Raw genomic sequence first — 57,671 nt, 5'->3', positions numbered from 1 at the left:
CGTATCCGCCAGGCTTATGGTTTCGACCGCCCCATCATCGTCCAGTATCTGTCGTGGCTTGGCGGTTTTGTCACCGGGGATCTCGGCCGCAGCCTGTATTTCGATATGCCGGTTTCCGCAATTCTGGTCGAACGCATGCTCACCACCATGAGGCTGGGCGCCTGGGCCATTCTGCTTGCGATTGCCATTGGCGTGCCTCTTGGTGTTGCAGCCGGTTGCCGGCCCAACACCAAGGTGGATCGCTTCGCGCTGCTTTTCGCTGTGGTAGGGCAGGCGATGCCGACCTTCTGGTTCGCGCTGCTTTTGGTGATTGCATTCAGCGTTACGTATCCGATCCTGCCGAGTTCGGGCCTCGATAGCTGGAAGCATTACATTATGCCGATGGTGGTGCTGTCTTATTTCGCTGCCCCCGCCATCATGCGCCTGACACGCTCCGGCATGATCAGCGTGCTGGATACGGATTACATCCGCACGGCGCGCGCCATGGGCATCGTGCCTCATAAGATTCTGCTGAAATACGCCCTGCGCAACGCGTTGATCCCGGTGGTCAGCCTGGCTGCGGCGCAGTTCGGCTATATGCTGGCCGGATCGGTGGTGGTGGAAAGCGTTTTTGCCATCCATGGAGCCGGGCGCCTGGCTTGGGAATCCATCCTGCGCAGCGATCTTCCTGTGATTCAGGCGCTGGTGCTGTGTTTTTCGCTGTTCTACATCGTGCTGACCTTCCTGGCCGATGTGGTCAATGCCTGGCTCGATCCGCGTATGAGGATTGCATGAGCGCCGCACCTGTAATGCCCACTGCTGGCGCCAAATCCATGGTTACCCTGATTCTGCCGCGGTGGCGCCAGCATACCGGCTTCATGCTCGGCTTCTGCGTGCTGGCCGTGTTTGCATTGATGGCCATCCTTGCGCCGATGTTGGCGCCTTACGATCCGTATGCGCAGGATTTGATGGCGCGCATGCGGCCTCCGGTATGGATGGATGGCGGCAACTGGCAGCATCCATTCGGCACCGACCAGGTTGGCCGGGATTACCTGTCTCGTATTTTCTATGGCGCTCGGGTTTCGCTCTTCGTCGGCCTTAGCGTCACGATCATCTCTTGTTTGATCGGCACCGCGCTCGGGGTGACTGCGGGCTATTTCGGTGGACGCGTCGATACGGTTATCTCCTTCCTGATCACCGCTCGCCTGGCGATTCCGGTGGTGCTGGTGGCGCTTGCCGTAGTCGCGCTGGTCGGATCGTCTCTGCAGATCGTGATAGCCGTGCTGGGGCTGCTGTTATGGGATCGGTTTGCAATCGTCATGCGCGCCACCACGCAGCAGATACGCTCTGCCGATTTCATCGTGGCGGCCAAGGTGCAGGGCGCTTCCAATTTCCAGATTGTGATGCAGGAGATACTGCCGAACGTCGTCAATAACCTGTTGGTGGTGGCCACGCTGGAAATCGCCCAGGCAATCGTGCTGGAGGCTGCTCTGTCATTCCTTGGCATTGGCGTGCCGGCGCCTACACCATCCTGGGGCCTGATGATCGCGGAGGGCCGGGCCGATGTTTTCTTCGATCCATGGTTGATCACGATTCCAGGCACTTTCCTGTTTGTGCTTGTGCTGGCCACCAACATGACGGGTGACGGCTTGCGCGATATCACAGCGCCAGAGGGCCGTAACCGATGAATGCGACCGATATGCTGCTGGATGTAAGGGGATTGCGGATTGATATCCCGACGCCCAAGGGAATGCTGCATGCGGTGCGCGGCATCGATTTCAGCCTCAAGCGCGGCGAAACGCTTTGCCTGGTTGGCGAGTCCGGTTGCGGCAAGTCGCTGACCGCCATGGCGCTGATGGGCTTGCTGCCCCGCAAGGCATTGCGTAGAGCGGATATGCTTAGCTTTCAGGGAACCGACATGCTGTCGTTGCCGGAAAGGGCGTTCAACCGTCTGCGCGGAGACCGCATGGCGATGATCTTTCAGGAGCCGATGACCTCGCTGAATCCAGCTTTGACCATCGAACAGCAATTGATCGACGTGCATCGCCAGCACCGCAATGTCAGTGTGAAGGAAGCGCGTGAACGGGCCTTGTTCTTGTTCGAGAAGATCGGCGTCAGCGCGCCCACCGAGCGGCTGAAGCAGTATCCGCATGAACTTTCCGGCGGCCTGCGCCAGCGCATGATGATTGCCATGGCGCTGATGTGCGGCCCGCAATTGCTGCTGGCCGATGAGCCGACCACCGCGTTGGATGTGACCATCCAGGCCGAATTGCTGCGGGTTTTGCGCAATCTGCAGGAAGAATTCGGCATGGGCCTGATCTTGATCACCCACGATCTGGGCGTGGTGTCGCGCATGGCGGACCGAGTTGCCATCATGTATGCCGGCGAGATTGTAGAGCAGGGCGATGTCCACCAGGTTTTCAACCGGCCGAGCCATCCCTATACGCGCGGTCTGCTGGAATGCCTGCCGATTCCCGGCCGCCATAAGCACATGACCCATCTGCCCTCGATCCCAGGCGTAGTGCCTTCCCTGATCGGAGATTTCGTCGGCTGCGCATTTCGCGAGCGGTGCCAATATGCCGAAGAGCGCTGCGCAGCGCCGGAAATCGACTGGCGGCAACTTCCCGATGGCCAGGGATATCAATGCATCCATCCGGTGGACTCGTTCGGTGCCATGCATTCGGCTGCCATGCACGAGGTGTCGCGATGACACAATCAGAAGCGCCGATCTTTGAAATCAAAGCGGTAAGCCAGGAATACCGGCTTGGCGGACAATTATTCCGTCGCCGTTTTCTGCGTGCCGTGGATGATGTATCGCTCAGCTTGCGGCGCGGCGAAGTGTTGGGCCTGGTGGGGGAGTCGGGATGCGGCAAAACCACCCTGGCGAAGATCATGATGGGGTTGATCCGGCCCAGTGCGGGCGAGGTGCGGCTGAATGGAAAACCTTTAAGCGGCATACCCCGGCTCGAAGTGGCCAGTCGCATCCAGTATGTTTTCCAGGATCCGTATTCGGCCTTGAATCCCCGGCATTCGATTGGACGGATCATCGAACAGCCGCTGCGGATTCATGGCGTGGGATCCGCAGCCGACCGTGCCCAGAAAGCGCGGAAGTTGCTGGATGTGGTGGGCTTGCCCCAGCGTCTGATCGACAGTCCGCCGAGCCAGCTTTCGGGCGGCCAGCGCCAGCGCGTGGTGATTGCCCGCGCATTGGCATTGCGCCCAGATATTCTGGTTTGCGATGAGCCTACATCGGCGCTGGACGTGTCGGTGCAATCGCAAATCCTCAATCTGCTGCTGGATCTGCGGGCCGAGTTCGGCCTCAGCTATGTATTCGTGAGCCATAACCTTGCCGTGGTGGAGCATATGGCCACCTCGGTTGCCGTGATGTATCTCGGGCGCATCGTCGAATATGCTGCCAGAGATAAACTTTTCGGCGATCCGCAGCATCCGTATACCCGGGCCTTGCTGAATTCCGTGTTGGCGCCTGATCCGGGCGCTGGAATCCCGGATCTCGGCCTGGGCCGAAGCGTTCCCAATCCGGCGCAGCTTCCCAGCGGTTGCCGTTTCCATCCGCGTTGTCCGGCGGCGATTGCTGTGTGCAGCAAGCAGACGCCGGCACGTGGCGGCGGCGAGCGCTGGGCGGAATGCCATCTCGTGCAAGATTCAAGCAGCGCGGCGGCGTAAGTGTGTGGGCAGCATTGCTGTCGTAAGGAGTGAAAGCGTGAAGGTTATTTCGGCGGCAGAAATTCGGCAGAGTCTCGATTGGATTTCCACAATCCAGGTGCTCGAACAGGCCTTCATACAGGACAGCAGGATGCCCACCAGGCACCATCATGTGATGGCCGATGGGCCGGAGCCGCCTGTGCATCTGCTGATGCCGGCCTGGATTCCGAATAAATATCTTGGCGTGAAGGCAGTGAATGTGTTTCCCGCCAATGCAAAAATCGGCAAGCCTGCCGTTTCAGGTGTGTATCTGCTGTTTTCGGGCGAAACCGGAGAGACGCTGGCAATTCTTGAGGGGGGAGAATTGACGGCGCGGCGCACAGCGGCAGCTTCTGCGTTGGCCGCGCGATACCTGGCACGCCAGGATGCCAGCAGGCTTTTGATCGTCGGCACCGGCCGCCTGTCCAGGCAATTGGCTTTCGCGCATTCTGCTGTGCGTCCGATCAAATCCGTCTCGGTTTGGGGCAGAACGCCGGAAAAGGCCGAGCAGGCGGCGCGAGAGATGCGCCAGGCTGGGCTACAGGCCCGCGCCGTTACCGATCTGGAGGCAGCGGTGGGCGCTGCGGATATCGTGAGCTGTGCCACGCTGAGCACGCGGCCGCTGGTGCGGGGCGCCTGGCTGAAGCCCGGCACGCATCTCGATCTGGTGGGTGGTTTCACGCCGTCCATGCGCGAGACCGATGACGACGCGATACGCTGCTGCGAAATCTTCGTAGACACGCGCGCAGGCGCCACCAAGGAAGCCGGCGACATCGTGGTGCCGCTGCAAACCTCGGTTCTGTCGGCAGACGGCATTCGCGCCGACTTGTTCGATCTCACCCGCCGGGTTCATCCGGGGCGAACCAGCGATAGTCAGATCACGCTTTTCAAGTCGGTGGGTGTGGCGATCGAGGATCTGGCCGCAGCCTCGCTGGTCTATGAAAAATCCGTGGATTGCAGGGCCATCGCTTGAAAACCACGGATGTCGCCATCATCGGTGGCGGTATCATCGGCATGGCCTGTGCGCTGGCATTGCAGCGTGCCGGACGCCGGGTAACGCTGGTCGATGCCGGAGAGGCCGGGCGCGGATGCTCGTATGGCAATGCCGGCTTGATCGCGGTTGATCACATTCTGCCGCTGGCGCGGCCCGATGTGCTGATGAGCGCGCCGGGCATGTTGGCCAATCCGCTCGGCCCCTTGCATCTGCGGTTGCCCGCGTTGCCCGCGTTGTTGCCCTGGCTGCTGCGCTTCGCACTGGCATCGCGGCCAGGCCAAGTCAGAAAAAGTACGGACATCCTGGCAAGGCTGTTACGCGAGGCCGTGCCGGCTTGGTGGAATCTGGCCAAGGATGCGGCGGCGTCCGGGGTGTTTCGGAATCAGGGCTATATCACGCTCTTCGAAACCGCCAAGTCCGCTCAAGCTGCCGAAAAGGAAAACCGGTTGTTGCAGCAATACGACATCCGGTTCGACACGCTCTCCGGGCTCGATATCCGTGCAATCTGCCCCAGTCTAAAGCCTGGTATGCATTCCGGGCGGTTTCATCCCGATGCGATCTACACTGCCGATCCCTTCGCATTGCTGCAAAGCCTGCAACGCAGCTTCATAAGCGAAGGCGGCGTTGTAATAGAAGGGCGGCAGGTGCTGCAGATTCAAATCGAATCAGGCATTGCTGTCGGCCTGCAGATGCAGGATGCCGCGCTCAGAGCAGAAACCATCGTGCTGGCGGCGGGGAACGCTTCTGCTAGCCTGCTGCGGCCGTTGGGCGTGGCTGTACCGCTCACCAGCGAGCGCGGCTATCATGTGATGGTTGAGAGCGATCAAGCCCCGCTGAATATTCCGCTGCTGTTTGCCGAACGTGGTTTCGTGGCCACGCCAATGGCAACGGGCTTGCGGCTGGCTGGCACGGTAGAGCTTGGGGCGAAGGCGCCGAACTGGCAGCGTGCCGATATTCTGCGCCGCCATGCCGAGCAGCTTTTCGGGCTGCCCGGATTGGTGGAACAATCGCGCTGGTTCGGCGACCGGCCGACATTGCCGGATTATCTGCCGGTGATCGGGCCGATGCCGGGCCATGGAAACGTGATCCTGGCATTCGGCCACCAGCATCTGGGTCTGACATTGGCAGCGATCACCGCCGCCCTGGTCTGCGACCTGGCGACCGGGCAGGCGCCGCGCCTGGATATTTCCGCATTATCGCTGAGCCGCTTTTCTTGATCCGCACGGCTCGCGGTTTTATCGGTGATCCTCAAAAGTGGCACCGACGATTGAGGCCAATCGGCAGGTATCTATTTTCGTGGTGAGGCCTTTGCACTCCGGATAGATGATTTCGGCCTCACACACAGGAAAATTTTGTTCTGCCTAAGATTGGCGACATCAGGCAATCCGGTTAGAGCTTCCGCCACTCAGCTGCGGTTGCCCCCCATCTTTTGGCGGCGATCCTGAAGGTTCTTCCAGCCAACCGAAGTATTCACTTTGACGTGTTCGCGCAATGCCTCGATGTCGGTGCCCATTTTCCGCACCGCCGCGCCGCGTTCCGGCGGCAGATAGACTTCGTCAGGGCGGGTTTTGAGCGCCTCCAGAATAGCTGCGGCAACGTCATCAGGCATCATCGGCTTGCCAGCAAAGGCCAAAGCCAGTGCATCGTCATTGGCCTCCTTCTCAAGCATGGGCGTTTCCGTCGCCCCGGGATAGACCAGGGTGAAGTTGACAGGACCGTCGCGCTCTTCGATTGCCAAAGCCACATGGAAAGCACGTAACGCATGCTTGGCCGCAGCGTAGCTTGCCAGACCTGGATACGGAATGAAGGCTACCATGCTGGCGACCGTTACAAGATGGCCAAAGCCCTGTTTTTTCATCCGGGGCAAAGCATTCATCATGCCATTGATGGCGCCCAGGCAGTTCGTCTCGATGGTCTGCCGATGTGCAGAAACCGGTACGTCCCGAGCCCAACCGGTGTGGACGATGCCCGCGTTGTTGATGAGAACATCAATGCGGCCTTCCTTGTCCCAAACGTGGTTCAGGACGGATTCCCAACTGCTTTCCCGGGTGATGTCGAGTTGCACAGCCCACGCTTGAGGCCCGAGCTGCTTTGCAGTCTCGTGGCCCTTGGCCAAATCGATGTCGGCGATAACGACGCGGTAGCCCGCGGCCACAGCCAGCTTAGCCGTCGAGGCGCCGATGCCACCTGCAGCACCGGTAATCATAACTACTTTGCTCTGGTTCATCTTACTTTCCATGATGCTTCGCCGTTCTCAGAAGTAGGTTCTGATTGTGTCCGTCACCTGATAGGCGCTATCGACGAGATGGAGGATGCGCCACTTGTCGAATGTCAGGCATGGATGGGAAATGCCAAACCCCAGCAGGTCGCCAACCTGAAGCGGTGAATCATTAGGAATGCGCAGATGGCAGTGCTGGTCATTCAGTTTTTCGACAGCAAGACCTTCCGGGGCCGGCTGCGGTGTTTTGTGGACACCAGGCCGGAACCATTTGAGGGCGATCGGCGGGTCGTCATAGGACACGTCGCGCTTGCCCATGGAGATGATGGCTTTTGCAGGCTCCGACCTCGACTGCACGGCCGCCCAGACCTCAAGCGCGGGCTGCAACTCGCCAATGGCAGCAACGCCGGGGTCGCGGCGGGCCAAAGCATCGCGCGCACGCACATACATGTGGGAATCATGGGTGATGTAGCATCCGGAACGGATAATCACCCGGGTTGGACGGGTCAGGCGAACTTTTTTAAGCGCCGTGGCAACCAGGTCGAAGTAGGACGAACCGCCCGCGGACAGAAGTACCTCCGGCCGGCCATACAAGTTCTCGGTATCAACCAGTTCAGCCAAGCGCCCCATGCCTGAGAGCAATGCCTCGATTTGGGCAATCACCTCGGGAGTGCCGTCATTCCTGAGCAGACCTTCAAAGCCTTCGATACCAGCCAGGCAAAGGGCATCTGCGTTTTCCGCAACTGCCCGTGCAACCTCGACGGCTTCTTCAACGGTCCTGCTGCCAGTCCTGCCGCCTTGGTAGCCCAACTCCACTAAAACATTCAGGGGGCGGGAAAGCCCGATGTCACGAATAGCAGCGGCGAGGGCGGCAACGTTCGACTTGTTGTCTACTAGGCAGAAGAATTCGATGTTCGGTTTTGTCTTGAGACCCATCAAGACATCCCGAATGCTTCCGGCGCCGACCAACTGGTTGGCCATGAAAATGCGAGTGAAGCCAGCCTGGACAGCCACGGTGAAGTGCTGGGAGGTGGAAACGGTGATGGCCCAAGCACCATCGGCTATCTGCAAGTCGAACAGTGCCGGAGCCAGGGTTGTTTTGCCATGGGGTGCAATGTCGACCCCAGCCTGGCTCAGAAATTTTCTCATCCAGGCGCTGTTGCTACGCAATGCTTCTTCCCGCAATACAGCCACGGGCAGAGGCAGATCCCCCTTCAAGAGATTCCAGTTTTGCGCGGCAACCTGGTCGAGCGGTACGGCGCGTTCCACCAAAGGGACGCCTTTTTCAATCGAGGTGAGCGGCGCTTCCCAGTCGCGTGATTTGTAAAAGGCCTTTGAATTGCTCTTGGTCATGGCGTCTCTCAAATCGGAGCCGGGTCAAGGAAGCGTGACAGCACGTTCTTGGTAATCCGCGCGACGTTGTTGTCGTATCCCTTATGGGATAGGGCGCAGCACCAGGCGATCGATCCGACCGAAAACACAGCGCCGCCGTCTGCCGTTGGAGTCAAGACGATATCCGCCCGCGAGATGTTGCTTTCCTCGCCGGAAAAGCCGCGATACAGCACGGGCAGTTCCTCGGGGGCCGGAATGCCGCCCGCGCCAGTGTTGTCGGCGGTCGCCAGAATCATGGCTTGCGGTGCAGTGCCCAAATCCCGGTCGGCGCGGTCAATTTCAAGTGCGGCGGCACCGCCCGCCCGCAGGCCGAAATTTCCAATCACTTCGTCTTCGGCCAGCCCGTTCATCACGAATGCTGCCCGAGGGAGATAGCTGTCTGGCAATCGCCGGTAAGAGGCGCCACGGTCGAAGACTTGCGCCGAGAACCCGACACCCGTCAGGCGCTGCGGAGCGCGTCCGGATGAACGCCACAGGCCGCTGGGTTCGCCGGTGAAAGACAGGCATTCTTCGCCGGCTTCGGCTTCCCAGCTGCGCAAGCCAGTGATGCCGCGTCGCATCTCGATGAGGCCGGAAATCGTGGGGTGGAAGGCAATCCGCCAGTAGAAGCCATTCCCGCCGAGATACATGTGGCGGCCACCGCTGGCCTGGTAGGTTTGCAATCCGTCCAGCATGTTCTTCGAGGTGTATTCCGGGTGCGTCATGGTCAGGACGACGCGATATGGCTTCAGCAGATCGGCACCTCCGCGGTCCAGATCCTCGTCCGTGATCACGTCATAAGCAAAGCCTTCTTCCTCAAGCCAGTCGAGAAGATGCGTATCGTTCACGTAGTTGAAGGTGTATCCGCCGGGCCGCTGGTTGAGAATCGGTCGGCGCGCGGAGGAATAGCAAACACCGCTATAATCCTTGTGTGTGTCGTAGAACGATGCACCAAGCTCGCGATGCTTATGGGCATAGACATCGTCCTGCGACAGCACGATCAAACCGTCAGCCATCACTTCGAAATGAATCTGGTCAATTCGGGAGTGATTGTTGGCGTAGGAGATGTAGGTCGCCGTGGGAGCAATGACCAGGATGTCTGCGGTCTTCTCACCACGCGGAGGGCGGACAAAGAACGGGATATGGCTTTCGGTCTTGACGCCATCATGGTCGGCGGTCAGTTCCAGCGTGTAGAAGCCTGAACGGATGCCATCCGGCACTTTCCAGCTCTGCGCTTCAGGCCATGCCGCATCATCAATGTCGTCGTCATGGAAATGGATTGCGCCATATTCCTCCGGCGCAGCCGTCCAGTTAGTGCGCGTGCCGGTCCAGTTCGCGCCGGTGGCAGCGCGCATTGGCGTCCGCCGCACGCTACCATGCAAGCCATTCTTAGAACGGTCTGAAATCAGGTCGCTGGAGATATCCCGGCTGAAATCCCAGGCACCGATCAGGCTCGGGTCGCTTAAGTCCGGCGCGACGGCATCTACGATTGAACGCATCTCTGCGCCGTTTAGCGCCTGTCCATACAGTCGAGGGCGGTCAATTTTGCCATTGAAGTGATGGCCGGTGCGGGAATATGGGGCTGATTTTCCTGTGAGTTCCGCCGCGAAGGTGAGCGGAGTGGCGGTGTTCAGCACAGGCGAGACGGTTGAACGCGCTGAAAGACTGACATGCTGAGCCCGGCCTCCATCGCGTTCCAGGCTTTCGGCGGACAGCGTGATGGTGCCTTCCGTGGCGGAGAAGCTGGCATGCACAAACAGCCATTCCCGGATCAGAACCGGTTGCGATGCGGTAATTGTCGAACTGCCTGCTTCGTCCGAGACAGCGAAAGAGAGACAGCCGTCAGAATTGATGAAGAGGCGCCATCCTTTGCCCGTGGCTGCATCCTTGCGTGCAAACACCACCTGATCGCCGCCTGTCAGAATGGTCGGCCAGATCCAGGCGCCGATGCTGAAATCTTGCAAACCCGTGAGAAGCTTGGCGTCCGGGATTTCACCGAAACTTCCGGTATGTATAGGATATGAGGCGAGTGGAATTTCCCCATCGAGCGGTGATGGCTGATGGTAGACCTTGATGCCAGGTCCACGCGGGTCCGCGTCGGCACACCGAATTCTGACAATGCGTGCAGAGGCACTTTTCAGGACTTCGCTGGACAGATGGAACTGTACGTCTTCGCCAGGCGCCACGGACCAGGGCGATGCATAGCCGATAACTTTCGTGGAGTCTTTCATGTGACTAGTCCATCTCGACTGGCAGGGCATTCCCTGTCAGGGCTTCCCAACGAATGCGAAAGACATGCCATTCGGCATCGTTCAGCGAAGTAAATGTTGTCTCGGGGTAAGTCCGGATTTCACCAAAGCGCTCGTCCGGGAGCCGTGCAAGCATCCACCGGACGCCGGGCTCAACCGTAACCACACACCAACGACCGCCAGCGCCGGACCAACGCATACGATGAATGACGCGTCGCAGCTCGGGGCTGTGCGGGCCCTTCGGCGCATGACGGAATTCACGGGCAAGATCGAGCCTGGTGGGATCGATCTCAAAATGCGCGGTATCTTGACTGGTTCTCAACATGACTAACGTCTCCGGGATGGCCGGTCCGGAGTATCCCCCGGACCGGCCTGCCGATTAAGTGCGACGAACGTTCCAGAACACGGGGAAGGTATCGACGATACCTTCCAGATTGCTCCGATATGCCGTCGGGAAGTAGAAGAGACCCAACGGAATGAAGGGCACTTCCTTCAGGCAGATTTCCTGCAGCTTCACGCCAATCTTGTGCTGTTCTTCGACCGAGGTCGCTTCCAGCCAGGCGGCGCGGAGCTGCTCGATTTCCGGAATGTTCGGCCAGCCGTCGAACGCCGAAGCGCCGGAACGTAGGTAGGTGTGGGCGGCGGTGTTGAAGGTACCAGCACCGGCAACGAAATTGGCAAAGATGTGATAGCCACCAGAAGCGGCGTCGCCTTTGTTTTTCATGCGCGCCGAGATGGTTGCCCAATCCTGGACCTGATGGTCGACGTTCATGCCAATTTTACGCAGCATATCGGCTGCCACTTCGCCGAACGCCCCGATAACCGGGAAATCCGCCGTCGACATGAGCACAATCTTCTCGCCGTTATACCCTGCGGCACGGAGCTCCTTCTTGAGAGCTTCGTAATCCTTCTTCGCGGTGAAAGTAGAGAGCCCGTTATCGCTGGCCAGCGCGGATTTCGGATGGAAGAAACCCTGGGGAACGGACCAGCGGGATTTGTCCTCACCCATGGCCGCCAGCATGTAGTTGGTCTGGTCGACAGCCTTGAGAACGATCTCCCGGATGGCGCGGTTGTTGAACGGTGCCTGCAGGAAGTTCATACGTAGCAGGCCAATATTGCCGCTGGTATCCTTGATCCCGACCTTGACGTCTTTGCCCTTGAAGATGGGCAGCAGGTCCGGGGTCGGCGCCTCCCACCAGTCAACCTCACCGGCCTGAAGGGCGGCGGCAGCGGTCGCCGGGTCAGGAATGGTATGCCATTCGATGCGGTCGAAATGGGCAATCTTGCCACCCGCCAGATTGTCGGCAGGCTCAGAACGCGGCACATAATCTGCGAACTTCTCATAGACGTTCAGCGAGCCAGGAATCCGTTTATCCATGGCATAGCGGTACGGGCCAGAGCCGATGATTTCGGCAACCGGGGTATTCGGGTCGGTCTTTGCCAACCGCTCCGGCATGATGCCAGTCGAGAAGGACGCCATCTTCCCCAGCAGATCCGGGAGGATGGGGAAGGGCTTGGACAGCTTGAAGACGATGGTTTTGTCGTCGGGCGCCGACAATTCAGTCAACACGGCAGCCAGGGCGGCGGCAAAGCCATCCTTGGTCATCCAGCGCTTCAGGCTGGCGACCACGTCAGCACCCCGGACGGGGCTGCCGTCGTGGAACTTCAGACCGTCACGGAGAACAAGAGTCCAGGTCCGGCCGTCTGCAGAGGCTTCGCCGGATTTCACCATCTGCGGCTTTGGTATGTTCTTGCTGTCGACACCGTACAAGGTGTCGTAGACCAGCATGGCGTGATTACGGGTGACGTAGGCGGGTGTGCCGTGCGGGTCAAGTACGGCAAGGTCGGCCTGCGGCACGAATTTCAGGACTTTGGCACCCTGTGCGTTGGCCTTGATGCTCACACCGGACACCATCATGGCGCCGACAGCGGCGGTTCCGCCGACCAGGAAATCTCTACGCTTGATGTACATCCTAACTCTCCCTTTTTGTTGAACGTTTAAGCGTCGGTGGCCTGAGCCACGGGCAATAGATGGCATGCGGCCTGTTGATTTCCGCTGATGGTCTGCAGGAGCGGAATTTCCTGGACACAGCGGTCAGCCGCCAACGGGCAGCGTGTTCGGAATGTGCAGCCGGAAGGAGGATTGAACGGAGACGGCAACTCGCCCGTCAGGATGGTGCGTTCCCGCCTCGCAGTGGGATCAACCATGGGAACCGCTGACAGCAGCGCGCGCGTGTAGGGATGCTGCGGCGTATCGAACAGCTCGCTTCGTGTTCCAATCTCGACGATGCGCCCCAGATACATGACGGCGACGCGATCTGTTATATGGTCGACGATTGCGAGGTCGTGGCTGATGAACAACAGGGCCAGACCCAACTCATTCCGCAAGTCTGCCAGCAGATTGACGATTTGGGCTTTGACCGAAACATCCAGCGCCGAGACGGCTTCATCGCAAATGATGAGTTCTGGATTGGGCGCCAGGGCGCGCGCAATGCCGATGCGTTGCCTCTGACCGCCGGAAAACTCGTGCGGGAAACGGTCTGCCGAGTCCTTGGGCAGGCGGACCAGGTCAATCAGACGGGCGACCTGTGCATCAAGCTCCTGCCTGGTCTTGGTTATCCCAAAATTGCGCAGTGGTTCGCCGATGATGTCGAGCACCCGCATCCTCGGATCGAGGCTGGAATACGGGTCTTGGAACACCACCTGGACCTTGCGATGCCACAATTGACCGATCTTGTACTCAGGGCTGTCGATGGGTTTGCCATTGAGCAGAATTTCGCCCTCTGTTGCGGGGTGAAGGCCCGCAATGGCTTTGCCGACAGTCGATTTGCCGCAACCCGACTCACCGACCAGAGAAAGCGTTTCCCCGCGGGCAATGTCGAAGCTGACATCCTGCACGGCCTTGACGGAGCGCTTGCCCCAGCCGAGCAGACCGCCGCCAAGGTCATAGTGTTTCGCCAGGCGGCGAACGCTCAAAAGCGGGGCATCGGTCATGTCTGCACCCTCGCTATTTCTGAGAGGTGACAGGCTGCCCAATGGCCGGAAGCCTTCTCGGTCAGGGCAGGCTCGAGGGTCCGGCAGACATCACCTGCATAGGTGCAGCGGTTGGCGAATGCGCAGCCCTGAAGTTTTTTCCGTAAATCAGGCACCAGGCCGGGTATTTCCGCCAGACGACCGCGTTGGGCGGCACCAATGCGCGGAACGGCGGATAGAAGGCCTTGCGTGTAGGGATGCTGTGGATTGGCGAGCAAAGTGGAGGTTTTGGCCTCCTCGATCTTGCGCCCGGCATACATGACGGCGACGCGGTCGGTCGATTCAGCGACCACGCCCAAATCGTGCGTAATCAGAATGATTGCAGTTCCCTGCTCGCGCTGGATCTGACGCAACAGGTCGAGGATTTGCGCCTGGATGGTCACGTCGAGTGCAGTTGTCGGCTCGTCGGCGATCAGTAGCTTAGGCCTGCATGCCAGGGCCAGCGCTATCATGATGCGCTGGCGCATGCCCCCTGATAGTTGATGGGGGTATTCCTGGAGCCTGCGTGTAGGGTCTGGAATGCCGACGAGATCGAGCATTTCCAGCGCACGGCGCTTCTGCTCAGCTCTGGAAACATGCTGATGCAGAGCGATGGTTTCCTGAATCTGGAAGCCAACTGTAAGCACAGGGTTCAGGCTGGTCATCGGCTCCTGGAAAATCATACCGATTTCGTTACCGCGAACCTGTTCCATTTCCCGCTCGGTGAGACCGAGAAGATCACGGCCATCAAAGGTGATGCGGCCAGCGCTTTTCGCCATACCTTGCGGAAGCAGGCGCATAATCGACATGGAGGTAACGGATTTGCCGCAGCCGGATTCTCCGACGATGGCCAGGGTTTCTCCAGCCTCGACGTGAAAAGAGACGCCGTTCACAGCCCGGTTCACGCCCCGGCTGGTGCGGAAATGTGTTTGCAGGTTCTCGACTTCAAGCAGAGCCATGATCAGATGTCCTTGACCAAACGGCTGTCCAAGGCATCACGAAGGCCGTCGCCAACGACATTTACTGCGAGTACGGTTGCCGACAGAAAGGCAGCGGGAATCAACACAATGAGCGGTTTGACCTGCCAAAGCGACCGGCCTTCAGCCATGATGTTGCCCCATGACGGAATGGAGGCGGGCGTGCCGGCGCCGATGAAGGAAAGCGTTGCTTCAATGATCATGGCGCTGGCGCAGATATAGGTGGCTTGCACGATGATGGGCGCTGCTGCGTTTGGCAGAATGTGGCGGAGGATGATTTGTGTGGATTTGGAGCCGGAGACGACACCGGCTTCTACCCAAGCCAGTTCGCGGAGCGAAATCACCACCGAACGCACTAGGCGAGCCACACGCGGGATTTCGGCGACCGTAATGGCGAAAATGACGTTTGAAACCGATGGCCGAATCAATGCCACCAACGCGATTGCCAACAGGATTGACGGGATCGACATGACGGCGTCCATCGCTCTCATGATGACGCCCTCAGAGGCCCGGATGTAGCCAGCCATCACACCCAACAGGACGCCGATGCCGGTGGCGAGAGCCGCAACCGAAAAGCCGACCGTCAGCGAAACGCGGGTTCCATAGAGAACACGAGACCACAGGTCACGGCCAAGAGCGTCCGTACCAAAGAAGTGCTCAGCCGATGGCGGACGGGTGCGTAGCGCCGGGTTGATTGCCAGCGGATCCACAGTTCCAAGCCATGGGGCGCAGATGCCGATGAACAGGATGATTGCAATTCCGGCCAGCCCAATGCTGACCGACAGATTGCGCTGAATCACCCCTAGCAAGCCGGGACGAGGCGTCCGCTCTTCCAGGATATCCGGGAGAGGCGTTGCGACCGCCGGGGTTTCGAGGAAGCGAGGCGTATGTTCTGTCAATATTTAATCCTCGGATCGAAGAACGGGTAGATGAGATCAATCACGAGGTTGATCACCATGTAGGATAGTGAAAACAGCAACACGACCCCCTGGATGACCGGATAGTCGCGGCGCAGAATGGCGTCAGCGGTCAGGCGGCCGATGCCGGGAATGGCAAATACCGACTCCGTGACAACAGCGCCGCCAATGAGCAGGCCGACACCCAGGCCAACAATGGTGACCATCGGTACGGCAGCGTTCTTCAGGGCATGGCGGAACAGCACGCGCTGGGCGTTTGCGCCTTTGGCTTTTGCGGTGCGGATATAGTCCTGCTGCAGGATTTCGACGAGCGCCGCACGGCCGATGCGGGAAATCAGCGCGACGTAGCCAGTGCCCAGGGCGAAGGCAGGCAGAATCAGGCTGCGGAGCCAGGGCCAGATACCCTTGGAAAGCGGGGTGTAGCCCTGGATGGGCAACCATTGCAGCTCGATGGCAAGGATGTAGCTGGAGCAGTAGGCGAAAACGAATACCGGGACCGAGAAGCCGGCCACGCCCAATAGCATCACGATGCGATCAACAGCCGAACCACGCTTGGCGGCCGCAAGGACTGCCAAAGGCACGGCCACACTTACGGACCACAGGAGAGTGAGGATGGTCAGGGAAAGCGTGGGCTCCAGGCGTTGGGCAATGAGGTTGGTGACTGGCACGTTCGAGACCAGGGAAACACCGAGATCGCCATGGGCGAGGTTCCAGAGCCATGTGCCAAATTGGATATGGAAGGGCTGATCGAGCCCCATGCGGCTGCGGATCTGGGCAATTTGCTCAGGAGTCGCCTGGTCGCCTGCGAACAGCACGGCGGGATCGCCGGGCGACAGGTACAGGAGACTGAATACCAAAAGGGTCACGAGAAACATGACCGGAACGGTCGTCATGACTCGTTTTGCTACGATCTTAAGCAACGTCTACACGCCCCCTAATTGTCCAAAACAATATATGATATTTCAAAAATGCATTGCAACTGGATTCTTTGGTTTCAGTTGAATGACTTCGCCGGACTGCTGGCAAAACGACTCCTTCAGGACAATCGCGTCGGCTGGCGCGATTTGTCGGCATTCCGAATTGGCCGTTGATGGATTGGCGTTAGCATGAATGTTATGCAGCCGCATCCATGCTGGTCTAGGCGGGGGGGCCGGGAAATGACGCGCGCCGATATCATAGCGTGCGCATAAGCTGCAATACACATCCTGTCAGCGCGCCCGCATCACTGATGATTGCGGTTGATCGAACTCAAAGCACCTGCAGTAGCGGCGCTAGATTGGCGCTAGATCGGCGTTGTATTGTCGGCGGCGATTCTCTGCAGCGCGCCTTGCTGGTGGAAGCGCAGCGCCCAATCAGGCCGGAGAGCGGGCTTTACGCGTTTTCTTCTTAGGTTCGCCGACGGCATCAGCTTTCATCTGCTCGATGATGCGGTAGGAACCTTCGCGCAAGTCTTGAACCACCAACTCCCCCGCTTCAGCCGGTGATCGGCGAGAAAGCGCATCGATAACCAGTAAATGCGGGTGCATTTCCGCGGCTGCCTGGCGGATATGCGGATACTGGTAGCTGATGATTGGGCCAGCCAGCAGCCAAAGATTCTCTATGCAGCGCACCAGAATTTCGTTACGGGACGCCCGATAGATTGTGAAATGAAACTCCTGATTGGCGACCAGAGCCGCTTTCCACTTTTCGGCACTTTCGCAATCCATGAACGCCTGATGAAATTCGCGCAGCTTCTGTATTTCATCATCGGTGATATTTACGGTACTCAATTCGGCCGCAAGTCTTTCCAGCGGGGCGCGAGTCTCTCGGATGTTGATGTATTGGGCAATCGAGAGTTCAGGGACGCGCGGTTGGTACCCGAGCTTCAGCTCTAGTGCGCCTTCGCGCACGAGCTGGAAAATAGCTTCTCGGACCGGCGTCGGCGACGTGTGATACATGTCCGCAAGCTTGCGAATGCTGAGCCGCGTACCTGGGGCATATAGACCGGTTAGAAGCGACACACGCAGACGAGAATAAATCCGATCAGAAAGGCTGTCCCGGTTCAACCCGATCGCTTCATCGGGATATTGCTCTGGATTGAGGGTATCAGTCTCTGCTGGCATGGCTCTATGGTCGTTTACAGGTCAACGTCCCACGACAAGGGAAGGTAAGATTTGGCATATACTATAAGATATTGAGTTTGAACAGGAAGCCGGTTGGCTGGCAACCTGGTATGTCATCGGACCTCCACGACCATTTCGATTTCCACTGAAATCTGACGGGGAAGCGAGCCTGCGCCAATTGCGGATCTGGCATGAGCGCCGCGCTCTGGGCCGAATATGGCTATGAGCAGGTCAGAGCAGCCATTTATGACCCGGGGGTGGTCGCCGAAGTCCGGCGCCGCATTCACGAAACCCAGCACCTTCACGATGCGCCCGATCGAATCAAGCGAGCCCAAGGCATCATGGGCAAGCGCCAGCAGATTGAGGGTGCACAGTTTCGCATGTTCGTAGGCTTCTTCCGTGCTGACATCCGCGCCGACTTTGCCGGTAAAGGACTTTCCGTCGGCCATAACCGGACCTTGCCCGGACAGGAAAAGCAGGCTGCCGGACTGGGCCGAGGGCACGAAATTGGCGACCGGCTTGCGCGGCGGAGGCAGAACAAGGCCCAGCGCTATCAGGTTTTCAGAGGGCGACATTTCCATACAGCTTTCTTCAGTTTTTGCTTAATCCCGCAGGTGTAGCGCGGCCAGAGCTTCTTTTGCTGCCTTCATCATCAAGGAAGCATCGCTTCCGACGGTGACGAAATTGAAGCCCATATCGATCATTCTATTGGCATAGAGCGGGTTGATCGTATGGATGCCGGCGAACTTTCCGCGGCGACTGGCTTCTTTGGTAACCGTCGCATAGATGTCTAGAATCATCGGCTCTTCGCGGTCAAAGATGGGACGAAGCCCCATCGCAAAGCCGAGATCGCTCGGCCCGACATAGACGCCGCTGACGCCCGGAACATCGAGAATTGCTTCGAGATTTGAGACGGCTTCCGCCGTCTCAATCATTGGAAGCACCAGTACCTCATCGTTTGCAATATCCTGGTATAGCTTATCGCCGCCATAGCTGCTTGCGCGGTTCGGGCCATTTGACCTGCGTCCGACCGGCGGATACAGGCAGGCATTCGCAAGGGCTTTGGCTTCTTCGGCCGTATTCACGAGCGGGCAGATGACGCCCCAGGCCCCGGCGTCCAGCGCTTTGCCGATGATGCCGGGCTCGTTCGAGGGAACGCGAACCAGCGGCGTGACGGGGAAAGCCGACATTGCCTGGAAGCAGTGAACCATGCTTGCGTAGTCCTGCACGCCATGCTGCAGATCGACGGTAATGCTGTGCCACGCACACCGAGCCATCACTTCTGCAGAGTATGCCGCCGGTATAGAGAGCCAGCCGTTTACGCAGGCGCTTCGCGCCTGAAGGCGCATCTTCAGAGTATTCCGCATGGTCAGAACCTTGTGTTAAATCCAATCTATATAGTATATGATATATCAAATTACGCAATGCGGTGCAGACCGGCTGCGAAGCCGCAGTTATAGCCGGGCCCCAGGGACGAGCGATGGACTTCAAAAAGTGTATCTCATTTGAATTGAACCTGGGCGAAAGCCCGGTTTGGGACGTTGCGCGCAACCGCCTCTGGTTTGTCGATATCCTGGCGCCATCCATTCATCTGCTCGATCCAGCGACTGGCGATGTCCAGACTTTTCGGATGCCTGCAGATGTGGGCAGCGTCGGCTTAGCGAAAGGTGGCCGACTGGTTGTTGCTCTTAGAACCGGGGTCCATCTGTTTGATCCGGCCTCAGAGAAGCTTGAGTTTCTGGTACATCCGGAGCCCGATCTCAGTATGAACCGTCTGAATGATGGCAAAGTTGGCCCTGATGGCTGCTTCTGGGTAGGCAGCATGCACGATGCTGTTCCGCGCGCTCCGACTGGTGGGCTTTATCGTGTAACGCCGAGCGGTGAATGCACACGCGTTGTCGAGGGCATGCGGGCATCGAACGGATTGGCCTGGAGCCCGGATGGCAAGGTTATGTATCACGCCGATTCCAGGGCCCCGGATATCAGGGCCTATGACTTTGACAGGGTGAGCGGTCGCATTTCAGGGATGCGGACGATTGCAACGCCCAGCGAAGAGGTTGGCCTTCCAGATGGTGCCGCTGTCGATATCGACGGCAACTACTGGAGTGCCGGAATAACCTCAGGCCACCTCAACAAATTCTCGCCAGACGGCGTGTTGACTGAGGCAATAGAATTGCCGATGGCGGCGCCGACAATGCCCTGCTTTGGCGGACAGGACATGAAGACAATGTACATCACCTCGCTTACGCGAGCAGGGGGCGACGAAAAATTCCGCGGGACACTGATTTCTTGGGAAACCGATACCGTCGGAGTGACTGTCGGAGAGTTCGGTTAAGCGGAAACAGCCCTCTTAGACGTTGGCTGGTCGCCTTTGTCAAATAAGCGCCCAGATTTCGCAACGATTGGCCTGAAACGCAGCTTGTCCGATGAATGCCGACAATTTCAACATAAGGGGAAAATGGTGGGCCCGGAGGGACTTGAACCCCCAACCAGACCGTTATGAGCGGCCGGCTCTAACCAATTGAGCTACAGGCCCGGATAGCCGGAGAGGGGAGGGCGCGGGCCCTTCCCCCTCAGGTATCGAGGAAGGAGCGCAATTTACGCGAACGGCTCGGGTGCTTCAACTTGCGCAGCGCCTTCGCCTCGATCTGGCGGATACGTTCGCGCGTCACGTTGAACTGCTGGCCGACTTCCTCCAGCGTATGATCGGTATTCATGCCGATGCCGAAGCGCATGCGCAGCACGCGTTCTTCGCGCGGGGTGAGGGTGGCCAGCACCCGCGTGGTGGTTTCGCGCAGGTTGGAGTTGATCGCGGCATCCACCGGCAGGATGGCATTCTTGTCCTCGATGAAGTCGCCGAGATGGCTGTCTTCCTCGTCGCCGATGGGGGTTTCCAGCGAGATCGGTTCCTTGGCGATCTTCAGCACCTTGCGCACCTTCTCCAGCGGCATGCCGAGCTTGGTGGCCAGTTCTTCCGGGGTCGGCTCGCGGCCGATCTCGTGCAGCATCTGGCGGCTGGTGCGCACCAGCTTGTTGATCGTTTCGATCATATGCACCGGGATGCGGATGGTGCGGGCCTGGTCGGCGATCGAGCGGGTGATCGCCTGCCGGATCCACCAGGTGGCATAGGTGGAGAATTTATAGCCGCGGCGATATTCGAACTTATCCACCGCCTTCATCAGGCCGATATTGCCTTCCTGGATCAGATCGAGGAATTGCAGACCGCGATTGGTGTATTTCTTGGCAATCGAGATGACGAGGCGCAGGTTGGCCTCCACCATCTCCTTCTTCGCCATGCTGGCTTCGCGTTCGCCTTCGCGCACCTGCTTGTAGAGGCGCTTGAATTCGTTCACCGGCAGGCCGAACTGGGTTGCCAGCACGGCGATGTCGTCGCGGATCGGCTTCACGCTGGTGGCGGCATTCTCGGCCAGCTTGGGCCAGCCCTTATGGGTCTTCAGCTTGCCGACGCGGTCCAGCCATTTCGGGTCCAGCTCGTTGCCTTCATACTGGCGGATGAATTCCTCGCGGGGAATCTTGTAGCCTTCGGCCAGGCGCAGCAGGCGGCCTTCCAGCATCATCAGCTTCTTGTTCAGCGAATAGAGATTCTCCACCAGCGTTTCGATACGCGCGTTGGAGAGATGGACCGACTCCATCAGCCGCACCATTTCATGCTTCAGCTTGGCGTAGGATTTGTCCTTCTTCGCATCGGCATCGGCATGCACAAGGGCGGCCTGCAAACGCTCTTCCTGCGTCTTCTGCAGCTTCTTGTAATGCTTGGCGATGGCATCGAAGGCTTCCAGCACGCGCGGCTTGAGCTGCGCTTCCATGGCGGCGAGCGAGAGATTGGCCTCGTCTTCCTCGTCCAGTTCCTCAGGCGTGGGCGCGCCGTCGGCGGCCGGCGCATCGCCAGGCTTGGCGGCGGCCTTGGCCGGCTTGGCGGCTTCCGCCTTCGGATCGGATTTCTTGGTTTCCTTGGCAAGCAGTTCCTTGGCAGCGGCAGCAATTGCGGCGGCCCCGGGATCCTTGAGCGCGGCTTCCTTCTCGGCGGCCTCTTCGGCCTTTACGAGTTCTTCTTCCTCGTCCAGCGCGCTGTTGTCAGGACCGCCGCCGCCCATGGTGGCTTCCAGGTCCACCACGTCGCGCAGCAGCAGCCGGCCTTCCACCAGTTCATCGCGCCAATTCACGATGGCCTGGATGGTGAGCGGGCTTTCGCAGATCGCGCCGATCATCTTCTCGCGACCGGCCTCGATGCGCTTGGCGATGGCGATTTCGCCCTCGCGCGACAGCAGCTCCACCGAACCCATCTCGCGCAGATACATGCGCACCGGATCGTCGGTGCGGTCGGCCTCGGCCTTCGGGCCTGCGGTCTCGCTGGCCTCGGCCTCGGCTTCGCCTTCGGCTTCTTCCTTTTCGGCCGGGGCGTCTTCCTGCTCCTCGGATTCCACGATGGTGATGCCCATTTCGGACAGCATCGCCATGGTGTCTTCGATCTGCTCGGACGACACCTGCTCGGGCGGCAGGACGGCGTTTATCTCATCATACGTGACATAGCCGCGCTCCTTGGCGCGCGACAGCATGCGCTTGATGGCGGCAACGGATGCATCGATCAGGGGAGTATCGGCGGCATCTTCCTTCTCGGGGGCTTCGGAGGATTCAGATGCTGCTGCTTGCTTGGCCATGCCGGTTCCTGACTCGTCAGCCTGTCGGGCAACACCCTAACAGGCCTGGAAAAACACACAAAAGCGACGCAGGCTGAGCCGTTCCGGGTGGAACGGTCGTCAACCTGAGCGCTCAAAGCTCGTCGGAGGCCGATACCTGGCTCCGGACACTGCCCAACTCGGCCTGCAGGGCGGAAAACCGCCCCCAGGCTTCGGGGCTCATATTATCGGCGAGTTCGGCCTGTGCCACCGCCAGTTCCTGTTCCAGTTCGGATAACCGGTAGCGCTGCACGGCTTGAATCCAGCCTCTCTCGACTTTATCTCTCGGGCTGTCGGCGCGGGTGAAGGGTTCCACCAACCGTCCCGTCTCGCCATCCAGAAGCTCGAGTTGGGCCTGCAGACCCTGTCCCTTCAAATGGGCAACCAGGGCCTCGCCGTCAAGACCCGGATGGCGGGAGGTTTCTTCTAGAATCCGGCTCTTGAGGCTGTCAAGCGCAGCATTGCGAAATGTCAACCCGGCGAAGCTGTCGCTATGGTCCTCAGCCAGCCAGGGATGCAGCAGAAACCCCAAAAGCAGGGCTTTTTCGCGGCGATCCGAGGATTCCTGCGGAATCGGGCTGGTATCGCCCAAAGGCCGGCCGAATTTGCCCCCTGGCGCCCAGGGATTGGCGGAAAAGCCCCCGGGGCGGGGACCGCCCCGTCCGCCGGGCCCGGAGCCGAATTTACCCGGACCGTTGCGACCGGGGCCCTGGCGGCCGGGGTTGAACAAACCGCGCAGGCGCTCGCGCAAGTGGTCGCGGTAATGCTGCTGCACGATGGTATTCTTGATCCGGCCGGCCTGATCATAGAGCTGGGCTTGCAGGGCGGCGCGGCGCTCGGGCGTGTCGATGGGCTGGCCCTCGGTTTCCTTGCGCCAGAGCATTTCCGCCATGGGCAGGGCGGCGGCCAGCACAGCCTCCATGGCGTCGCGGCCCTGAGCCTTGATCAGGTCGTCGGGGTCTTGCCCGCCGGGCAGCAGGGCGAAGCGCAGCGATTTGCCGGGTTCCAGCAGCGGCAGGGCGCGGTCCACGGCGCGGAGCGCGGCCTTCATGCCGGCCTTGTCGCCATCGAAGCACAGCACCGGCTCGGCGGCCATGCGCCAGAGCAGGGCGATCTGTTCTTCGGTCAGCGCTGTGCCCAGCGGTGCCACGGCATATTCAAACCCGGCCTGGGCCAGCGCGATCACATCCATATAGCCTTCCACCACCAGCACCGTGCCGGCGGCGTGGGCGGCCTCGCGCGCCATGGCGAGGTTGTACAGCGTATGGCCTTTGTGGAACACGGCGGTTTCCGGCGAGTTGAGGTATTTCGCCGGCGCGTTCGGGTCCATCGCCCGGCCGCCGAAGGCGATCACCCGGCCGCGCCGGTCGGCGATGGGAAACATCACACGATTGCGGAAGCGGTCGAACAACTCGCCGTCATCCGATTTTATCACCATGCCGGCTTCCACCAGCAGGGCATCGGGAATCTTGCGCGCGCGCATGGCTTCCAACAGGCCGGTGCGGCTGTTGGGCGCGAAGCCCAAGCGGAAGCGTTCGATGGTTTCCGGCTTCAGGCCGCGCCGTTCCAGATAGGCCTTGCCCTCGCGGCCGGCCTGGGCATTCAGTTGCGCGCGATACCATTCGGCAGCCGCCTCCAAAGCGCTGCCGAGCGAGGCGGCCTGTTCGGCGCGTTCACGATCCTGCGGGCTGGATTGCGGCACTTGCAGCCCGGCTTCGGCGGCCAGCTGCTCCACCGCATCGGGGAAGGGCAGGCCGTTATGGCGCATCACGAAACCGATCACATCGCCATGGGCGCCGCAGCCGAAGCAGTGGAAAAAGCCCTTGTCGTCGTTGACCGTGAAAGAGGGCGACTTTTCGTTATGGAACGGGCAGAGGCCGGAAAACTCCCGGCCGCGTCGGGTCAGGCGCACGGAGCGGCCCACCACGCCCGATAGCGGCACGCGGTTGCGCAATTCCTCCAGGAATGAATCCGGAAACGCCATGTCAGACTACTCCGGATGCCGGTCGTTGGACGGGCAGCCTCAGCTCAGCAGGGCCTTCAGGATAGCCGAGGCTTTGCCGAAATCCATCTGGCCGGCATATTTGCCTTTCAGCGCGCCCATCACCTTGCCCATGTCTTTAATACCTTGGGCGCCGATTTCGGCCACGGCGGCTTCAGCCGCGGCCTTGATCTCGGCTTCTTCCATCTGCTTGGGCAGGAAACCCTCGATGATGGCGATTTCGTCCTTTTCCTGCTCCACCAAGTCGGCACGGCCGCCCTGTTCGTACATGGTGATGGATTCCCGGCGCTGGCGCACCATGGTTTGCAGCATGGACAGGATCTGATCGTCCGGAATGCCGGTGCGGTCGGCGCCATCGGTGCGGGCCGCGATATCGCGGTCTTTCAGGGCGGCCAGGATCAGACGCAGCGTGGCAGTACGCCGGCTGTCCTTGGCTTTCATGGCATCTTTCAAAGCCTGGCTCAGGCTGTCGCGCAGCATCGCGGTACTCCGGGAATCGATTTGCGGAAAGGGCGCAGCATAACCGAAGCGATGATTTCACGCAAAAACTTTAACCCATTGATCCAAAAAAGAATTTCATAAAAATACTGGGCTTGACTGGCAGGCCGGATTTGTTATGGTCCGGCCCCGGTCGCCGGGCATCTTCGCTGCCTTGGCCGCACACGCACACCCAGGGTCTGCCCACAGCAGTGGGAATGCTTGCCTCGGAGCCGCCAAACGGCCCCATTGCCAAGCTGCGGCCCGAAGCCTGGAGTACCGGATCATGTCCGCATCGAAGCCCCAACCCGCAGCCCTCGGGCCAACGGGAATCGTAGTGCTGGCCGATGGCAGTGTATTTCGCGGCCAGGGCCTGGGCGCCGAAGGCGATGCGGTGGGCGAAATCTGCTTCAACACCTCGATGACCGGCTATCAGGAAATCCTCACCGATCCCTCCTATGCCGGGCAGATCATCACCTTCACTTTTCCGCATATCGGCAATGTGGGCGCCAATGCCGAGGATATCGAAACCACCGGCATCGCCGCGCGTGGCCTGATCCTGCGCGCACCGATCACCGATCCGTCGAATTTCCGCGCCGAGCATCATCTCGATGGCTGGCTGAAGGCGCGCAACCTGGTGGGCATTTCCGGCATCGACACCCGCGCGCTGACCCGGCGCATCCGCGATCTGGGCGCGCCCAATGGCGTGATCGCCCATAGCGCCGATGGCAATTTCGATATCGATGCGCTGGTCGCCAAGGCCAAGGCCTGGCCGGGCCTGGAAGGTATGGACCTCGCCATCGAGGTGAGTTGCCGCCAGACCTATCAGTGGGACCAGACGCGCTGGGCGCTGGGACAAGGCTACGGCGTGCAGAGCGCGCCGCGCTTCCATGTGGTGGCGCTGGATTTCGGCATCAAGCGCAACATCCTGCGTTGCCTGGCCTCGGCCGGCTGTAAAGTCACCGTGCTGCCCGGCAATGCCTCGGCCGAAGACGTGCTGCGTCACAAGCCTGACGGCGTGTTCCTCTCAAACGGCCCCGGCGATCCGGCGGCCACTGGCGTGTATGCCGTGCCTACCATCAAGGCGCTGGTGGAGAGCGGCAAGCCGGTTTTCGGCATCTGCCTGGGCCATCAGATGCTGGCGCTGGCTTTGGGCGGCAAGACCGCCAAGATGGAACGCGGCCATCGCGGCGCCAATCATCCGGTGAAAGATCTGGAAACCGGCAAGGTGGAAATCACCAGTCAGAATCACGGTTTCTGTGTGGTTGAGGAAACTCTGCCGGCCAATGTGGTGCGCACCCATGTGTCGCTGTTCGACGGCTCCAACGAGGGCCTGAAGCTCACCGACAAGCCGGTCTTCTCCGTGCAATATCACCCCGAGGCCTCGCCCGGCCCGCAGGATAGCCATTACCTCTTCGAGCGCTTCGTGGGCTTGATGGAAAAGGCGAAATAAGGTCTGCCATGCCAAAGCGCACTGACATAAAAAGCATCCTCATCATCGGCGCCGGTCCTATCGTGATCGGCCAGGCCTGCGAGTTCGACTATTCCGGCACCCAGGCCTGCAAGGCTTTGCGGGAAGAGGGCTATCGCGTCATCCTGATCAACTCCAACCCGGCCACGATCATGACCGATCCCGGCCTGGCGGATGCCACCTATATCGAGCCGATCACGCCCGAAATCGTGGCCAAGATCATCGAGAAGGAGCGGCCCGACGCACTGCTGCCCACCATGGGCGGCCAGACCGCGCTGAACACCGCGATGAAGCTGGCCGAAATGGGCGTGCTGGAAAAGCTGGGCGTGAAGCTGATCGGCGCCAGCCGCGATGCCATCGCCATGGCGGAAGACCGCGAGCTGTTCCGCCAGGCGATGAACCGCATCGGCCTGGACATGCCGAAATCCGGCACCGCGCATACCCTGGAAGAAGCCCGCGCCGTGCTGGCCGAAACCGGCCTGCCTTCGGTGATCCGCCCCAGCTTCACGCTGGCCGGCACCGGCGGCGGCATTGCTTATACGCGCGATGAATTCGACGAGATCGTGCTGCGCGGCCTGGATGCCTCGCCCACCACCGAAGTGCTGATCGAGGAATCGGTGCTCGGCTGGAAAGAATACGAGATGGAGGTTGTCCGCGACCGCAAGGACAATTGCATCATCATCTGCTCGATCGAAAATATCGATCCGATGGGCGTGCATACCGGCGACAGCGTGACGGTGGCGCCCGCGCTCACCCTCACCGACAAGGAATACCAGATCATGCGCGACGCCTCGATGGCGGTGTTGCGCGAGATCGGCGTGGAGACCGGCGGTTCCAACGTGCAATTCGCCGTCGATCCCGCTACCGGCCGCATGGTGGTGATCGAGATGAATCCGCGCGTGTCGCGCTCGTCCGCCCTGGCCTCCAAGGCCACCGGTTTCCCGATCGCCAAGGTGGCGGCGAAACTGGCAGTGGGCTACACGCTGGATGAGTTGATGAACGACATCACCGGCGTGACCCCGGCATCGTTTGAGCCGACGATTGATTACGTCGTCACCAAGATGCCGCGCTTCACGTTTGAGAAATTCCCTGGCACCGACCGGTTGCTGAATACGTCCATGAAATCCGTGGGCGAGGCGATGTCGATGGGGCGTTGCTTCCAGGAGAGTTTGCAGAAGGCCCTGCGTTCGATGGAGACCGGTTTGACCGGCCTCAACGAAGTGGCGATCCCCAATGTGGAAGAGAACGACAAGGATGTGATCATCGCGGCGCTGGCCAAGCCGACGCCGGATCGGCTGCTGGTGATTGCGCAGGCCTTCCGCCAAGGCCTCACGCTGGCCGAAATCAATGCCGCCTGCAAATACGATCCGTGGTTCCTGGCCCAGATCGAAGAGATCGTGCGCACCGAGCAGGGCGTGCGCAAGAATGGCCTGCCCAAGGATGCCGCCGGCCTGCTGGCGCTGAAACGCATGGGCTTTTCCGATGCGCGGCTGGCTGAATTGACGGCCGCTAAGGAAGCCGATGTGGCGGCCAAGCGCCGCGCTTTGGGTGTGGTGCCCAGCTTCAAGCGCGTGGATACCTGCGCGGCCGAGTTCGAAAGCCAGACGCCCTATATGTATTCCAGCTACGAAGCCGGCGAGGCTGAATGCGAATCGCGGCCGACGGATCGCAAGAAGGTGATCATCCTGGGCGGCGGGCCGAACCGTATCGGCCAGGGCATCGAATTCGATTATTGCTGCGTGCATGCCGCCTATGCGCTGAAAGAGGCCGGCTTCGAGACCATCATGGTCAATTGCAACCCGGAAACCGTGTCGACCGATTACGACACGTCGGACCGGCTGTATTTCGAGCCGCTGACGGTTGAGGACGTGCTGGAAATCGTGCGCGTGGAGCAATCCAACGGCACGCTGCATGGCGTGATCGTGCAATTCGGCGGCCAGACGCCGCTGAAACTCGCCGCCGGTCTGGAAGCCGCCAATGTGCCGATCCTCGGCACCTCGCCGGATGCCATCGACCTGGCCGAAGACCGCGAGCGGTTCCAGCAATTGCTGGCCAAGCTGAAACTGCGCCAGCCGGAAAACGGCATTGCGCGTTCGGAAGCCGAGGCCCGCGAAGTGGTGGCGCGTATCGGCTATCCGGTGGTGATCCGCCCCAGCTATGTGCTGGGTGGCCGCGCCATGGAGATCGTGCGCAGCAATGCCCAGCTCGAACGCTACATGACCGAAGCGGTGCGCGTCTCCGGCACCTCGCCGGTGCTGATCGACGGCTATCTGTCGGATGCCATCGAGGTGGACGTGGATTGCCTGGCCGATGCGGAAACGCAGTTCGTGGCCGGCGTGATGGAGCATATCGAGGAAGCCGGCATCCATTCCGGCGACAGCGCCTGCGCCTTGCCGCCCTACAGCCTGGGGCCGGATATCATCGCCGAGATCGAAGTGCAGACCCGTGCGCTGGCTCGTGCGCTGGGCGTGGTCGGCCTGATGAATGTGCAATACGCTGTGAAGGATGGCGTGATCTTCATCCTCGAGGTGAATCCGCGCGCCTCGCGCACAGTGCCCTTCGTTGCCAAGGCCATCGGCGCGCCGTTGGCCAAGATCGCTTCCCGTGTGATGGCCGGTGAGAAACTGGCCAGCTTCGGCCTGGTTGCCAAGCGGCATGATCATGTGGCGGTGAAGGAGGCGGTGTTCCCCTTCGCGCGGTTCCCCGGCGTGGACATCATCCTGGGGCCGGAAATGAAATCGACCGGCGAGGTGATGGGCATCGACCGCGATTTCGGCATGGCTTTCGCCAAGGCACAGCTGGCCGCCGGCACCATCCTGCCGGTGAAGGGTGCGGTATTCATCTCGGTGCGCGATGGCGATAAGCCGGCGCTGGTGGAAGCCGCCCGCCGCCTGACGGAAATGGGCCTGGAAATCGTGGCCACCAGCGGCACGGCGCGGTTCTTCAGCGAACATGGCATCCCGGCGCGTTCGGTGAACAAGGTGATGGAAGGCCGCCCGCATATCGTGGACTCGATGAAGAACGGCGAAATCCAGCTGGTGTTCAACACATCGGAAGGTGCTGCCTCGATCCGCGATAGCTTCGATCTGCGCCGGACCGCCCTGATGAACAAAATTCCCTATTTTACCACCGTGGCCGGGGCAAAAGCGGCGGTGCGGGCCATCGAGGCATTGCGGGCGGGAAGCCTTGCAGTAGCCCCCTTGCAGGCTTATTTTTAAAGTTTGTAAGGGGAGTGCCATGCAGAAGATCCCGATGACCGCCAACGGCTATCAGCGCCTGGAGGCGGAACTGAAGCATTTGAAGTCCGTCGAACGGCCGGCCGTGATCCGGGCGATCTCGGAAGCGCGCGAGCATGGCGATCTGTCGGAGAATGCCGAATACCATGCCGCCAAGGAGCGCCAGGGCTTTATCGAAGGCCGGGTGATGGAGCTGGAAGACAAGATTTCCCGCGCCGATGTGATCGATACCAGCAAGATGACCGGCAAGACCGTGCGTTTCGGCGCCACCGTGGTGCTGGCCGACGAGGATAGCGGCGAAGAGAATACCTATCAGATCGTGGGTGTGGACGAGGCCGATATCAAATCCGGCCTGCTTTCCATCACCGCGCCGCTGGCCCGCGCTTTGGTGGGCAAGTCGGAAGGCGATGCCGTCGAAGTGGCAGCCCCGGGCGGCTCCAAGGCCTACGAGATCGTTTCCGTCGTCTATAAATAGGGATAGCCCATGGATCGGGCCGCGCTGGACAAGCAATACAACTTGCGCCAGGCGGTGCTGGGGCATCTGGATGACTTCGCCCGCTGGCGGCGGATGAGCGATGCCGCCCGCGCGGCGCTGCCGCATCGCGCCGATCTGGCCTATGGCGGGCATCCACTGGAAACCCTGGATTTCTTTTCCGTGCCGCAGCCCGGCCGGCCGCTGATCGTGTTCATCCATGGCGGCTATTGGCAGGCCATGGACAAGGCGGATTTTTCCTTCGCGGCGATGGGCTTCGCATCCGAAGCTGCCGGCCATCGGGCCAATGTGGCGGTGATCAATTATCCGCTGGCGCCTGCCGTGCGGATGGATCGCATCGCGGCAGCCAACCGCCGTGCCTTGCTCTGGCTCTGGCGCAATGCCGCCGAACTGGGCGCCGATCCCGGCCGGATTTATGCCATGGGGCATTCCGCCGGTGGCCATCTGGTGGCCGATGCGGCATTGGCCGACTGGCGGGCCCTGGCGCCTGCTGCGCCGCAAAATCTGTTGCGCGGCGGATTGGCGATTTCGGGGCTGTTCGATCTGCGGCCGATCCAGCAATGCTACCTCAATGATGGGTTGAGGATGGATCAACCCGAGGCCGAGCGGAACAGCCCCTTGCTGCGTTTGCCTTTTGCCCCCAGGCCTTTGGTGCCCATGGCTCTGGCCGTGGGCGAGCGGGAAACCGATGCATTCCACGAACAACAATCGGTATTTGCCCAGGCTTATCACGCCGCGGGCGGGGAGGTGATGGCCATCACAGAGCCACACCGGCATCATTTCGATATACTGGACGGACTTGGGCGGGCCGAGGGCTCGCCGCCGGATGGCCTGCGTGGCGCGATGCTGCGCCTGATCGAGCAATCGGGAGATGAGTAGGCATGAGTGGACAAAAACGGGTTCTGCTGGTCGATGACGACCGCACCCTGCAATCCTTGCTGGCCGAGCAGCTTGAGGCCACGCGGGAATTTGCGACCGTTTGCGTGAATGATGCCACTGCCGCCATCGCCCTGTTGCAGCGTGAATTGTTCGATGTGGTGCTGCTGGATGTGGGGCTGCCTGACATGGATGGCCGCGAGGCCTGCAAGCAGCTGCGCCGGCTGAATATCCGCACCCCGGTGATCATGCTGACGGCGGCCGATACCGATGCCGACACCATCCAGGGCCTGGAAGCCGGCGCCAATGATTATATCGCCAAGCCGTTCAAGATGGGTGTGCTGATCGCGCGCGTGCGGGCGCAGTTGCGCCAATTCGAGCAGAGCGAGGATGCCACTTTCACCATCGGGCCGTATAGTTTCCGCCCGGCCAACAAGATGCTGCTCGATAACGAGAAGGCGGGCAAGAAGGTACGGTTGACCGAGAAGGAAACCGCCATCCTGAAATATCTGCTGCGCGCCGGCCACAAGGCCGTGGCGCGCGACATGCTGCTCACCGAAGTGTGGGGCTATAACGCCGAGGTTTCCACCCATACGCTGGAAACCCATGTCTATCGCCTGCGGCAGAAGATCGAGCGCAATCCGGCCGAAGCCAAATTGCTGCTGACCGAGCCCGGCGGCTATCGACTGGCGCCGTGATGGATGCCGCCCTGCATGGCTTCCGGGCTGATCACCGCCCCTGGAAACGGGGCGGGCGGCGTTCGGCCATGGCGCGGCGGCCTTCCTGGAAATCCTCGGTGGAGAAGCTGGCGGCGCCCCTGTCGCGCGCCGCGCGTTCGTCGAAGCCATCCCGCGCGATCTCGTTGAAGCTCTGCTTCATGCCACGCAGGGCCAGCGGCGCCAGCCCGCAGATCGTGTCGGCCAGCGCTTGGCTGCGCGGCTCCAGTTCGGCGGCCGGCACCAGCCAGTCGATGAAATGCGTGCGCAGCATCTCGGCGGCATCGAAGGTTTCGGCGGCGAGAAACAATCGCTTTGCCGGGCCCAGCCCCAGCCGGCTGGCTGCGCGCCGCAAGCCATGCGGATGGTATTGGATGCCCAGCTTGGCCGGCGGGATGAAGCAGCGGATGCCTTCGGCACCGATACGAAAATCGCAGGCCAGCGCCAGATCCGTGCCGCCGCCATACACGCCGCCCTGCAGCATGCACAGCGTGGGGCAGGGCAACGCTTCCAGCCGATCGGCGGTGCGCTCCAGCGGATTGTCGCGCCAATCATGGTTGGCCACCGAGCCGAGATCCACGCCGGAGCAGAAGCTCTTGCCATTGGCACGCAGGATCAGCAACCGCATCCGTGGATCGGCGGCCAGTTCGATCAGCGCAGCATCCAGCGCGTCCAGATCGGTGATATCGAGCGCATTATGCTTTTCCGGCCGGTTCAAGGTGATCACAGCACGGTCGGCGGATTTTTCGAATGTAAAAGCTGTGGCTGACATGGCGGACATGGCCCTGGTGGATTCTGCTGCCGGGCATTTCGGCATAGTCGCTGCAGCGGCGCAAGCATCGATGCCGGAGCGGCGCCATGGCGATTGAGGATTTCTATGTCCGTTTCTGGGGCGTGCGCGGCTCGCTGGCCGTAGGGTCGCCCGAAGTGCAGCGCTATGGCGGCAATACCTCCTGCCTGGAAATACGCTGCGGCGACCATGTGCTGCTGTTCGATGGCGGCACAGGCATACGCGGGCTGGGCAATCTGCTGCAGAAGCAGGCGCCGTTGGATGTAGATATCTATCTCACCCATACGCATTACGACCATGTTTGCGGCTTGCCGCATTTCTGCCCGTTCTTCGATCCGCGCAACACCTTCCGTGTGCATGCCGCCCATGTAACCGATAGCATGGGCATCAAGGGCGTGCTGAAAACCATGATGACCTCGCCGCTATTTCCGGTGCCGCTGGAAATCTTTCAGGCCAGGATGAGCTATCACGATTTCCGGCAGGGCGAGGTGCAGCATCCCTATCCGGGCGTGGCGGTGCGCAGCGTGGCTTTGAGCCATCCCGATCTTGCCACCGGCTATCGCGTGGATTATCGCGGCAAGTCTATCTGCTATCTTACCGATACCGAGCATCCGCCCGGCGGACCCGATCCGGCCTTGGTGGATTTCGTGCGCGATGCCGATATCGTGGTGTATGACTCGATGTACACGCCTGAGCAATATCCGACCCGCAAGGGCTGGGGCCATTCCACCTGGGCCGCCGGCGTGGCCTTGTGCGATGCCGCCAATGTGGGCACCTATGTGGTGTTCCATCACGATCCCGAGCATAACGACGACGAGATGGATCGCATCGCGCAACGGGTGCAGGAAGCGCGGCCCGCCTCGGTGGTGGCGCGCGAAGGCATGATTTTGCAGCCCTGATGGCACAGCAGACAGAAACCTGGCGCGCAAAAATGCGCCGCTTCCGGCTTGGCCTGCAAACCCTGCTGGGTAGCAAGCGCGGCTTTTTCATTCCCTATCGCTATGCCGCCAGCATAGCAGACAGTCAGCCGGTTTATGCCGAGATCGAAGCCGTGTTGCGCTCCGCCGAGCCGCAATTCACTGCGGTGCTGCAACGCATTGCCGCCTATGAAGCGGCATTGAAGGCGTTTTCCGGCCCGCCGCCGGCGCCGCGTTTCGATCAGAGCTGGTTTCCCACTTTGGATGCAGCAGCCTGCTATGCGATCATCCGCGATGCGCGGCCGTCGCGTATCGTGGAAGTGGGCTCTGGCCATTCCACGCGCTTTCTGGCCCGTGCCGCGCAAGATGGCGGGTTTTCTTGCAACATCACCTGCATCGATCCGCAGCCGCGCGCCTCCTTGCGCGGGCTGCCGGTGGATTTCCGGCCCGGCATCGCGCAGACCGCCGATCCGGCGATCTATGCCGCGCTTGCGGCCGGCGATGTGCTGTTCATCGATTCAAGCCATATCCTGATGCCGGGCAGTGATGTGGATTTTCTGTTCAGCCGCGTGCTGCCGCGCTTGCCGGCCGGTGTGCTGCTGCATATCCACGATATCTTCCTGCCCGATGATTATCCCAGGCATTGGCTGTGGCGCGGCTATAACGAGCAGCAGCTTCTGCCGGCGATGCTGATGGCAGGCTGGCAGCCGATTTTCGCCAGCCATTATGCTGCTACGCGCATGGCGGCCAGCGTGCAGGCCGGCCCGGTGGGGCGCTTGCCGGCCTCGGCCGAGGCTTTGCCGGCAAGTATCTGGTTGCGCAAGCTTTAGCCGGCGCTAGCGGAACTCATTTATACGGGTCGGCCGCATCGCGCAGGCCATCGCCGAAGAAGTTGAATGCCAGAACCACCACCACCACAGGAATCGCCGGGGCCATCAGCCAGGGATACAGCGCAACCACATTGATGTTTTGTGCCTCGTTCAACAGCACGCCCCAACTGACGATGGGGGGACGCAAACCCAGGCCAAGGAAAGACAGCGCGGTTTCGCCCAGGATCATCGAGGGTATCGACAACGTGGCCGAGGCGATCAGATGGCTCATGAAGCTGGGCATCAGATGCCGGCCGATCACGCGGCTGGGGCTGGCGCCCATCAGCTGCGCCGCCGTGCAGAAATCCTCTTCGCGCAGGGAGAGCAGCTTGGATCGCACGGCGCGTGCCAGGCCCGGCCAATCCAGCAGGCCGAGAATGATTGTGATGCCGAAATAGACCAGGATCGGCGACCAGGTGACCGGCAGGGCCGCCGACAGCGCCATCCACAACGGCAATTCCGGCAGGCTGCGGATCAGTTCGATCAGGCGCTGGATCACATTGTCGATCCAGCCGCCGTAATAGCCCGATATGCCGCCCAGCACGATCCCGATGATGAAGCTGATGGCGATACCGATCAGGCCCACGGTGAGCGATATGCGCGTGCCATATACGATGCGTGAAAAGATGTCGCGCCCCAGCCTGTCGGTGCCGAACAGGTAGAAATTGCCGCCTTGGGCCGGGCAGACGAAATGGAACGCCATCGGCACCATGCCCCAGAAATCATACTGGTCGCCCCGGCAGAAGAAGCGCAGCTTCTGCACCTGCCGCGTATCCTCGGTATATTCGCGTTTCAGCGTGCGGGTATTGAGCTGGAAACGCTGGCCATAAACGAAGGGGCCGACGAATTCGCCTTCATGGAAGAGGTGGATCGCCGTGGGCGGCGCATAGATGGCGCGCGGGTTGCGCGTGCCCACGCCATAAGGCGCGATGAATTCCGAGATCAGCGCCGAGAAATAGATCAGCAGCAGGATGGCGGCGCTCCACACGCCCAGCCGGTGGCGTTTGAACTTCCACCACATCATCTGCCATTGCGAAGCGCGGTAATAGCGCTCCTGCTCGGGCGAGAGGGTTTCGACCGAATAGGGGTCGAAGGGTTCCTTGCTGACCCAATGGGTGAGGCGGTTATCCTTGGCGGCGTCGCTCATTGTGTAAACCCTACTTCGCCGCGCCGCCGGTAAGCCGGATGCGCGGATCCAGCACGGCAAGCAGAATGTCGGAAACCAGCATGCCCATGACGGTGAGCAGGGCCAGGAACATCAGGAAAGAGCCGGCCAGATACTGATCCAGCGATTGCAATGCGCCCAATAGCATCGGGCCGGCTGTGGGCAGGCTCATCACCACCGATACGATCACCGAGCCGGAAACGATGGAGGGCAGCAGGTTGCCGATATCCGATATGAAGGGATTGAGCGCCATGCGGATCGGGTATTTCACCAGCAGCCGCAACGGCGGCACGCCCTTGGCGCGCGCGGTGGTGACATATTGCTTCTGCAATTCATCCAGCAGGTTGGCACGCAGACGGCGGATCATCGCCGCCGTACCCGAGGTGCCGATCACCACCACCGGCACCACCATATGGGCCAGCAGCGATTTGATCTTCTCCCAATTCCAGGGCGCGTCGATCAGGTGTTCGTCCACCAAGCCGCCGACACTCATGCCGAACCACACATTGGCGTAATACAGCATCACCAGCGCCAGCAGGAAGTTCGGCGTGGCCAGGCCCAGATAGCCCAGCAGGGTGAAGCCGTAATCGCCCCAGCTATATTGTCGCGTGGCGGAATAGACGCCGATCGGGAAGGAGACCAGATAGACGAACAGGATGGTGAAGAAGTTGATCACAGCGGTCATTGCCAGGCGGTCGCCGATCAACTCACCCACCGGGCGGTTATATTCGAACGACCAGCCCCAATCGCCTTGCAGCAACCCAGCGAAACCGTTCGGGCCCGGGATGAAGCCCATCCAGATCGCGTATTGCTCAAGCACGCTGCGATCCAGCGCATATTGCGTACGCAAATATTCCGCGCGCTCAAGTGCTGCGGTTTCGCCCTGGGCCCGTAATTCAGCGATCTGATTGCTGAGAAAGTCGCCTGGCGGCAGCTTGATGATCAAGAAGATCAACAGGCTGATCACCAACAGCGTCGGGATCATCAACAGCAAACGACGGGCGAGATACATCAACATCGGGGATAGACCGCCTTACTGCTTCATCCAGAAGGTTTCCGGCCGGTACATACCAACCAGTGCGCCCGGATCCCAGTTGTAAATGCCTTCATCGGGCACGTTCACCAGCTTCTGGTTCACCACGATGGGCTGGAACACGCCGGAAATCACACCGATGCTGTACATGCGGTCGGCATGGATGCTCAGCATGCGATGCCAGATCTGTTCGCGCTTGGCGATGTCGCCGGTGTTCACCCATTGATCGTAGAGCGCTAGCAATTCCTTGGCTTCGGGTTCGTCGGGCGTTTCGCCCATCTGGCCCTTGGTCTCGTAGAACTGGCCCCATTTCGGCCATTGCAACTGGTATTGCGAAGTGGGGGCCAGTTCGATCGGGCTGGTATTGGCGATCGGCACGCCATTCTCCAGTCCGGTCCACACGCTCATCAGCGCCTCGCCGGCGAAGATGCGGTTGCGCAGCACGTCGCGCTGGCTCGGCTTGGGGAACAGCTTCACGCCGGCCTTGATCCAGGTTTCGGCGATCAGTTCCAGCACGTCCACCTGCTCGCTGCTTTCGCCGGCGGTTTCGATGATGATTTCCAGCGGGCGGCCATCGGGCAGCAGACGCACGCCATCGGAATTGCGCTTGTTCAGGCCCAGTTCGTCCAGAATCTTGTTGGCGCGGGCAAGATCGAATTGCGCATCCTTGGTCTGGTATTCCGGCTTGAACAACGGGCTTTCCGGCAGCACGGTGTTGTTGGATGCCAGCGCAAGACCGTAGAACAGCGACTGATTCACGGCCTCGCGGTCGATGGCCAGCGACAGGGCCTGGCGGAACCGTGCTTCGCGCAGCAATTTGCGCCAGACCGGATCGTTGGCATTCATGTTGGGGAACAGCGCCAGATGCGAACCCTTGGCGGTCTTCCACAGCAGGGTGCGATAGCCGGCGCGCTTTTCGTTTTCCTTCAGGAAGGTGAAGTTGCTGAAGGTGATGACGCGGAATTGCAGGTCGGCCTCGCCGGCGCCGGTCTTGGCCGGAATCAGCTTGCCATCGGCCTGCGACATCAGCACGCGGTCGAGATAGGGCAATTGCACGCCATTCTGGTCCACGCGATGGAAATAAGGATTGCGCACTGCCACGAAGCGGATGGCCGGCGGCCGGGTCTGGATCATCCAGGGATCCAGGGTGGGCAGATCGGGATTGTCGGTCTCGATCATGTTGTCCAGCTTGTTGTGCAGCGAGGCCCAGTTGGCGCGGCGCTCCTTGGCGGCCAGTTGCGCCAGCGTGGCGGCATCGGTGTAGCGGGCGTGGAACTGCTTCAGGTAATGCGCCGGGCGATATAGGTTGAAGGCGGCGGTGCCGGCAATGCGCGGCAGGAAGTTGGGATTGCGCTTGCTCCAGCTATAGCGCACGGTCAGTTCATCGGGAAACTCCGCCTTGGCCAATTCGCCATCGGCATAGAGATCGATCGGCGGGCCGGACGGGCTGATTTCCTTGTTGTTGGCCACATCCTCCCAGTAATAACGGAAATCATCGGACGTGAAGGGCGCGCCATCGGACCATTTATGGCCCTTGCGCAGCTTGAAGGTGAACACCTTCTCATCCTCAACCGTGAAGCTTTCCACGATATCGGGCACGAATTCGTATTTGTCGTTGTAAACCACCAGGCGGGCATAGCCCAGCGTGTTGAGAATGCGCACATCGCGGGCACGCGGGATCAGCATGCGGATTTCGCCGCCCTGCTGACCCGGCTTGTAGGCGCCGGTGAGATTCATCTTCAGCGGCACGGCGGGCAGGCGCTTGTCCACCGCCGGCAATTTGCCGGCCGCAACATCTGCGGTAAGGCTATTGCTTTCCTTGTATTGCGCTTGAACGGGGTGCGATGCCAGAACGATCAGGCCGATCAGCGCGCAGGAAATAGAGGAAAAGGAAAAAGCTTTCATGCCACAAGCTCCCGTGCATCGGCTTCGGCGGATGCGCGAACAAAATGCCCGTTGCCGAGGTCGATCAACGCGGGGCGGGTTGTGCCGTCGATAGTGAAAGGGGCGGCCCAGAGCGCCGGATTGGATGCCTTGCCTTCCATCAGCAGCCGCAGATCGAGGCGGCAGGACGGATCGGGTTTGGGCACGGCGGCCAGCAGGGCCTTGGTGTAGGGATGCACCGGCTGCTTGAACAGCAATTCGCGCGGCGCCAGTTCCACCAGCCGGCCGGCGCACATCACGGCGATGCGGTCTGCGATGTAATCCACCACGGCCAGGTTATGCGAGATGAACAGGTAGGTGAGGCCGAGTTCCTTTTTCAGATCCTTCAACAGGTTGAGCACCTGCGCCTGGATCGAAACATCGAGGGCGGAAACCGGCTCGTCGCAGATCAGCAGGTCGGGCTGCAGGGCAAGCGCGCGGGCAATGCCGATACGCTGGCGTTGGCCGCCTGAGAAACTGTGCGGATAGCGCCGCAGATGGCGCACATCCAGACCCACCAGGGTCATCAATTCCTTCACGCGCTCGAACCGCTCGGCTTCGTCGCCGATCTTGTGGATCACCAGCGGCTCGGAGACGATATCGAACACCGTCATGCGCGGATTGAGCGAGGAGAACGGATCCTGGAAGATGAACTGCACTTTGCGGCGGTAATCGAACAGGTCCGCGCCGTCCAGTTTCAGAACGTCCGCCTGTTTGGTGCCGTCGTGATACTTGATGCTGCCTTCGTCGGGCGTTACGGCGCGCATGATCATTTTGCTGGTGGTGGTCTTGCCGCAACCGCTTTCGCCCACCAGCCCTAAGCATTCGCCGCGCAGCACATCGAAGCTCACATCATCCACCGCCAGGGCGGACGAGGCGGATTTCGCGGCGAACAGGCCGCTCTTGCGGATGCTGAAGCGCTTGGTCAGATGCTTCACTTCCAGCAGCGGCACGCCGGTTTCGGTGATGGTCTGGGCGCCGCGCTTCAGCAGGCCGCCCACTTCCGCCTTGATTTCGCGGATCGGCACCAGGCGCTCGCCGGGCTTCATGTCGAAGCGCGGCACGGCATTCAGCAGGGCTTTCAGGTAGGGATGCTCGGGATGGCGGAAGATGTCTTCCAGCGAGCCACGCTCCATCACCCGGCCGTGATACATCACCACGATCTCGTCGGCCATGTTGGCCACAACGCCAAGGTCGTGGGTGATCATCAGCACGGCCATGTCCAACTCGGATTGCAGATCCTTGATCAGCTTGAGGATCTGCGCCTGGATGGTCACGTCCAGCGCCGTTGTGGGTTCGTCGGCGATCAGCAAGGCGGGCCGGCAGACCAGCGCCATGGCGATCATGGCGCGCTGGCGCAGGCCGCCCGACAATTCGAAGGCGTAGGTGTTCAGCGCGCGCTTGGGATCGGGGAAGCCCACCAGGCGCAGCATCTCGGTGGACAATTCCTCGCCTTCGGCCTGGCTGGCATTGCGGTGCAGCCGCAGCGCCTCGACGATCTGGTTGCCGATGGTGTGCAGCGGGCTGAGGCTGGTCATCGGTTCCTGGAAGATGATCGAAATGCGGCCGCCTTGCAGCTTGCGCATTTCCGGCCCGCCGCGCTTCAGCTTGGCGATGTCGATCATGCTGTCGGGCAGGGCAGGATCGCGGAACAGGATTTCGCCGCCGGCAATCTCGGCTGAACGCGGCAGGATGCCCATGATGGCCTGGCTTACCACCGATTTGCCCGAGCCGCTTTCGCCGACCAGCGACACGGTCTTGCCGCGCGGCACGCGGAAACTCACGCCATCCACGGCCTTGATCGTGCCCTCCGCCACGCGGAACTGCACTTTCAGGTCGTTGACCTCGATCACCGGCTGCGACATATCGCTCATCGTGAAATATCCCGGCCCAGAAGGCGGCTGGCGTTGCTCAAACTACGGTCGTCCAATGTCAGGTTCAGGCGCGCGGCAGCCGCCAGGGCCTGTTCCACCAGCAGGGTGAAATCCTCTAGGTCGCTATCGGCGCGCAATGTTCCCCCGTCGCCCTGCATCGTAATCGTCATCCAGCCTTGCGAACCGTCGCGCCGGGTGGAGTAGTAACGCAGCGTCATGCCACGCAATCCATCCCAGTTCAGACGGCGCAAGCGGCCCCCGAACCAACCGGCACCTTGGCGGCTAACCCCCTCGGTATCCAGCTCGAACTTTGTCTGTAGCCGCAACACCGTATGCAGGGCGAGCCAGAGGAAGATCAGGCTTACCCCGCAAAGTATTGTAAAAATGACAGAAACCGGAGCAGTAAACAACATCAGAGCCAGGCAAAACAGCACCCCAAGGCCAGCCCGCAGCAGATCCGGCCACAATCGCGCCATGGGGTAATACATGCGGCTTATGACAACCATGCGTCAGGCCCGTTGGCCGGATTGCGGCCCTGCGCCGAAGGCCGAATCCACATCCAGCCACAAAGCGCCGGGATGGCTGCCTGTCTTGGCCAGGAATACCGCAATGAAATCCCAGGTTTCCGCATCATGGCGGGCATGATGGGTGAGCAGGCCGAGCGGTTCGTCGCTGTCATTACGCAGGTGCAGCAAAACCGTGTCGAGCGCGCCTTGCAGGCCGATAAAGCCTGCATCTGCCTTCCAATTCACCGGATCGAGATGGGTATTCACCTGCATCAGCCCCGGAGCCGCCCAGGAATCCTCCCGGGCCTTGAAGGTGGACAGGCCATGCAACCCCAGCCGCGGCAGATGCGGCAGCAGAGCCGGCGCGATGCGATTCCAAGGCGGCACCAGCACCGGCCGCAGGCGCGGACCGAACAGGCCGCGCAGGATTTCGCGGCCATGGCGCAGATCGGCCAGGCAATCGCTGGCCGGGCGGCTGGTGGGGAATTCGGATTTCTTTTCGCCGGCGGCGCCGTGATTGATATGGGCAAAGCCATGCTGCAGCACGGCAACATCCGGTTCCGACTGCAGCAGACCGGCCAATTCGGCGGAGGCTTGATTCGGGATCACCGCCAGCGCCAGCGGCAAAGCATATGCGCGGCGCAGATCGAGCAGGCGCTGCAAGTCAGGCGTGGGGGTTGCGGCATCGTCGTCGCGCCACCAGAACAGCGCCCGGCGTTTGGCCGCGGCGCGCTCATCCAGCAGCCGGCTGAGTGCATCCCAGCTCATCGGGCGATCGGATTTTTGCGCAGCGCGAGTTTTTCACGCAGCAGCCGCGCGGTATGGGCGGCGCCATCCAGATCCACATGGCTATCCTGCGGCTTGGGTGCCGCCAATGCGCGGTCGATGGCTGCGGCCAGGCTTTGCGGCGTAAGCTCGCTTTCGCGCAGATAGGCCATGGCGCCGCGCGCGGCCAGCAATTCGGCACGCAGGGCCTGTTCGGTTTCGTCGCCGCCGGCAAACGGCACGATCACGGCGCGGGCGCGGGCATGCAGGGTTTCCATCACGGTATTATAGCCGGCCTTGCTGATGCTGAGGCGGCAATGCTGCAACATGGCGGGAAAATCCGGCCGCGCCTGATCCACGATCACGCCGGCAGGGCTGCGCGCCTTGAGTTCGGCCACCGCATCGGGCGCTTCCATCGGGCTGACCAGCAGGCGCCAGGTGGCATCCTTGGCCTGGCTCAGCGGCCGGGCGGCAATCGCGGCATGAAACAGCGGCAACCCCACCGCGCCACCGCCGGCCGAGACCAGCACTTCGTCGCGGCCATCGGATGTGGCCCTGGCCGGCGCATGCTCCACGATATAGCCGGTATAGATCAGCAGATCCTGCACCGTTGTGGCCAGCGGGAAGGTGCGCTCGAACGGGATCAGCGTGGGATCGCCATGCACGAAGGCGCCATCGTAATAGCTGCGCAGCCAGTTCAGCGCATCCAGGTCGCGTTGCGGCTTGGGGCGATCCACCAGGATGTCGCGCACCGAGGAATAGATCAGCGGACGCGGCTGCATCTCATGCAGATGGGCCAGCCATGGCAGCAATTCATGGCGCATCGGGCGGCGCGCGAACGGGAAGAGTTCGGTCAGCACCGCATCGGGCTTGAAACCATCGGACAGGGCGAACAGGGCGGCGCGGCGGCTTTGCCACCATGCCTCGTCAACCTGATTGCCATGTGCATCCAGGATGATGCGGAAGCTGGCATCGGCGGCCCGCGCCGGCGGCAATTGCCGGAACTGGATGCCGTCCAGCCGGTCCAATGTGGTATCGGGATAACCGCCGGAAACCAGCATGGTTTCGAACCCATCGCGCACCAGGGCGCGCGCAATCGCCGCCGTGCGGTGCAGATGCCCCACGCCCAGCAGATGCTGCACATAAATCAACACGCGGTTCATCGTGGCACCAGGGTTACATTCATCAGCAACGGGCGCGGCGTGCCATCGGCGTCCAGGCGGAAGACATGCAGCGCCTTCCAATCCAGCTTCACCGGTGGTTTGCCCAGCATCGGCCAGTCATAGGCCAGCGCCATGATGGCACGGATCACGCCTTTATGGGTTACCGCGCCGGTATCCACGCCGGTTTGCGCCAGTTCGGCCAGCCAGGGCAGCAAGCGGGCCTGCACCTGGCGCGGGCTTTCGCCATTGGGCGGCAGCAGGTCCAGCCCACGCGCCTCGTTGGCGGCGAAATCCTCGCCATAGCGGGCTTGCAACTGCGCGATGGTCAGGCCTTCGTAATCGCCCCAGGAGGTTTCGATCAAGGCCGGCTCGGGCTGGGCTGCCAGGCCAAGGGCCTCTGCGGTTTGACGGGTGCGCAAGAGCGGGCTGCTGCGCCATGGCCAGCCGGCATAGGGCTGCGGCACGGCCAGTTTGCGCAGGCCGGCCAGGGACTCCTCCAATGCCGGAATATCCGTGCGGCCTTGCAGCCGGCCATCGATATTCCAGGCGGTGCGGGTATGGCGCAGCAAGGCAAGCTGGGTCATGCCGGCAGCCCCAGATTGCGGAAAACCTGCGTCAGATTGCGTTGCGCGGCGGCCAGGTCATGCTCGGCGGAAACTTTCGCCAGTGCGGCGTCGCGCATGCGGCCCAGGGCCGGAAGATCAGCCAGCAGGCTGCGCAGGCCATCGGCCATGGCGGCCATGTCGCCTTCCGGGGTGAGCAGCCCGGTCTCGTTCTGCCGCACGATATCGGGCACGCCACGGGTTTGCGCGGCCAACACCGGCAGGCCGCAGGCCTGGGCTTCCAGCAGGGCCATGCCATAGGCCTCGTTCACGGCGGGCCATACATAGAGGTCGCTCACCGTATAGGCACCGGCCAGTTGCTCGGCGGCCAGCAACCCGGTGAAGCAGACCCGGCCGCCCAGCGGCGCCATCACGGCTTCCACCTCTTCGCGCGCCGGGCCATCGCCGGCGACGATCAGCCGCCAGGGAATATCTTGCGCCTGTTTCAGCATCTCGGCCAGGGCGCGGAACGAGGCCAGCTTGTCGCCTTGCCGCATCATGCCCACCGCCAGCAGCCAGGGTTCGTCGGCCGGCAAGCGGTATTGCGCGGCCCAGACCGGGCGCAATTCGGCGCGATGGCGCTGCACCCGGGCATAGGGCGCGGCTTCCAGGAAAGGCGGCAGGGCAATCACCTTGTCTGCGCCGGCCAGATCGATCACGCAGGCGCGGTCCAGCGTGGTGAGGCAGAGCAGCGCATCGGCCGAGCGGATCGCCAGCGCGGCCTGGGCATAGCCTTTCGCCCAGGGTCCATTGGCGCGTTTGGGCGCCACCGAAGGCTCGGCGATAACATAGGGAATGTTGAAGCGATGCTTCAGCGCCGGGCCGATATAGTCGGCGGCCTTGTGATAGACATGATAGGTGAACAGCAAATCCGGCAGGCGTGGCGGCGGCCCACTGAAAACGCCGGTGAGGCGCTGTACCTCGTCGCGCGCGGCGGCGGCGATCGAGGTTTCGCGCGCAGTATTGCCATCGCTGTTATAGCTGCGCAGATCGGAAATCACCTGCACGTCATGCCCCATGCCGCTCAGCGCGGCGATCAGCAGCCGCGCCATGCGCCGGTCGCCGGATGGCGAGGGATGGTCGGGCGGCTTAAGCGGTGCGTAAAAGCCAATTCTCATGACGGGATCCGAGGCATCAGGCGGCCTGCAAACCGAAGCGGCGGGCCAGTTCGTCGATGCCGGCCCGCATGGAAAAATGGCCGCGGACGCGCTGTTCGCCGGCTGTCCCCAGGCGCTGGCGCAGGGTTGGATCGGCGATCAGTCTGGCAAGAGCCGCGCTCAACGCCGGCGCATCATCGGGCGGTACCAGCAGGCCGGTTTCGCCATCGCGGATCAATTCGGGGATGGCGGAAAAGGCCGTGGACAGGCAGGCCAGGCCCTGGCTCTGGGCTTCCATCAGCACATTGGGCAGGCCATCCATGTCGCCATCCTTGTCCTTGCGGCTGGCCAGCACGAAAAGATCGGCATTGCGGCAGGCTTCGATCACAGCAGCCTGAGCCTGCGCGCCGCGCCAGGCGATGCGGCCGGCGATACCGAGCTGGCTGGCTTGCTGCTGCAATTGCGGCAGCTTCGGCCCGCCGCCGATATGCTCGAAATGCCAATGCAGATCGGCGGGCAGGTCGGCCAGGGCTTGCAGCAGGATGTCGTAGCCTTTCTTTTCGACGGCGCGGCCGACCGAAAGCAGGCGCACCGGATCGGCTGGATCGGCGCCATCGCGCGGCGGCCGCTCCGTACCGGGCGGAAAACGATCCAGATCGATGCCGTGATAAACCAGGGTCACCTTATTGCCCACGCCGAGTTGGTTCAGATGGGCCACGTTATGGGCATTGCAGGTGACGGCCCAGCGGCAATCGTTGAATTTTTCCGTCTTTTCCCAATCCGGCGTGATCCACAGGTCGCGGGCATGGGCGGAGGCGGTCCAGGGCAGGCCCAGCAGATGCGCGGCATAGCGCGCGACCGAACCTGGCGTATGCACGAAATGCGCATGCAGATGGCGGTATTTCGCCGGTAGCTCGGCGGCCAGCACCAGGGCCTGGCCAAGCCTGCGGCCGCGATTGGGCGTGGGGTCGCGCAACATGTCGCGCCACCACAGTTTCAGCGTTTCGCCAAAGCCGGGCAGCTTGCGGGCCCGCCACCAGCCGCGCAGCACGCGCAGCGGTTCCTGATACAGATATTCCGGCAGATACAGCAGATTGGCCTGGATGCGGTCATGCACCGGATGGCGTTTCTTGTCGGTAGGGTGGCGCAGGCTGACGATCAGGATATCCAGGCCGCGCCGCTCCAACGCCTCGATTTCCTGGGCGATGAAGGTTTCAGACAGGCGCGGATAGCCTTTCAGAACAAAAGCCACTGCGGGCGCCACCGCCGGCGCATCGGATACACTCATCTTGTTATGCGCGGAACTCGATCACCTGGCCCGAAGCTTCGGTGGTGGTTTCCTCGGTTTTGACCGGTCGCAGCCACGGCTTGACCAGGCGATCGACATTCTCCAGGCCTTCCAGCAGGCCGGGAATCACCACTTCAGACGGCAGGCGCTGGCGCGGCAGGGCGCGGATCGCGGCGGCCATCACGGCGGGATCGTAGGTCTCGTCGTCTTCCAGCATGCGTGTGAGGCCGAGTTCCTGCGCGCGGGAGGCGCGGATGAACTGCTCCATGCGGGGCTTTTTGCGCGGCACGATGATGGCGCGTTTGTTCAACGACAGGATTTCGCAGAAGGTGTTGTAGCCGCCCATGGCAATCACGCCCACGGCATTCTTCACGATATGCTCCATATGGGCATCGAAGGTGATCGCCTCCACCCGCGGCAGCTTGGCCACGCGGGAGAGGAATTCGCGGCGCCGCTCGCGCTGCATGAACGGACCCAGCACCAGCAGCGCCGGGTAGGGCAGCATTTCGTTGCTTTCATAGGCGCGCAGCACCCATTCGATCAGGCCTTCGCCATCGCCACCGCCGCCGGGGGTGACCAGCAGGAAGGGACGCTGCACGATCTCGGGCAATTGATGCTCGGGCGGCGGTTCGTCGGAGGTGCGCGGCAGATAGCCGGTATAGACGATCTTGCGCTTCACCTTCTCGGGCAGTTCGATGCCTTCCAGCGGATCGCAGAATTGCGGCAGGCCATACACCCAGATTTGGTCGTAGAGGTTGCGCAGGGCCGGCATCACGTTTTTGCGGCGCCATTCCGGTTCCAGCGCCTTCGGCTCGTCCATCACATCGCGCAGGCCCAGCACCAGGCGGGTGCCGCGTGCCTTCAGCATGCGCATGGTATCCAGCGCCTCGCCGCGCAGGCCCAGCGGCTCCTTGTCGACAATAAAGATGTCGGGGTCGTACACCCGGGCGGTGTGCTGGATGATTTCGGCCCGCAACTTGAGAGTTTCTTCGATATGGATCGGCAGGTTGAGCGAGGTGTATTGGCCGTCGCGCAGCTTGATCACGCCCGGCACGCGGACGAAATCCACCCGGCTGCGAAAATCGAAACTGCCGATGATCGGCGACCCGGAAAGAATCATCACCGACATATCGGGATTATTCTCCACCAGGGCATGCGCCAGCGTGCGGCAACGACGCAGATGTCCAAGTCCGAATGTGTCGTGGCTGTAGATCAGCACACGCGTGCCGTCGCTGCGTGTCACCATACGGGGCCCCCAGGTTCCAGGGGCAAACTATGGCATGCCGGGGCGGGTGGGGAAAAGGGTTTAGAAAGACCTTATTCCCCGTCTGTTCGCATATCTAGGGAAAGCCGCCTCATACTTCAGGATGAGGGGCCTGGGTGGCGGTTGGCGCGCCTCGGGGGGCTGGTATAGACTGACCGCAGTGGTGGGGGCCTGTCGTGGAAAAAAATCTCTACAAATTCATCATACGCTTCAGTCTGCGGCAGCAGATCATCATCACCCTGCTATCCGTAGCGTCCTTCGGACCCTACTACTACTATTTGTCGATGCCCAAGACGATCATCAACGAGGGCATCGGCGGCAAGCACGTTACCTATCCGGTGGATCTGTGGGGCCTTGGCGTGCTCCACCTCGACAAGGTGGATTACCTGCTTGTTCTCTGTTTCGGCTTTCTGCTGCTGGTTCTGGTGCAGCAGGCCTTCAAATACGCCATCAACGTATTTCAGGGCATTGCCGGCGAACGCATGCTGCGCCGCCTGCGTTATGACCTGTATGCCCAGGTGCTGCGCTTTCCGCTGCCGACTTTCCGCAAGACCAGCCAGGGCGAAATCATTCCGATGGTGATTGCCGAGGTGGAACCGGTGGGCGGCTTCATCGGCGAAAGCTTCGCGCTGCCGATCTTCCAGGGCGGCATGCTGCTGGTGATTTTCGGCTTTCTGGTGATCCAGAATCCGGTCATGGCCATGGCAGCCGTGGCGCTTTATCCGATTCAGTTCTACATCGTGCCGAAGCTGCAGCGCCGGGTGCGCGCGCTGGGCAAGGAGCGTATCAAGAATCAGCGTCGGCTGTCGGACCGCATCGGCGAGACCGTGACCGGCGTGGTGGAGTTGCACACCCATGATGGCTCCAACCGCATGCTGGCCGATTTCGCCAAGCGGCTGGGCATCAGCTATTGGATTCGCGTGGAGATTTTCCAGCGCAAGTTCGTGATCAAGTTCGTCAACAATTTCATCCAGCAGCTTGGGCCGTTTTTCTTCTACTCGATCGGCGGCTATCTGGTGATCAAAGGCCAGATGGATGTGGGTACGGTGATCGCCGCCGTGAATGCTCACAAGGAAATGGCCGCGCCGTGGAAGGAATTGCTCAACCATTATCAGACCCGCGAGGATGTGAAGCAGAAATACGAGCAGGTGGTGAGCAATTTCGAACCGGAAGGCATGCCGCCGCCGGAAGACCAATTGCTGGAGCCGGCCGAGCCGGTGCCGTTGAACGGCCCGATCAACGTCAGCAGCCTCACCCTGAACGACGACCAGGGCAATGCGGTGCTCGACAATCTGTCGCTCACCATACCCTGGCCGGCGCGCGTGGCCGTGGTGGGCGGGTCTGGACGCGAGGATTTTCTGCAGGTGCTGGCGCGGTTGCAGATGCCCACGCGCGGCAAGGTCTCGATCAACGGCCGCCTGCTGAGCGAATTGCCCGAAACCGTGACCGGCCGCCGGCTGGCCTATGTCGGCTCGGCGGCGCATATCTTCAACGCCACCCTGGGCGACAATCTCTTTCTCGGCCTGCGTTATCGCCCGGTGCATGAGCGCCAGATGAACGAGCGCCAGCGCAAGCATTTCGAACGCGAATTGGTGGAGTTGAAGGCCTCGGGCAATATTCTCTACGATGTCGACGCCGACTGGACCGATTACAAAGCCGCCGGCGTGGACAAGCCCGAGGATCTGGGCCGCGCGGCTATAGCTGCGCTGCGCATCGCGGCTTTCGACGAGGATGTGTTCCAGTTCGGCATGCGCGGCACCATCAATCCCAAGCAGCGCGGCGAATTGGCCGACCGGGTGCTGCAGGCCCGTCGCGCCTTCCGCTCGCGGCTGGCCGATGGCGATATCGCCGATCTGGTGGAAGGCTGGGATCCCGAACGCTACAACACCAATGCCACGGTGGCGGAGAACCTGTTGTTCGGCACCGCGCGCGAATTGATTTTCGATGTGGACAATCTGGCCAGCGATCCGTTCACGCTGGGGGTGCTGGAGCAGGTGGGGCTGCGCGACCGCTTCCTGCGCATCGGCTATGAAGTGGCCAGCACGATGGTGGAGTTGTTCGCCGATCTGCCGCCGGACCATGAATTCTTCCAGCAATTCAGCTTCATCTCGTCTGACGATCTGCCCGATTACAAGGAGTTGCTGGCGCGCGCCAAGCCCGACAATCTGGGCCAACTGGCCGATGCCGACCGTGCGCGCCTGATGACCCTGCCGTTCAAGTTGATCCTCACCCGGCATCGCCTGGGGCAGATCGACGAGAATGACCGCGCCGCCATCCTGCAGGCCCGCAAGATATTTTCCCAGACTCTGCCGGAAGACCGCCGCGGCTCCATTGCCTTCTTCGATCCCGAGCATTTCAATGCCTCGGCCAGCATTGTCGACAACATCCTGTTCGGCCGGGTGGCCTATGGCCAGGCGCAAGCGCAAGAGAAGATCGGCGCGGTGATGGCCGATGTGATCAAGCAATTGCAGTTGCGCGATCCGATCATCGAAGTGGGCTTCAATTTCGATGTGGGCATCTCCGGTGCGCGGTTGAATTCAGGCCAGCGCCAGAAGCTTGCCATCGCCCGGGCATTGCTGAAGCAGCCGGATTGGGTGATGCTGTCGGAAAGCACGGCATCGCTGGACCCCCGCAGCCATGCCGCCGTATTGCAGGCCTTGCTGGAACAGCGCAAGCAGGCAGGTTTGGTCTGGTCGCTGCAGCGTGTCAGCGAAGCCGAGGGTTTCGATATTGTTGTGGTGATTGCCGATGGCCGCGTGGTTGGCAATGGTCGTTATGCCGATCTGGCTGCCAGCAACGAGGCGTTCAAGAAAATGTTGCAGGGGTGAGGAGGCCGCCCGGCCTGATAGTTATGGTTCGCCGGATACTACCGGTTCGAATGCGTTGAGAGGATTTTTGCCATGAGCATTAACGAAGAGGTGGAACTGCTCCGCCGCATCCCGCTTTTCGCCAAGATCGAGCCGGCGAAACTGAAACTGCTTGCCTTCACCAGCCAGCGCATCACCTACAAGCCCGGCGACACGGTGTTTCACCAGGGCGATCCGGGCGACGCGGCCTATGTGATTTTCGGCGGCGAGGCCGATGTGTTGGTGGATACACCATCCGGGCCGCTCACCGTGGCGCGGCTCAAGCAGAATGATTTCGTGGGCGAGATCGCCATTCTTTGCGACGTGCCGCGCACCGCCACGGTGAAGGCGGTGTCGGAACTTGTTACGCTGCGTATCACCAAGGATCTGTTTTTCCGGCTGATCACCGATTTTCCGCAGATCGCCATCGAGATCATGCGCGTGTTGGCCCAGCGCCTGGAGCGCACCACGGCCGATCTGCGCAGTGCTACCGCCAAGCAGAACGGCAAGACGTGAGTCGCCTGGACAGCTTCATCCGCCGGATGATGGCGCAGCGCGCGGTGCTGGATTGGGCGACAGGCGAAATCGCCTCTAAGCCCGGCCTGGTGCTGGAAATCGGCTTGGGCAATGGCCGCACCTTCGATCATCTGCGCGAAAAACTGCCCAATCGTCCGATCTATGCCTTCGATCGTGCCGACAATGCCCATCCGGCCTCCAAGCCGCCGGCCGATTGGCTGGTGCTGGGCGAATTTTCCGAAAGCCTGCCGGCCTTTGCCCAGGCGCACCCGCATGAAGCCGTGTTGCTGCATTACGATGCCGGCCTGGGCGACACCGAGGCCAACCGCGAGCAGCTTGGCTGGATATCCGATCTGTTGCCCCGGTTGGCCATGCCGGGTGCCATCGTGCTGTCGGATCAGGCTTTGGAAAATCCCGCGCTGCAGCGGCGCGAGCCGCCGGTGGATATCCCCAAACAACGCTATTTTCTCTACCAAATGATGAGTTGAGCCATGGCAGGTCCGGGCCCGAAGAATTCTCTGACCGATATTGCCGGCCTGCTGGTCGGCCAGGCCGAGGATGCGGCGGCGCGTACCGGGGTGAGCGTGATCCTGCCGCAGATGCGGGCGGTGGCCAGCGTGGATGTGCGCGGCGGCGGCCCCGGCACGCGGGAGACCGAATTGCTGCGGCCCGAAGCCATGGTGCCGGCGATCGATGCGATCTGCCTGGCCGGGGGCTCGGTGTATGGCCTGGATGCGGCATCCGGCGTGGTGCAATGGCTGGCCCGCCATGGCCGCGGCCTGGCGGTGCATACGATCAATGTGCCCATCGTGCCATCGGCGATCCTGTTCGATCTGATGAATGGCGGCGACAAGCATTGGCTTGCCGGGGAGTATGGGGAAACGCCCTATCGGCGGCTGGCCATGGCGGCCTGCGATGCGGCATCGGCCGATGCCGTGGCGCTTGGCAATGCCGGCGCCGGCTATGGTGCGATGGCCGGCAAGCTGAAGGGCGGGGTGGGCAGCGCATCCTGGGTGGAGGATGACGGCCTGATCGTGGCAGCCCTGGTGGCCGCCAATCCGGTGGGCAGCGTGCTGACCCCGGGCAATAAGGGGTTCTGGGCCGCGCCGTTCGAACAGGCCGGCGAGTTCGGCAATCTGCCGGCCCCGCCGCCGCGCGAGGTGCCGGCCAGCCTGCCCAAGGAAGCGCGGATCGGCGGCCATACCTGCATCGGCGTGGTGGCCACCAATGCCGCCTTGGATAAGGCGGCGCTGCGCCATGTCGCCACCATGGCCCATGATGGCCTGGCACGGTCGATCCGCCCGGTTCATACGCCGTTCGATGGCGATACGCTGTTTTCGCTGGCGACGGCCAATTGGCCGGATCAGATATCGGGGCAGGCCGAACAGGTTGGGCCAGGCGGTAGCCTGCTGCCGCTGCTGATTGCCCGGGTCGGATCGATTGCCGCCGATTGCGTTGCCCGGGCGGTAGGGCGCGCGGTCTGGCAGGCCGAACCGCTCGGAGCGCTGGACACGGCCCGCAAAGTAGCGCTTGAATAAATACAAGCGGGTTTTAACAGGAGGCAATCTATGTTCAATTGGAAACAGCTTGGTACCGGTGCGCTGCTGATTGGCGCGCTGGCTCTTCCCCAGGCTTTCGGGGCCGACCAGGCCGCCGCGCAGGCGCGCAAGGATGCCGCCGTTCTGGCCATGGTGCTGGAGCCGCCGGGCCTCGATCCCACCGTGGCGCCGGCCGCCGCGATCGGCGAAATCACCCATATCAACATCTTCCAGGGTTTGATCCGGATTCTCGAGAATGGCCAGGTTGCGCCGCTGCTGGCCACCAGCTGGACCATCTCGCCGGACCAGACCGAGTTCACCTTCAAGCTGAAGACCGGCGTGAAGTTCCATGACGGCACGGATTTCGATTCCGCCGATGTGAAGAGCTCGTTCGAAACCTATGCCGGCGAGAAGAGCACCAACAAGCGCAAGGCGGTGTTTACCAACATCGCCAGCATCGAAACCCCCGATGCCGCCACGGTGAAGCTGAAACTGAAGAAGGCCGATCCGACCTTCCTGTTCAGCCTTGGCGAAAACACCGCCGTGATCACCGGGCCGGAAAGCCGTGCCACCAACGCCACCAACCCGGTGGGCACCGGCCCCTACAAGTTCGGCAAATGGGTGAAGGGCGATTCCGTCATGCTCGAAGCCGCGCCGGGCAGTGATGTGAAGCTCAAGAGCGTCACCTTCCGCTTCATCTCCGACCCGGCCGCCATGGTGGCTGCCCTGCTGGCCGGCGATGTGGACGGCGTGCCGATCGGCCTGACCGGCGAGAATGTGCCGCAATTCGAGAAGGACAAGCGCTTCACCGTGACGGTGGGTTCCACCGAGGGTGAGACGATGGTCTCCACCAACAACAAACGCCCTTACCTGAGCGACGTGCGGGTGCGCCGCGCGCTGGCTCATGCCATCGACCGCAAGGCGATCATCGAGGGCGTGAATTTCGGTTATGGCAAGCCGATCGGCAGCCATTTCCCGCCGCATGATCCGGCCTATGTGGATCTGACCGGCAAGTATCCCTACGACGTGGCCAAGGCCAAGGCCCTGCTGAAGGAAGCCGGCGCCGAGAAGATCGAGCTGACCTTGAAGCTGCCGCCGCCGGCCTATGCCCGCCGTAGCGGCGAGTTGGTGGCCGCCATGCTGGCCGATGTTGGCATCACCGCCAAGATCGAGAATCTGGAATGGGCGCAATGGCTGGATGTGGTGTTCAAGAACTTCAACTACGACCTCACCATCATCAGCCATGTAGAGCCGAACGATTACGTGAAGTATGCCGAGCCGAACTATTATTGGCAGTATGACAGCGCTGCGACCCAGGGCTTCATCAACACCGCCAATTCCACGCTCGACCCGGCCGTGCGCACCAAGGCCCTGCAGGACATGCAGCGCCAGATCGCCGAGGATTCGGTGAATGTGTTCCTCTACAACCTGCCGCGCATCACGGTTGCCAAGGCCGGCCTGAAGGGTTTGTGGGTGAATGCCCCGATCTTCGTGAACGACCTGGCGGCCCTGAGCTGGCAGTAAGCCATTCCACGATCAATCCGGGCCGGCGCCTCGTGAGGGGCGCCGGTTCCGGCTAAAAAATCCCAGCTAAAGAAAAACCAGCCCCAAAGAAAAACCACCCCAAAGAAAAAACCCCACCGAATTGCTTCGGCGGGGTTTTTTTTATTCACCAGGAATTTAACCCGGGATGGATACGGATACGGCGCTTAACGCACCCGCCGAATCTTCATCTTCAATTCCGGCGCTTAGCGCACCAGAACATGTACCTCGTTGGCCGGGTTCTGCGGGTTGGCGGTGTTGGTCACCGTCACGCGGCTGGCCGGCAGGCCCATCTCGGCCAGGCTGCGCACCACGCGGTCGGCATTGCGGCGGGCCTGGTTCTGGTTGCTGGCAACCTGGGCGGCGTTGCCCTGACCGGCGGCCACGGCCACCACATCGAACTGCGCCTGCGGGCGGCGCTGCAGGGCCTGCGACACGGCATTATACAGCGCCTGCTGATAGGGCACGTCGGCGCGGTCGAAACGGATCACCACCAGCGGGGCTCGGCCATCATTGGCGGGCGCGCCGGCGCCGGCATAAGCCAGTTGCTGCCCGCCTGCATTGACGGCGGCATTGGCGCCCATGGTGGCGGCCGTGAAGGCGCGGGTGCCGAGGGCGGGGCCGAGGGCTTCGCCGGTCTTGATGGCGGTGGAAAGCGTGGTCAGGTTGCCGCGCTCGGTGCCCACATAGGCGGTCTGGCGGGCCACATCCTCGGAAAGCTCGCCCAACAGGCGGTCGATCTGCACGACAGTCTTGGAGGTTTCATCTTCCAGCACGGCAAGCTGGCGGTGATCCTCGTCGATGGCGCCCGAGATCGAGTAGGTCGACTTGGTGGATTGCAGCAGGTAGGTGGCCATGGCGGAATCGGCGGCCACTTCGTTGCCCAGGCTGTTCATCGCGGCCAGATCGCTGGCCATGCGGTCGATATCGGCCTGGGCCTGGTTCCACTGGCTGACCAGAATCGGGTTGCCCGGAGTGGTGCCCATCTGCAGGCGGGTGTTAATCGCCGCCACGGTGCCGTGATAGCGCTGCGAATTCTGGGTGGCGGAATTGCGGATCGCCTGCACCTGCTGGGCACGCTGCACCACGGCATTCTGCAACTGGCCCAGTTCGGCGCGCATCTGCTGCACCTTCTGGCCCACGAAAGTGCCGGTGGGCTGGCCGGGGGTGACACCCACCGGCTGGAAATTGTTGCCGCCGAACAGCGGGGCAGCCTGGGCGAAAGCCGGCTGTTGGGCCTGGGGCGGGCTCAGGGTCGGCTGCGGATTGCCCTCGGCCGCAGAGGGCGGGGCGATCTGCGATACCATGGTGGGCTTGCCGGTGGGATCTTCGCCGGTCAGGGTCGGCCACAATTCGTCGCTCACATAGGAGCAGCCGCCGAGCAGGGCGAGCAGGCCCAGCATGGAAACCGATTTCAGCAAAGCCGATTGCCGCCCCGATTGTCGCCGGCGCGCCAGCGAATCAGCCGGGCTGCGGGTAACAGCCGGGATATGGCCCGAGCGTTCGCCCGAGCTTCCGTTCGGGACCTGGCGAATATCGCCGACAGCCTGAGAAGCAACCATATGTGCCATGCCGCGCCGTTTCATTTCTTCTTCGGTAGCTACCGAATTCCCCAGCTTTTCCTGGCTATCCGCGCTTTTCAACAATAAGCCGAATGCGAAAGACAGGCCCCCGTGCCGGTTTCCATCGCTTGCTGCGGGCTCTGTCGGCAGGGTGCCGCAGACTCCATCGACAAGCGCCAGGAAACCCGGTCCGTCGCTGGCGAGTATAGAGAGGGCAAGCCCCCCCCCGGCAAGCACCTTCTGCCAGCAAAAACCGTCACTTGTGCAGCATGTTGGGGCTGTGCATGCGGGCCCGAGCCGAACATGCGATAGTGAAGTGGAAGAGTTCGGGCCAGACGCTTGCATGACTGGGGTGAATTGAGTAGGGTCCGCCCCCGTCGCGGTACGCCGCGTTGCGCGCTCGTAGCTCAGCTGGATAGAGCACCAGACTACGAATCTGGGGGTCAGGAGTTCGAATCTCTTCGAGCGCGCCATTTTTTCAATAACTTATCCGATTTTGTAGAATATAGAATTCGCTGTCTGGGACTTTTGTCTGGGACTTTTCATAAAACTTGATCCGAGTTGGTGATAGCAGTTCACCATTTCGTCGCGACCAGAATCGTATTGCAATGTCAGCAAGCGGGCCTTTTGGGAAGTTACCACCCAGAGCAAGGTGTTCGGGGCGCTGAAGTGTTTCCAGTTCAGTTGCCTTAAGGAGCCAGACCAAGATATGCCTGATTGCGCCAATAGGTCGCGAATCTGAACCGGAGTAAAGCTGCTCCTTGCAGAGGCTGCCACTGGAAACCGGTAAGCTCTTCTCATCGTTGGGGGGCTACCAGCGCCGCGCCACCAGTGTCCCAAGGGCAGCGAGGCAATGAATCACGCCAGACGACCGAAATGCTCGAACTAACCCAGAAATATGGCCGATGCCGTTACTGCAAAAATCTTCATGCAGTAGTCGCAGGCCGAGTGATTTGAAAACTACAATCGAATTTAGTAAATTGGGTTGCCTGAAAGCCTCTCGAGCCTAGTCGGGTTTCGCGGCTCTATAAAGGAACACCCAAAGCTAAACTAAAATTACAACCAGGCAGTTCCAACGTCTCATCTCGGTTTGAAGGATTGCCCATATTCTGGTTCTTGATCGGAAGCTTCTTGTGGAATTTCCAAGACCCCGTGAGTTTCGCTATCCAATCGTCTATCAAAGTTTGATTCAGCAATTTTCTGGCTGCTGCTAACGGGGCTACCCGCGGCGCCCAATTCTCGCGTTTCGGCTGCGTCGATTGCAGATTCGGGTTTTGCCCTATCCGGCATGTGATTTGTGGTGATCGCTACGACCTGTATTCCAGATTCTTTTAAGGCTGCCTGTAGCGTAGGTGTCCCACCTCGAAGCTCGACATGCGTCCAACCTTTTGTGAGCGCTTGCTCGACCAATAAAATGATCGACTGGTCGTCTATCTTGTTAGTCCGAATCTCATTGCCAAAGTCTCTGATAAGCGCGTTGGACCACGTCAGGAATGTAAGACTATCGGTATTCACGTATTTGATAGATGCGGCGAGCGTATCGCTTGCCTCTACACCATATATTTTCTTCCATAGGTTCGATTTGAACACAGTCGGTCGACCACGGTCGAGATGCGCTAATCCCTTATCGATGGTGAAGCGACCGGTGGGCGCGGACTTTTCCTTGATCTGATTTTCTTTCCCGACGGCTGGGTGGAATGATGGACGTTTGTGATCCTCTGTTCCGGCCGTACGCATACCGGGCTCATTTTGGGAATTCGTTTCGGGGTGAGAGCTATTTGCCATGGTCGACTTTAAATCTACTCGAGGCATCAATTCGACATTTTGACTAATCGTCTTGGAATTCTTGGTTGAGTCATATTCCTTGAAGTTCGGCCTCTGCCTCCATGCAATTGCATATTCGGCCGCTTCGGTTGGAATCGGCAAGTCTGCCTCTCGGCAATAGCCCTCCAATAACCAACCGGCTTCCTCAAGAAAAAGATCGCGGGCCAAGCACTCAGCCTCGACCTTTTTGCGGCGTCTTTTAGCCGCTTCCGTTTGACCTTTGGCGGATGCTCGACCCATATGCGTGGTAACAGGGCGATTGGTTTTTATAAACCACCAGTATGTATCCATGGCAGCGACTTCGTCATTTCGGCGCAAGGCGTCATTTGCTTTTCGCAATGCCATTTTCCGCAGATTGGCAAGGCTGCCAAACACGAACTCGATCGCAATGCCGGCGCGCAACATGATCCGATTCAGGAAGTCGACATAGAGCGATTTGATATATTCGAGATTCAAGAAAAGCTTTTGTCCTTTTTCCGCTCCGCCGCGTTCCGGAGCTTTGCGATCATATCTTTTGAAAATTTTATCTCGCGGCAGTAGGCGGCTCCGCTCGTCCATTTTTCTTTCGCTGATCATAAGATGGACATGTGGGTTTGTGCCGTTGCCTGCGTGCAGCGCCCAGGTGACTGGAAGTTCGGCTGGTGCGTGGAATCTGGACATGGCGCCAGCCCATTCACAGGCGATCTTGACGAGATTTGTCTTGTCCAGAACTGCGGGCAGCGGGAATACGTATTCCATAGCGAGTGTTGCGTTTTTTCGCTCGAATTTGTCCACAGAAGACCAATAGGCACCAGCACGGGACGCAGCAAAATCCGGCATGCCCAAGCTGCCAAAGGCAAGAACAGGGTCATGCTGTTTAGCGTATCTGCCAGATCGCGTGATATAGGCGTGCTTGGCAACTGCGGAATGGCCTTTGTTTTTGGCGAGGCCGTTTGCTTGTGGTGATATATCGATGTAGCGCATGCATAGTTTATATGCGGATAGTTAGAAAAAACAAAAAATGGCAGATTGTCAGCGTAAAGCCGCCTTGTCTATCTGATGTGACCTGAGCCCGAAGTCTCATCCAGGGATCGGTAGAGTCCTTTCACCATTTGAGCC

48 protein-coding genes and 2 tRNA genes (1 of these 50 running past the window's edge) are annotated in these 57,671 nt (G+C 61.0%); 20 read left to right on the top strand and 30 right to left on the bottom strand.

What is annotated here, in order from left to right; translation table 11 throughout:
- The 6 genes in view from KF827_RS06650 to KF827_RS06625 are tightly spaced (at most 37 nt apart) and all read left to right on the top strand, a layout consistent with a single transcriptional unit that may run on beyond the window.
- Positions 1-774: the 3' portion of an ABC transporter permease gene (locus tag KF827_RS06650; protein WP_291002268.1), read on the top strand. The gene continues 144 nt to the left of window position 1, outside the view; 774 of the gene's 918 nt are visible here — the last part of the coding sequence; the start codon falls outside the window, past its left edge; the stop codon is at positions 772-774.
- Positions 771-1,667 (top strand): ABC transporter permease, encoded by an 897-nt coding sequence (locus KF827_RS06645; RefSeq protein ID WP_291002265.1) that lies wholly within the window; start codon positions 771-773, stop codon positions 1,665-1,667. The genes KF827_RS06650 and KF827_RS06645 overlap by 4 nt, the downstream gene beginning before the upstream one ends.
- Positions 1,664-2,689 carry an ABC transporter ATP-binding protein gene (locus KF827_RS06640; protein WP_291002262.1) on the top strand — a complete coding sequence of 342 codons (1,026 nt, stop codon included), beginning with the start codon at positions 1,664-1,666 and terminating at the stop codon, positions 2,687-2,689. Before KF827_RS06645 ends, KF827_RS06640 begins: the two co-directional genes overlap by 4 nt.
- A complete protein-coding gene (locus KF827_RS06635; protein ID WP_291002259.1) occupies positions 2,686-3,663 on the top strand; it encodes an ABC transporter ATP-binding protein in 978 nt (325 codons plus the stop codon). Before KF827_RS06640 ends, KF827_RS06635 begins: the two co-directional genes overlap by 4 nt.
- Before the next feature lie 37 nt (positions 3,664-3,700).
- Complete coding sequence (locus KF827_RS06630) at positions 3,701-4,654, top strand: ornithine cyclodeaminase family protein (RefSeq protein WP_291002254.1); 954 nt, start codon at positions 3,701-3,703, stop codon at positions 4,652-4,654.
- Positions 4,651-5,892 carry an FAD-dependent oxidoreductase gene (locus KF827_RS06625; RefSeq protein ID WP_291002251.1) on the top strand — a complete coding sequence of 414 codons (1,242 nt, stop codon included), beginning with the start codon at positions 4,651-4,653 and terminating at the stop codon, positions 5,890-5,892. Before KF827_RS06630 ends, KF827_RS06625 begins: the two co-directional genes overlap by 4 nt.
- 188 nt (positions 5,893-6,080) lie before the next feature.
- On the opposite strand, the gene KF827_RS06620 is transcribed toward KF827_RS06625, so the two are convergent.
- The 12 genes from KF827_RS06620 to KF827_RS06565 all read right to left on the bottom strand — a co-directional run bounded on the left by KF827_RS06620 (position 6,081) and on the right by KF827_RS06565 (position 18,888).
- Positions 6,081-6,902, bottom strand: coding sequence for an SDR family oxidoreductase (locus KF827_RS06620; protein ID WP_291002248.1), 822 nt, complete (start codon positions 6,900-6,902; stop codon positions 6,081-6,083).
- A gap of 27 nt (positions 6,903-6,929) precedes the next feature.
- Positions 6,930-8,246, bottom strand: a complete 1,317-nt coding sequence (locus KF827_RS06615; RefSeq protein WP_291002244.1) for an amino acid deaminase — start codon at positions 8,244-8,246, stop codon at positions 6,930-6,932.
- 8 nt (positions 8,247-8,254) lie between these two features.
- Positions 8,255-10,495 (bottom strand): LamG domain-containing protein, encoded by a 2,241-nt coding sequence (locus tag KF827_RS06610; protein ID WP_291002242.1) that lies wholly within the window; start codon positions 10,493-10,495, stop codon positions 8,255-8,257.
- 4 nt (positions 10,496-10,499) lie between these two features.
- Complete coding sequence (locus KF827_RS06605; RefSeq protein ID WP_291002239.1) at positions 10,500-10,838, bottom strand: hypothetical protein; 339 nt, start codon at positions 10,836-10,838, stop codon at positions 10,500-10,502.
- Positions 10,839-10,892: 54 nt separating this feature from the next.
- Entirely contained in the window at positions 10,893-12,485 is a 1,593-nt protein-coding gene (locus tag KF827_RS06600; RefSeq protein WP_291002236.1) for an ABC transporter substrate-binding protein, read from the bottom strand.
- Between the two features lie 26 nt (positions 12,486-12,511).
- Positions 12,512-13,507 carry an ABC transporter ATP-binding protein gene (locus KF827_RS06595; RefSeq protein WP_291002233.1) on the bottom strand — a complete coding sequence of 332 codons (996 nt, stop codon included), beginning with the start codon at positions 13,505-13,507 and terminating at the stop codon, positions 12,512-12,514.
- Positions 13,504-14,484, bottom strand: a complete 981-nt coding sequence (locus tag KF827_RS06590) for an ABC transporter ATP-binding protein (protein WP_291002225.1) — start codon at positions 14,482-14,484, stop codon at positions 13,504-13,506. Before KF827_RS06590 ends, KF827_RS06595 begins: the two co-directional genes overlap by 4 nt.
- A gap of 2 nt (positions 14,485-14,486) precedes the next feature.
- A complete protein-coding gene (locus KF827_RS06585) occupies positions 14,487-15,401 on the bottom strand; it encodes an ABC transporter permease (protein ID WP_291002222.1) in 915 nt (304 codons plus the stop codon).
- Complete coding sequence (locus KF827_RS06580; protein ID WP_291002219.1) at positions 15,398-16,339, bottom strand: ABC transporter permease; 942 nt, start codon at positions 16,337-16,339, stop codon at positions 15,398-15,400. Before KF827_RS06580 ends, KF827_RS06585 begins: the two co-directional genes overlap by 4 nt.
- 432 nt (positions 16,340-16,771) lie before the next feature.
- Positions 16,772-17,521 (bottom strand): GntR family transcriptional regulator, encoded by a 750-nt coding sequence (locus tag KF827_RS06575; protein WP_291002217.1) that lies wholly within the window; start codon positions 17,519-17,521, stop codon positions 16,772-16,774.
- 113 nt (positions 17,522-17,634) lie between these two features.
- The gene (locus tag KF827_RS06570) at positions 17,635-18,102 is read right to left on the bottom strand and encodes a RidA family protein (RefSeq protein WP_291002214.1); all 468 of its coding nucleotides are present in this window, start codon (positions 18,100-18,102) and stop codon (positions 17,635-17,637) included.
- A gap of 21 nt (positions 18,103-18,123) precedes the next feature.
- On the bottom strand, positions 18,124-18,888 hold the full coding sequence (locus KF827_RS06565) for an aldolase/citrate lyase family protein (protein ID WP_291002212.1): 765 nt from the start codon (positions 18,886-18,888) through the stop codon (positions 18,124-18,126).
- A 113-nt stretch (positions 18,889-19,001) separates the two neighbouring features.
- On the opposite strand from KF827_RS06565, the gene KF827_RS06560 reads away from it, so the two are divergent.
- Entirely contained in the window at positions 19,002-19,856 is an 855-nt protein-coding gene (locus KF827_RS06560) for an SMP-30/gluconolactonase/LRE family protein (RefSeq protein WP_291002204.1), read from the top strand.
- Positions 19,857-19,980: 124 nt separating this feature from the next.
- Here KF827_RS06560 and KF827_RS06555 read toward each other — a convergent pair.
- From KF827_RS06555 to KF827_RS06540, 4 genes are all read right to left on the bottom strand, one after another.
- Positions 19,981-20,057 (bottom strand) — tRNA-Ile (locus KF827_RS06555).
- Positions 20,058-20,094: 37 nt separating this feature from the next.
- The gene (gene rpoD / locus KF827_RS06550; protein WP_291002201.1) at positions 20,095-22,200 is read right to left on the bottom strand and encodes an RNA polymerase sigma factor RpoD; all 2,106 of its coding nucleotides are present in this window, start codon (positions 22,198-22,200) and stop codon (positions 20,095-20,097) included.
- A 112-nt stretch (positions 22,201-22,312) separates the two neighbouring features.
- The gene (dnaG, locus tag KF827_RS06545) at positions 22,313-24,202 is read right to left on the bottom strand and encodes a DNA primase (RefSeq protein WP_291002199.1); all 1,890 of its coding nucleotides are present in this window, start codon (positions 24,200-24,202) and stop codon (positions 22,313-22,315) included.
- A 39-nt stretch (positions 24,203-24,241) separates the two neighbouring features.
- Positions 24,242-24,700: a GatB/YqeY domain-containing protein gene (locus tag KF827_RS06540; protein ID WP_291002197.1), complete on the bottom strand. Its 459-nt coding sequence runs from the start codon at positions 24,698-24,700 to the stop codon at positions 24,242-24,244.
- A 283-nt stretch (positions 24,701-24,983) separates the two neighbouring features.
- Here KF827_RS06540 and carA point away from each other — a divergent pair, with 283 nt between their 5' ends.
- From carA to KF827_RS06515, 5 genes are read left to right on the top strand one after another with little or no spacing between them, the layout of a single operon-like run.
- On the top strand, positions 24,984-26,150 hold the full coding sequence (gene carA / locus KF827_RS06535) for a glutamine-hydrolyzing carbamoyl-phosphate synthase small subunit (RefSeq protein WP_291002190.1): 1,167 nt from the start codon (positions 24,984-24,986) through the stop codon (positions 26,148-26,150).
- A gap of 8 nt (positions 26,151-26,158) precedes the next feature.
- Positions 26,159-29,386: a carbamoyl-phosphate synthase large subunit gene (gene carB / locus KF827_RS06530; protein WP_291002187.1), complete on the top strand. Its 3,228-nt coding sequence runs from the start codon at positions 26,159-26,161 to the stop codon at positions 29,384-29,386.
- Between the two features lie 19 nt (positions 29,387-29,405).
- Positions 29,406-29,879: a transcription elongation factor GreA gene (greA, locus tag KF827_RS06525; protein WP_291002184.1), complete on the top strand. Its 474-nt coding sequence runs from the start codon at positions 29,406-29,408 to the stop codon at positions 29,877-29,879.
- A gap of 9 nt (positions 29,880-29,888) precedes the next feature.
- Positions 29,889-30,776 carry an alpha/beta hydrolase gene (locus KF827_RS06520; RefSeq protein ID WP_291002181.1) on the top strand — a complete coding sequence of 296 codons (888 nt, stop codon included), beginning with the start codon at positions 29,889-29,891 and terminating at the stop codon, positions 30,774-30,776.
- 2 nt (positions 30,777-30,778) lie between these two features.
- On the top strand, positions 30,779-31,471 hold the full coding sequence (locus KF827_RS06515) for a response regulator transcription factor (protein ID WP_291002176.1): 693 nt from the start codon (positions 30,779-30,781) through the stop codon (positions 31,469-31,471).
- Positions 31,472-31,502: 31 nt separating this feature from the next.
- Here the strand turns inward: KF827_RS06515 and KF827_RS06510 are convergent, their stop codons facing one another.
- A complete protein-coding gene (locus tag KF827_RS06510) occupies positions 31,503-32,261 on the bottom strand; it encodes an enoyl-CoA hydratase-related protein (protein WP_291002173.1) in 759 nt (252 codons plus the stop codon).
- Between the two features lie 86 nt (positions 32,262-32,347).
- Between KF827_RS06510 and KF827_RS06505 the strand changes: the two genes are divergently transcribed.
- The gene (locus KF827_RS06505) at positions 32,348-33,178 is read left to right on the top strand and encodes an MBL fold metallo-hydrolase (protein ID WP_291002170.1); all 831 of its coding nucleotides are present in this window, start codon (positions 32,348-32,350) and stop codon (positions 33,176-33,178) included.
- On the top strand, positions 33,178-34,026 hold the full coding sequence (locus KF827_RS06500) for a class I SAM-dependent methyltransferase (protein WP_291002166.1): 849 nt from the start codon (positions 33,178-33,180) through the stop codon (positions 34,024-34,026). The genes KF827_RS06505 and KF827_RS06500 overlap by 1 nt, the downstream gene beginning before the upstream one ends.
- A 16-nt stretch (positions 34,027-34,042) precedes the next feature.
- Here KF827_RS06500 and KF827_RS06495 read toward each other — a convergent pair whose 3' ends face one another.
- Genes KF827_RS06495 through KF827_RS06445 form a run of 11 tightly spaced genes read right to left on the bottom strand, consistent with a single transcriptional unit; the run spans position 34,043 to position 46,727 of the window.
- Complete coding sequence (locus KF827_RS06495) at positions 34,043-35,212, bottom strand: ABC transporter permease (protein WP_291002163.1); 1,170 nt, start codon at positions 35,210-35,212, stop codon at positions 34,043-34,045.
- Between the two features lie 10 nt (positions 35,213-35,222).
- Positions 35,223-36,248, bottom strand: a complete 1,026-nt coding sequence (locus KF827_RS06490; protein WP_291002160.1) for an ABC transporter permease — start codon at positions 36,246-36,248, stop codon at positions 35,223-35,225.
- Positions 36,249-36,263: 15 nt separating this feature from the next.
- Positions 36,264-38,168 (bottom strand): ABC transporter substrate-binding protein, encoded by a 1,905-nt coding sequence (locus KF827_RS06485; protein WP_291002157.1) that lies wholly within the window; start codon positions 38,166-38,168, stop codon positions 36,264-36,266.
- On the bottom strand, positions 38,165-40,060 hold the full coding sequence (locus KF827_RS06480; protein ID WP_291002154.1) for an ABC transporter ATP-binding protein: 1,896 nt from the start codon (positions 40,058-40,060) through the stop codon (positions 38,165-38,167). Before KF827_RS06480 ends, KF827_RS06485 begins: the two co-directional genes overlap by 4 nt.
- Positions 40,057-40,566: a hypothetical protein gene (locus KF827_RS06475; RefSeq protein ID WP_291002152.1), complete on the bottom strand. Its 510-nt coding sequence runs from the start codon at positions 40,564-40,566 to the stop codon at positions 40,057-40,059. Before KF827_RS06475 ends, KF827_RS06480 begins: the two co-directional genes overlap by 4 nt.
- A 3-nt stretch (positions 40,567-40,569) precedes the next feature.
- Positions 40,570-41,334 carry a polysaccharide deacetylase family protein gene (locus KF827_RS06470; RefSeq protein WP_291002149.1) on the bottom strand — a complete coding sequence of 255 codons (765 nt, stop codon included), beginning with the start codon at positions 41,332-41,334 and terminating at the stop codon, positions 40,570-40,572.
- Positions 41,331-42,494 (bottom strand): glycosyltransferase, encoded by a 1,164-nt coding sequence (locus tag KF827_RS06465; RefSeq protein WP_291002144.1) that lies wholly within the window; start codon positions 42,492-42,494, stop codon positions 41,331-41,333. Before KF827_RS06465 ends, KF827_RS06470 begins: the two co-directional genes overlap by 4 nt.
- Positions 42,491-43,078 (bottom strand): histidine phosphatase family protein, encoded by a 588-nt coding sequence (locus KF827_RS06460; protein WP_291002141.1) that lies wholly within the window; start codon positions 43,076-43,078, stop codon positions 42,491-42,493. Before KF827_RS06460 ends, KF827_RS06465 begins: the two co-directional genes overlap by 4 nt.
- Positions 43,075-44,214: a glycosyltransferase family 4 protein gene (locus KF827_RS06455; RefSeq protein ID WP_291002138.1), complete on the bottom strand. Its 1,140-nt coding sequence runs from the start codon at positions 44,212-44,214 to the stop codon at positions 43,075-43,077. The genes KF827_RS06460 and KF827_RS06455 overlap by 4 nt, the downstream gene beginning before the upstream one ends.
- A 16-nt stretch (positions 44,215-44,230) precedes the next feature.
- Positions 44,231-45,481 (bottom strand): glycosyltransferase family 4 protein, encoded by a 1,251-nt coding sequence (locus KF827_RS06450; protein WP_291002135.1) that lies wholly within the window; start codon positions 45,479-45,481, stop codon positions 44,231-44,233.
- A gap of 4 nt (positions 45,482-45,485) precedes the next feature.
- Complete coding sequence (locus KF827_RS06445) at positions 45,486-46,727, bottom strand: glycosyltransferase (protein WP_291002132.1); 1,242 nt, start codon at positions 46,725-46,727, stop codon at positions 45,486-45,488.
- Positions 46,728-46,921: 194 nt separating this feature from the next.
- On the opposite strand from KF827_RS06445, the gene KF827_RS06440 reads away from it, so the two are divergent.
- The 5 genes from KF827_RS06440 to KF827_RS06420 all read left to right on the top strand — a co-directional run bounded on the left by KF827_RS06440 (position 46,922) and on the right by KF827_RS06420 (position 53,169).
- Complete coding sequence (locus KF827_RS06440) at positions 46,922-49,573, top strand: ABC transporter ATP-binding protein (RefSeq protein WP_291002130.1); 2,652 nt, start codon at positions 46,922-46,924, stop codon at positions 49,571-49,573.
- A 72-nt stretch (positions 49,574-49,645) separates the two neighbouring features.
- Positions 49,646-50,107: a Crp/Fnr family transcriptional regulator gene (locus tag KF827_RS06435; protein ID WP_291002127.1), complete on the top strand. Its 462-nt coding sequence runs from the start codon at positions 49,646-49,648 to the stop codon at positions 50,105-50,107.
- Complete coding sequence (locus KF827_RS06430; protein ID WP_291002124.1) at positions 50,104-50,595, top strand: class I SAM-dependent methyltransferase; 492 nt, start codon at positions 50,104-50,106, stop codon at positions 50,593-50,595. The genes KF827_RS06435 and KF827_RS06430 overlap by 4 nt, the downstream gene beginning before the upstream one ends.
- Positions 50,596-50,598: 3 nt before the next feature.
- Entirely contained in the window at positions 50,599-51,645 is a 1,047-nt protein-coding gene (locus tag KF827_RS06425) for a P1 family peptidase (RefSeq protein WP_291002121.1), read from the top strand.
- A gap of 30 nt (positions 51,646-51,675) precedes the next feature.
- A complete protein-coding gene (locus KF827_RS06420; RefSeq protein ID WP_291002118.1) occupies positions 51,676-53,169 on the top strand; it encodes an ABC transporter substrate-binding protein in 1,494 nt (497 codons plus the stop codon).
- 224 nt (positions 53,170-53,393) lie between these two features.
- On the opposite strand, the gene KF827_RS06415 is transcribed toward KF827_RS06420, so the two are convergent.
- Complete coding sequence (locus tag KF827_RS06415; RefSeq protein WP_291002116.1) at positions 53,394-54,758, bottom strand: hypothetical protein; 1,365 nt, start codon at positions 54,756-54,758, stop codon at positions 53,394-53,396.
- A 387-nt stretch (positions 54,759-55,145) separates the two neighbouring features.
- On the opposite strand from KF827_RS06415, the gene KF827_RS06410 reads away from it, so the two are divergent.
- Positions 55,146-55,222, top strand: a tRNA-Arg gene (locus KF827_RS06410).
- A gap of 607 nt (positions 55,223-55,829) precedes the next feature.
- On the opposite strand, the gene KF827_RS06405 is transcribed toward KF827_RS06410, so the two are convergent.
- Complete coding sequence (locus tag KF827_RS06405) at positions 55,830-57,536, bottom strand: MobA/MobL family protein (protein ID WP_291002113.1); 1,707 nt, start codon at positions 57,534-57,536, stop codon at positions 55,830-55,832.
- Positions 57,537-57,671: the final 135 nt, after the last annotated feature.

Origin of the sequence: Ferrovibrio sp. (assembly GCF_019636075.1) — a bacterium.
Lineage (GTDB): Bacteria > Pseudomonadota > Alphaproteobacteria > Ferrovibrionales > Ferrovibrionaceae > Ferrovibrio.
This window is presented reverse-complemented; position numbering and strand designations above follow the sequence as displayed.

Bases quoted from the DNA above. Each gene is read 5' to 3' on its own strand.
- KF827_RS06450 (WP_291002135.1), bottom strand. From the start codon at position 45,481: ATGAGTGTATCCGATGCGCCGGCGGTGGCGCCCGCAGTGGCTTTTGTT.
- KF827_RS06640 (WP_291002262.1), top strand. From the start codon at position 1,664: ATGAATGCGACCGATATGCTGCTGGATGTAAGGGGATTGCGGATTGAT.
- KF827_RS06515 (WP_291002176.1), top strand. From the start codon at position 30,779: ATGAGTGGACAAAAACGGGTTCTGCTGGTCGATGACGACCGCACCCTG.
- KF827_RS06615 (WP_291002244.1), bottom strand. From the start codon at position 8,246: ATGACCAAGAGCAATTCAAAGGCCTTTTACAAATCACGCGACTGGGAA.
- KF827_RS06565 (WP_291002212.1), bottom strand. From the start codon at position 18,888: ATGCGGAATACTCTGAAGATGCGCCTTCAGGCGCGAAGCGCCTGCGTA.
- KF827_RS06460 (WP_291002141.1), bottom strand. From the start codon at position 43,078: ATGACCCAGCTTGCCTTGCTGCGCCATACCCGCACCGCCTGGAATATC.
- KF827_RS06475 (WP_291002152.1), bottom strand. From the start codon at position 40,566: ATGGTTGTCATAAGCCGCATGTATTACCCCATGGCGCGATTGTGGCCG.
- KF827_RS06415 (WP_291002116.1), bottom strand. From the start codon at position 54,758: ATGGCACATATGGTTGCTTCTCAGGCTGTCGGCGATATTCGCCAGGTC.
- rpoD (WP_291002201.1), bottom strand. From the start codon at position 22,200: ATGGCCAAGCAAGCAGCAGCATCTGAATCCTCCGAAGCCCCCGAGAAG.
- KF827_RS06590 (WP_291002225.1), bottom strand. From the start codon at position 14,484: ATGGCTCTGCTTGAAGTCGAGAACCTGCAAACACATTTCCGCACCAGC.
- KF827_RS06435 (WP_291002127.1), top strand. From the start codon at position 49,646: ATGAGCATTAACGAAGAGGTGGAACTGCTCCGCCGCATCCCGCTTTTC.
- KF827_RS06465 (WP_291002144.1), bottom strand. From the start codon at position 42,494: ATGAACCGCGTGTTGATTTATGTGCAGCATCTGCTGGGCGTGGGGCAT.
- KF827_RS06455 (WP_291002138.1), bottom strand. From the start codon at position 44,214: ATGAGAATTGGCTTTTACGCACCGCTTAAGCCGCCCGACCATCCCTCG.
- KF827_RS06540 (WP_291002197.1), bottom strand. From the start codon at position 24,700: ATGCTGCGCGACAGCCTGAGCCAGGCTTTGAAAGATGCCATGAAAGCC.
- KF827_RS06510 (WP_291002173.1), bottom strand. From the start codon at position 32,261: ATGTCAGCCACAGCTTTTACATTCGAAAAATCCGCCGACCGTGCTGTG.
- greA (WP_291002184.1), top strand. From the start codon at position 29,406: ATGCAGAAGATCCCGATGACCGCCAACGGCTATCAGCGCCTGGAGGCG.
- KF827_RS06500 (WP_291002166.1), top strand. From the start codon at position 33,178: ATGGCACAGCAGACAGAAACCTGGCGCGCAAAAATGCGCCGCTTCCGG.
- KF827_RS06570 (WP_291002214.1), bottom strand. From the start codon at position 18,102: ATGGAAATGTCGCCCTCTGAAAACCTGATAGCGCTGGGCCTTGTTCTG.
- carA (WP_291002190.1), top strand. From the start codon at position 24,984: ATGTCCGCATCGAAGCCCCAACCCGCAGCCCTCGGGCCAACGGGAATC.
- KF827_RS06505 (WP_291002170.1), top strand. From the start codon at position 32,348: ATGGCGATTGAGGATTTCTATGTCCGTTTCTGGGGCGTGCGCGGCTCG.
- KF827_RS06490 (WP_291002160.1), bottom strand. From the start codon at position 36,248: ATGTTGATGTATCTCGCCCGTCGTTTGCTGTTGATGATCCCGACGCTG.
- KF827_RS06405 (WP_291002113.1), bottom strand. From the start codon at position 57,536: ATGCGCTACATCGATATATCACCACAAGCAAACGGCCTCGCCAAAAAC.
- KF827_RS06445 (WP_291002132.1), bottom strand. From the start codon at position 46,727: ATGGTGACACGCAGCGACGGCACGCGTGTGCTGATCTACAGCCACGAC.
- KF827_RS06645 (WP_291002265.1), top strand. From the start codon at position 771: ATGAGCGCCGCACCTGTAATGCCCACTGCTGGCGCCAAATCCATGGTT.
- KF827_RS06420 (WP_291002118.1), top strand. From the start codon at position 51,676: ATGTTCAATTGGAAACAGCTTGGTACCGGTGCGCTGCTGATTGGCGCG.
- carB (WP_291002187.1), top strand. From the start codon at position 26,159: ATGCCAAAGCGCACTGACATAAAAAGCATCCTCATCATCGGCGCCGGT.
- KF827_RS06480 (WP_291002154.1), bottom strand. From the start codon at position 40,060: ATGAGCGATATGTCGCAGCCGGTGATCGAGGTCAACGACCTGAAAGTG.
- KF827_RS06495 (WP_291002163.1), bottom strand. From the start codon at position 35,212: ATGAGCGACGCCGCCAAGGATAACCGCCTCACCCATTGGGTCAGCAAG.
- KF827_RS06620 (WP_291002248.1), bottom strand. From the start codon at position 6,902: ATGAACCAGAGCAAAGTAGTTATGATTACCGGTGCTGCAGGTGGCATC.
- KF827_RS06595 (WP_291002233.1), bottom strand. From the start codon at position 13,507: ATGACCGATGCCCCGCTTTTGAGCGTTCGCCGCCTGGCGAAACACTAT.
- KF827_RS06470 (WP_291002149.1), bottom strand. From the start codon at position 41,334: ATGAGCTGGGATGCACTCAGCCGGCTGCTGGATGAGCGCGCCGCGGCC.
- KF827_RS06605 (WP_291002239.1), bottom strand. From the start codon at position 10,838: ATGTTGAGAACCAGTCAAGATACCGCGCATTTTGAGATCGATCCCACC.
- KF827_RS06560 (WP_291002204.1), top strand. From the start codon at position 19,002: ATGGACTTCAAAAAGTGTATCTCATTTGAATTGAACCTGGGCGAAAGC.
- KF827_RS06425 (WP_291002121.1), top strand. From the start codon at position 50,599: ATGGCAGGTCCGGGCCCGAAGAATTCTCTGACCGATATTGCCGGCCTG.
- KF827_RS06575 (WP_291002217.1), bottom strand. From the start codon at position 17,521: ATGCCAGCAGAGACTGATACCCTCAATCCAGAGCAATATCCCGATGAA.
- KF827_RS06485 (WP_291002157.1), bottom strand. From the start codon at position 38,168: ATGAAAGCTTTTTCCTTTTCCTCTATTTCCTGCGCGCTGATCGGCCTG.
- dnaG (WP_291002199.1), bottom strand. From the start codon at position 24,202: ATGGCGTTTCCGGATTCATTCCTGGAGGAATTGCGCAACCGCGTGCCG.
- KF827_RS06600 (WP_291002236.1), bottom strand. From the start codon at position 12,485: ATGTACATCAAGCGTAGAGATTTCCTGGTCGGCGGAACCGCCGCTGTC.
- KF827_RS06520 (WP_291002181.1), top strand. From the start codon at position 29,889: ATGGATCGGGCCGCGCTGGACAAGCAATACAACTTGCGCCAGGCGGTG.
- KF827_RS06635 (WP_291002259.1), top strand. From the start codon at position 2,686: ATGACACAATCAGAAGCGCCGATCTTTGAAATCAAAGCGGTAAGCCAG.
- KF827_RS06610 (WP_291002242.1), bottom strand. From the start codon at position 10,495: ATGAAAGACTCCACGAAAGTTATCGGCTATGCATCGCCCTGGTCCGTG.